The sequence below is a fragment of the Pseudomonas entomophila genome (assembly GCF_013523125.1).
GTDB lineage: Bacteria > Pseudomonadota > Gammaproteobacteria > Pseudomonadales > Pseudomonadaceae > Aquipseudomonas > Aquipseudomonas entomophila_B.
The window spans coordinates 1-45,870 of the sequence record NZ_JAAMQJ010000040.1 but is presented as its reverse complement, the minus strand read 5'-3'; the positions used below and the strand labels follow the sequence as shown (position 1 = coordinate 45,870).

Below are 45,870 nucleotides of genomic sequence, written 5' to 3'. Positions count from 1 at the left end.
GTGGAAGAATGGATGGCAGCTTTGCTCCCACTCGTGCTCGGGGCACCTCGGACAGACAGCTTGCCATCCATTCCTCTCACCTTTGATTCTAGCGATCCTCAAAGACACAAGCGGGCTTGCCCGCGATAGCGTCCTGTCCCTCGCCGCGCCTTGAACCGCCAGCCCCCGTGGCAAAAGCACCTTTCCTGCGTCATACACTTCCACTGGCGACCGCAATCTCGACGAAACGTCTGATTTTCATCGAGAAAATGCCTACCGCGTTGACGCTCTCCGTAACCTGGGGGTATACAATGCGCCGCGTTTTACCTGTGACCTCCCTCGCATATCGCGCTTTCCCGTCACGCTCGTCTTCATGCCGCCCGGCCCTGGCCTGGGCCAGTCGACGGGTCCGGGAACCCAAGGTGCCTCACCTTGCCCATTCCGCCACGCCCTGCGCGCGGTGGGTCCGATTTCGTCACAGCTAGCAACAGGCAGGTGACCTCGTTCATGAGTGGACCACACACATCCTCCGGTGAATTCAAGCGCGGCTTGAAGAATCGCCACATCCAGCTCATCGCCCTGGGCGGCGCCATCGGCACGGGCCTGTTTCTCGGTTCGGCCGGCGTGATGAAGTCCGCCGGGCCGTCGATGATCCTCGGCTATGCCCTGTGCGGTTTCATCGCCTTCATGATCATGCGCCAGCTGGGTGAAATGATCGTCGAGGAACCGGTAGCCGGCTCCTTCAGCCATTTCGCCCACCAGTACTGGGGCGGCTTCGCCGGTTTCCTGTCGGGCTGGAACTGCTGGGTGCTGTACATCCTGGTGGGCATGTCCGAGCTGTCCGCCGTCGGCAAGTACGTGCACTACTGGTGGCCGGAGATCCCGACCTGGGCCACGGCCGCAGCCTTCTTCGTGCTGATCAACGCGATCAACCTGACCAACGTCAAGGTCTTCGGCGAGACCGAATTCTGGTTCGCCATCATCAAGGTCATGGCCATCGTCGGCATGATCGCCCTGGGCAGCTACCTGCTGGTCAGCGGCAACGGCGGGCCCGACGCCTCGGTCAGCAACCTCTGGAGCCATGGCGGGTTCTTCCCCAATGGTGTCAGCGGGCTGGTGATGGCCTTGGCGATCATCATGTTCTCCTTCGGCGGGCTGGAGATGCTCGGGTTCACGGCGGCCGAAGCCGATCAACCGAAGACGGTGATCCCCAAGGCCATCAACCAGGTCATCTACCGGATCCTGATCTTCTACATCGGCGCCTTGGTGATCCTGCTGTCGCTGACGCCCTGGGACGGGCTGGTCAAGAGCATCGACGCCGCCGGCGGCAGCTATGGCAGCAGCCCATTCGTGCAGGTGTTCTCGCTGCTGGGCAGCGACGTGGCGGCGCACCTGCTCAACTTCGTCGTGCTCACCGCCGCGCTGTCGGTGTACAACAGCGGCACCTACTGCAACGCACGCATGCTCTACGGCATGGCCGAGCAGGGGGATGCCCCGGCCGGGCTGGCCAAGGTCGATCGACGCGGCGTGCCGGTACGGGCGATCCTGGTGTCGGCGGCCGTCACGGTGGTGGCGGTGCTGCTCAACTACCTGATGCCGCAGAATGCCCTGGAGCTGCTGATGTCGCTGGTGGTCGCGGCGTTGGTGATCAACTGGGCGATGATCAGCTACTCGCACCTGAAATTCCGCCAGCACCTGAACCGCACCGGCCAGACGCCGTTGTTCAAGGCGCTGTGGTACCCCTACGGCAACTACCTCTGCCTGGCCTTCGTGGTGCTCATCCTGGGGATCATGCTGCAGATTCCGGGCATCAACGTATCGGTGTATGCCATCCCGGTCTGGCTGGGGGTGATGTTCGTGCTCTACCGGCTCAAGACGCGCCGCTGACTGAAGGGGGCTTTGCCCCCTGCTTCAGATCTGCTCCAGCAGCCAGCCGCGAAACGCCCGTAGCGACGGCAACCCCTCGTTGCGCGGCGGATAGATCAGGTAATAGCTGCGCTGACTGGCGAACGCCGCCCCCGCGCTGACCAGTTCCCCGCTGGCCAGTTCGTCTTCCACCAGTACCCTCGGCACCAACCCCACCCCGATCCCGGCGCGCACCGCCTGGATCAGGTGCGACGTCAGCTCGAAACTCGGCCCCAGGCGCATGCTGCGATGGGGCAGGGCGTGGTGCGAGAACCATTCGCCCCAGGCATGGGGGTTGTTGGCCACGTTGAGCAGCAGGGACTCGCTGATATGTGTCGGCGTCCAGGCGTCACCGGTGGTCTGGGCCGAAGGCGGCAGGATCACCACCAGCTCCTCGGCCTGCAGACGGTGGCAGACCAACCCTGGCAGGTCATGGTGGGCGACGCCGATCGCCGCGTCGATCTCGCTGGTCTCGAAGTCGATCGTCTCGATACGTGAATGGATGTGGACCAGCATGCCCGGGTGCGCCGTGTAGAACGCATGCAGCCGCGGCAGTAGCCATTTCGAGCCGAAGGTGGGCAAGGTGGCCAACCGCAGGGTGCCGACGCCGGACTGGTAGGCCAGCGCCTGCAAAGTGGCGCTGCGGATGCGCCCGAGCGCCTCGTTCAGCTCGCGCTGGTACAGGCGGCCGACGTCGGTCAGCTGCACCTGGCGGCCTTCGCGACGAAACAGGGTCAGGCCCAGTTGATGCTCCAAGGCTTGTACCTGGCGGCTGACCGCGCTCTGGGTCAGCGACAGTTCCACCGCCGCACGGGTGAAGCTTTCATGCCGAGCGGCTGCCTCGAAGGCCAGCAGCAGCGACATGGACGGTGTCAGGTGACGGTAATTCATTCATGAAAGTCATCGATAGCGGCAGGATTATCCGTTTGCCCCTGCCGTGAAACTACAGGAACATGGGCCCATTCGTCACTTCGTCCGGATCGATCCATGCCGAGGTGGCACCAACGAGAGCAGGCCCTGCACATTGCCGCCTGCCATGTGACCGTGAATTCGCCGACAAGAGGCCATCCGTCGATGATCGCCCCGCTGCAGCCCCAGCCCTCCGCCGCCCGTTACACAGACTTCCTCGACGCCCTGCGCGGCAGTGGCTTCCGTGGGCAGATCAGTGCCGACTACGGCACTCGCACGGTGCTCGCCACCGACAACTCGATCTACCAGCGCCTGCCCCAGGCCGCCGTGTTCCCGATGGACGCCGACGACGTCGCGCGCATCGCCACGCTCATGGGCGAGGCGCGCTTTCGTCAGGTCGTGCTCACGCCCCGCGGTGGTGGCACAGGCACCAACGGCCAGTCGCTGACCGACGGCATCGTCGTCGACCTGTCGCGGCACATGAACACGATCCTCGAAATCAACGTCGAGCAGCGTTGGGTCAGGGTCCAGGCCGGTGTGGTCAAGGACCAGCTCAACGCCGCGCTCAAGCCCTACGGCCTGTTCTTCGCGCCTGAGCTGTCCACCTCCAACCGCGCCACGATCGGTGGCATGATCAACACCGATGCCAGCGGTCAGGGCAGTTGCACCTACGGCAAGACCCGCGACCATGTGCTGGAGCTGCACAGCGTGCTGTTGGGCGGCGAGCGGCTGCACAGCCTGCCGATCGACGACGCGGCCCTCGACCAGGCCTGCGCCGCGCCAGGACGCGTGGGCGAGGTCTACCGCACGGCCCGCGACATCCAGCAGCACCAGGCCGAGCTGATCGAGCGCACCTTTCCCAAGCTCAACCGCTGCCTGACCGGTTATGACCTGGCGCACCTGCGCGACGAGCAAGGTCGCTTCAACCTCAACAGCGTGCTGTGCGGCGCCGAAGGGTCGCTCGGCTATGTGGTCGAGGCCAAGCTCAACGTGCTGCCGATCCCGCGCTACGCGGTGCTGGTCAACGTGCGCTACGCCAGCTTCATGGAGGCGCTACGCGACGCCAACGCCCTGATGGCGCTCAAGCCGTTGTCGATCGAGACGGTCGATTCCAAGGTGCTGAGGCTGGCGATGCAGGACATCGTCTGGGACAGCGTCGCCGAGTACTTCCCGGCCGATGCCGCGCGTCCGACCCTGGGGATCAACCTGGTGGAGTTCTGTGGCGATTCGCCCGAAGAGGTCAACGCTCGGGTGCTGGCCTTCATCGAGCACCTGCAGGCCGACACCAGCGTCGAGCGGCTCGGCCATACCTTGGCCGAGGGCGCGGCGGCCGTGAGCCGGGTCTATGCCATGCGCAAGCGCTCGGTGGGGCTGCTGGGCAACGTGGAGGGCGAAGTCCGGCCCCAGCCGTTCGTGGAGGACACCGCCGTCCCGCCAGAGCGCCTGGCCGACTACATCGCCGAGTTCCGTGCCCTGCTCGATGGCCATGGCCTGGCCTACGGCATGTTCGGGCACGTCGATGCCGGTGTCCTGCACGTGCGCCCTGCGCTGGACATGAAGGATCCGGCCCAGGCGGCGCTGGTCAAGCCGATTTCCGACGCGGTGGCCGAACTGACGCAGCGTTATGGCGGCCTGTTGTGGGGTGAGCATGGCAAGGGCCTGCGTTCGGAGTACGTGCCCGGCTACTTCGGTGAGCTGTACCCGGCGCTGCAGCGCATCAAGGGCGCGTTCGATCCGCACAATCAGCTCAATCCCGGCAAGATCTGCACGCCGCCCGACAGCGCCGACGGCCTGACCCCGGTCGACGGGGTGACCCTGCGTGGCGAACTGGACCGCACGATCGACGAGCGGGTCTGGCAGCGCTTCGGCAGTGCGGTGCACTGCAACGGCAATGGCGCCTGCTACAACTACGACCCGGACGATGCCATGTGTCCGTCCTGGAAAGCCACCCGTGAGCGCCGTCACTCCCCCAAGGGGCGAGCTTCGCTGATCCGTGAATGGCTGCGTCTGCAGGGGGCTGCCGATATCGATGTGCTGGATGCTGCACGTACACCGACGTCCTGGCTCAAGGGGTTGCCGGCCCGGCTGCGCAACCGTCGCGCGCAACGCCAGGGCCAGGAAGACTTCTCCCATGAGGTCTATGACGCCATGGCCGGTTGCCTGGCGTGCAAGTCGTGCGCCGGGCAGTGCCCGATCAAGGTCAACGTGCCGGATTTCCGCTCGCGCTTCCTCGAGCTGTACCACGGCCGCTACCAGCGTCCGTTGCGTGATTACCTGATCGGCTCGCTGGAGTTCAGCTTGCCGTACCTGGCCCATGCGCCAGGGCTGTATAACGCCGTCATGGGGTCGCGTTGGGTCAACCGCCTGCTGGCGGACCAGGTCGGCATGGTCGACAGCCCGCTGATCAGTCGCTTCGACCTGCAGCGCACGTTGACACGCTGCCGGGTCGGCACCGCCAGCGTACCGGCCTTGCGCGAGCTGACGCCTGCCCAGCGTGAACGCAGCCTCGTGCTGGTACAGGATGCCTTCACCCGCTACTTCGAGACACCGCTGCTGGCCGCGTTCATCGACCTCGCGCACCGGTTGGGCTATCGCGTGTTCCTGGCGCCCTACAGCGCCAACGGCAAGCCTCTGCACGTGCAAGGGTTCCTCGGGGCCTTCGCCAAGGCAGCGATTCGCAACGCTCGCCAGCTCAAGGCGCTCGCCGACTGTGGCGTGCCGCTGGTGGGGCTGGACCCGGCGATGACCCTAGTGTATCGCCAGGAATACCTGAAAGTGCCTGGCCTGGAAGAGGGTCCCAAGGTCCTGCTGCCGCAGGAATGGCTGATCGATGCATTGCCTGCGCGCTCAGGCGAGGCAGCGGGGACGTTCCGGTTGCTGGCGCATTGCACCGAGAAGACCAACGTGCCGGCCAGCACCCGCCAGTGGGAGCAGGTGTTCCAGCGTCTCGGGCTGACCTTGGTGACCGAGGCGACCGGTTGCTGCGGCATGTCGGGCACCTACGGCCACGAAGCGCGCAACCAGCAGACCTCGCGGACGATCTTCGAGCAGTCCTGGGCGACCAAGATGGACAAGGCGGGCGAGCCGCTGGCGACCGGGTATTCGTGCCGCAGCCAGGTGAAGCGGCTGGCGGAGCGTCGCCTGCGGCATCCGTTGGAGGTGGTGTTGGAGCAGGTCGCGCGGTAGGCGGAAGACAGATCGTGGAGCCGCGGCCCTAGTCAGCACGCTGACCGTTCCGCTTGTAAGAGCGGGCTTGCCTGCGATGCGGGCGGCACCTGATCGGGCGCTATCGCTGGCAAGCCAGCTCCCACAGGTCCCGGTTCCACACAGGCATCGGCGTGATGATCGCCCTCCTGTGGGCTTGCCCGCGATGAGGGCGGGACAGGCATCACAGCTCTCAAGTCCGAATGAGCTCAAGTTGCGGAGGGCTTAATACTTCGCTTCCTGAGTCGGCAGCCGGCAACGGCTCACCAGGAAGCAACCACCGTCAGCCCTGATCGGCCTCGGCAGCGCACTCATCTTCCTGCTCGGCATTCGGTGTCGGCTCTGGCGTGGTGTCCAGGGGCGTGTCCGGCGTGAGGCGGGGGAAGGGGAAGTTGGGGTTCTCATGCATCGCATCGTTCCTCGTGAAGGGAAGGGAAGCCTGCGCCTGGCGCAGCTCGAACAAGCCTGGCCAGGGTACAGGAACGCGGATGACAGTTTGACAACGGCTCGCCCCAGCGCCCTGTAAGCGTTCGATCGGCGAGCCGTTTCGGCTTAGGGTTTGAGGCCTTCGGCCTCCTGGGCCACGGTGTCCGTGCGCGCAGCCATGACGAAGTCGTTGCGGTGCAGGCCCTTGATCGAATGGCTCCACCAGGTCACCGTGACCTTGCCCCACTCGGTCAGCAAGCCAGGGTGATGACCCTCTTGCTCGGCGATCGCTCCGACGGCATTGGTGAACGCCAGGGCGTGCCGGAAGTTGCCGAAGCGGAAGACACGCTCCAGTTGCAGGACGCCGTCCCGCGTTTCGATGTTCCACTCCGGGATCTGGCGGATCAGTGTCGCCAGCTCTTCATCGCTGACCTTCGGGGCATCGGCGCGGCAGGCCTCGCAGTGGGCTTGGTTCAGGGTGGTCATGGTCAGGCTCCATTGACTGAAAAGGGCAGGGAAAGGCCGCTCAGGCGGCCTTGGGCGGGAACTTCGGTGCATGCAGCCCCAGGGCCATGGCCTGGTGCACCATCGCCATGATGTCCTCGTGGGCCAGGTCGAACAGGCGCTTGAGCCGCGGCAGCACGAAATACACCGGCTGCAGGATGTCGATGCGGTACGGCGTGCGCATGGCCTCGATGGGGTCGAAGACCTGGTGCTCAGGTGCGTTCGACAGGCTGTAGAGGGTTTCCTTCGGTGAAGACAGTATGCCGCCGCCATAGACGCGACGCCCAGTGGGCGTGTCCAGCAGGCCGAACTCGATGGTCATCCAGTACAGGCGTGCCAGGTAGACCCGCTCCTGCTTGTTGGCCGCCAGGCCCAGCTTGCCATAGGTATGGGTGAACGCGGCGAACCAGGGGTTGGTCAGCAAGGGGCAGTGGCCGAAGATCTCGTGGAAGATGTCCGGCTCCTGAAGGTAGTCCAGTTCTTCGGGCGTGCGGATGAAGGTGGCCACGGGGAAGCGCTTGCTCGCCAGCAGCTCGAAGAAGGTCTGGAAGGGGATCAGCGCCGGCACCCGCGCGACCTGCCAGCCGGTGGTCGCGTCCAGGACCTTGTTGATCTCGCCCAGCTGTGGCACCCGGTCGTGGGGCAGTGCCAGCTGCTCGATGCCGTCGAGGTACTCCTGGCAGGCGCGACCTTCGATGACCTTCAGCTGCCGCTCGATCAAGGTCTGCCACACCTCATGGTCCTGCGCCGGGTAGTCGATGAAACCGCGCGCGTCAGGGGTGCGCGCCACGTAGTGCGTCTGTGTCATGGTGCTCTCCAAGGGATGAGCCTGTTCTTGTTGTCGATGACTGTCGGGTCAGTAGACCGCAAGAGGGGAGACTGTTTCCAGTGGATTCGGCCAGGCAGGGCAAAGCGCCGTGCACTCTGACGGAAGCATCGCCTAGGGGGAGCGATGAACGGTTCGCAGGACCATGGCTGATGAACACATCGGGTCGTGTTGCAGAAGCCCATGAAGAAACATGACCTTGCCCCGTGGGCAAGGTCATGAGATCGGAGAACGTTCTATATGAAGTATCAGCGCTAACGAACGTGCCTAACTTTCATTGGGCAGGCAACTTCCCTATCCAGGGCATTAACCGTTGGAACATCCATTGCCCATGACTTGATATTCGAGAACATGCCGATGGCCACCGGAATCTTCATAGGTCATGCGCGTCGGGACGACGGCGCAGACGTTCGGGATCGGGCTCATCGACAGCACGCGTGCGATGTCCAAGGGCTCGTTGTAATGATAATGCTCGACCGGAATCTGCCCGGTGGCCATCGGTGCTTCATCGGCCATCGCCGTGCCGCACAAGCCACCCAGCATCAACACCAGTAACGCTTTCATCGTCGTTTCACCTGTTCGAGGTCGAAGGAGGGCGCGCGATCGCCAAGGCGTCGCGTCTCAAACCCAGTCTGTCTATAAGTCATCTGTTCGCCGTCACGACTGCCCGCGTGGAGGCGAGTGCACGGTCGTAGAAAACGAGAACAACTAGAAGAGTGTCGACGGCATTGCAGGCCGTCGAGGGAAAGTCTACGGACGCCTCCGGTGAAGAAACAGCGCCACTTTTGATAAAGACTTTTGCAACTTTGCGCAGGTTCGCGCTGTGTGTGGACCGCTGTGCCCTGGTCGAGTGACAGGGCGACCCGGTGGGCGCCAGGTTACTACCAATGTCGAATGGCCGGCCACGCTGCGCTACAGTTACAAACGGTCCCATACAAAAACAACGATGACACCGAGGTAACAAGATGAGTGCGGCGCCCCTGTATCCCGTTCGTCCCGAGGTCATGGAACGTACCCTGACCGACGAGGCCACCTACAAGGCCATGTACCAGCAATCGGTGATCAACCCCGACGGCTTCTGGCGCGAGCAGGCCCAGCGGCTGGACTGGATCAAGCCGTTCACCAAGGTCAAGCAGACCTCCTTCGACGATCATCACGTCGATATCAAGTGGTTCGCCGACGGCACCCTGAACGTCTCCTACAATTGCCTGGATCGTCATCTGGAAGAACGTGGCGACCAGGTGGCGATCATCTGGGAAGGCGACGACCCGGCCGACCATCGCAACATCACCTATCGCGAACTGCACGAAGACGTCTGCAAGTTCGCCAACGCCCTGCGTGGTCAGGACGTGCACCGCGGCGACGTAGTGACCATCTACATGCCGATGATCCCCGAGGCCGTGGTCGCCATGCTGGCATGCGCCCGCATTGGCGCGATCCATTCGGTGGTGTTCGGTGGTTTCTCGCCCGAGGCCTTGGCCGGGCGCATCATCGACTGCAGATCCAAGGTGGTGATCACTGCCGACGAAGGTGTACGCGGTGGTCGTCGTACGGCGCTGAAGGCCAACGTCGACCTGGCGCTGACCAACCCGGAAACCTCGACCGTACAGAAGATCATCGTCTGCAAGCGCACCGGTGGCGACATCGCCTGGCACCAGCATCGCGACATCTGGTACGAAGACCTGATGAAGGTCGCCTCGAGCCACTGCGCACCCAAGGAGATGGGCGCCGAGGAAACGCTGTTCATCCTTTACACCTCCGGTTCCACCGGCAAGCCCAAGGGCGTGCAGCACACCACCGGCGGCTACCTGGTCTACACCGCACTGACCCATGAGCGGGTCTTCGACTACCGGCCGGGCGACGTGTACTGGTGCACGGCCGATGTGGGCTGGGTCACCGGGCACAGCTACATCGTCTACGGGCCCCTGGCCAACGGCGCGACCACGCTGCTGTTCGAAGGTGTACCGAACTACCCGGACATCACCCGCGTGTCGAAGATCATCGACAAGCACAAGGTCAACATCCTCTACACCGCGCCGACCGCCATCCGCGCCATGATGGCCGAAGGGCAGGCCGCCGTGGCCGGTGCCGACGGCTCCAGCCTGCGCCTGCTCGGTTCGGTCGGTGAGCCGATCAACCCGGAAGCCTGGAGCTGGTACTACTCCACCGTGGGCAAGGAGCGCTGCCCGGTGGTCGACACCTGGTGGCAGACCGAGACCGGCGGCATCCTGATCAGCCCGCTGCCAGGCGCCACCGCGCTCAAGCCGGGCTCGGCGACGCGCCCCTTCTTTGGCGTAGTGCCGGCGCTGGTGGACAACCTGGGCAACATCATCGAAGGCGCCGCCGAGGGCAACCTGGTGATCCTCGACTCCTGGCCCGGCCAGTCGCGCTCGTTGTACGGCGATCATGACCGCTTCGTCGATACCTACTTCAAGACCTTCCGCGGCATGTACTTCACCGGTGACGGTGCACGCCGCGACGAGGACGGCTACTACTGGATCACCGGTCGCGTGGATGACGTACTCAACGTGTCCGGGCACCGCATGGGCACCGCCGAGATCGAGAGCGCCATGGTTGCCCACGCCAAGGTCGCCGAGGCGGCGGTGGTCGGGGTTCCCCACGACCTCAAGGGTCAGGGCATCTACGTCTACGTCACCCTCAACGCCGGCGAGGAGCCGAGCGAGGCACTGCGTCTGGAGCTGAAGAACTGGGTGCGCAAGGAGATCGGGCCGATCGCTTCGCCGGACGTCATCCAGTGGGCGCCGGGCCTGCCCAAGACGCGCTCGGGCAAGATCATGCGGCGGATCCTGCGCAAGATCGCCACGGGTGAATACGACGCCCTGGGTGACATTTCCACGCTGGCCGATCCGGGTGTGGTCCAGCACCTGATCGACACGCACAAGACCATGAAAGTGGCCTGACCGCCCTGGTCCTGTGCGCTGAGAAGCCGGACACCCCGTCCGGCTCTCCAGGGCACAGGGCACCGTATCACCTCCATTGCGAAGGGTTGCAGCCCCCCGTCTCCTGGCCCGAGCAGTCACCCAGCCGTTGTCACCGACCTGCGCACCTAGGCGAGGCTTTTGGAAACGTCCAGGCGCCAGACGGGCGCACGTTCTCGCGATCTGACCTCCAATCACATCTCAGACTTGCCGTAGCACAAGGGTTTGCGAATAATAGGCCCGCTTATTGCTTTAGTACTGGGTTGGATTCCGTCGCTTCTGCACATGTGTTCGAAGTTGTCAATAGAGCTGGATGCCGTTTTTGGTGCTTTTGTAAGTAGTTGTCGCTTTGAAGAAATATCGACGACTCACCTGCCGTTAGAATGCCAGCCACGCGCTCGTGACCCAGGATTCGCTCCTGACGCCGAGTGGCTCGCATTGTCACCCTTCGCCTAGCGGGCAGTAGTACCCCTGCCTTTTATTGCCTGTACCGATGGAGCTACCCGATGAAGAAACTCGCACTGCTTGGCGCCCTGGCGCTGTCCGCGTTTTCCCTGGTATCGCTGGCCGATGAAAAACCGTTGAAGATCGGCATCGAGGCCGCTTACCCCCCGTTCGCCTTCAAGCAGCCCGACGGCAGCCTGGCGGGCTTCGACTACGACATTGGCAACGCCCTGTGCGAGCAACTCAAGGCCAAGTGCACCTGGGTCGAGCAGGAGTTCGACGGCCTGATTCCGGCGCTCAAGGTGCGCAAGATCGACGCCATCCTGTCGTCGATGTCCATCACCGAAGACCGCAAGAAGTCCGTGGACTTCACCAAGCGCTATTACCTCACCCCAGCGCGCCTGGTGATGAAGGACGGCGTGACCGTGAGCGAAGACCTGCACGAGCTGTCGGGCAAGAAGATCGGCGTGCAGCGCGGCTCCATCCACGACCGCTTCGCCAAGGAAGTGCTCGCGGCCAAGGGCGCGACCGTGGTGCCGTACGGCACTCAGAACGAAATCTACCTGGACGTGGCCGCTGGCCGGCTCGACGGTACCGTGGCCGATGCCACCCTACTGGAAGATGGTTTCCTCAAGACCGAGGCGGGCAAGGGCTACGCCTTCGTCGGTCCGGCCTTCACCGACGCCAAGTACTTCGGTGACGGTATCGGCATCGCCGTGCGCAAGGGCGACGACGCCAACCGTGAACGCCTGAACGGCGCCATCGACGCCATTCGCGCCAGCGGCAAGTACAAGGAAATCCAGGACAAGTACTTCAACTTCGACATCTACGGTCCGGACGACAAGGCCCAGGCCGCGCAATAACCACTCGCTACACCCTGCAATGGTGCAAACGGCGGCGCGCTGCGGTTTGCACCATTTTTCATTTTCAAGGTCGAGGACCTCATCATGTTGAAAGGCTACGGGGCAGTCATCCTCGACGGAGCCTGGCTGACGCTGCAGCTTGCGCTGTCCTCCATGGCCCTGGCCATCGTGCTGGGCCTCATCGGCGTCGCCCTGCGGCTGTCGCCGGTGCGTTGGCTCGCCTGGCTGGGCGATGTGTATTCCACGGTGGTGCGCGGCATCCCGGACCTGGTCCTGATCCTGCTGATCTTCTACGGTGGGCAGGACGTGATCAATCGCGTGGCACCCCTGGTGGGCTACGACGACTACATCGACATCAATCCCATGGTCGCCGGCATCGGCACCCTGGGCTTCATCTTCGGCGCCTACCTGTCGGAGACCTTCCGCGGGGCGTTCCTTGGCATTCCCAAGGGGCAGGCCGAGGCGGGCGCGGCCTATGGCATGAGCGCGCGCCAGGTATTCTTCCGCATCATGGTGCCGCAGATGGTGCGCCTGGCCATCCCAGGCTTCACCAACAACTGGCTGGTCCTGACCAAGGCCACCGCGCTGATCTCGATCGTCGGGCTGCAGGACATGATGTTCAAGGCCAAGCAGGCGGCCGACGCCACGCGCGAGCCGTTCACCTTCTTCCTGGCCGTGGCGGGGCTGTACCTGGTGATCACCAGCGTCTCGCTGCTGGCCCTCAAGCGACTGGAGAAACGTTACTCGGTGGGCATCAAGGTGGCTGAACTATGATCTTCGACTACGCCACGGTCTGGGACGCCATGCCGCTCTACCTCGGCGGGCTGCTGACCACGCTCAAGCTGCTGGGCATTTCGCTGTTCTTCGGCTTGCTGGCGGCGATTCCGCTGGGCCTGATGCGGGTATCCAGGCGTCCTCTGGTCAACGCGCCCGCCTGGCTCTACACCTACGTGATCCGCGGTACGCCGATGCTGGTGCAGCTGTTTCTGATCTACTACGGCCTGGCCCAGTTCGAAGCGGTGCGCAACAGCCTGTTCTGGCCTTGGCTGTCGAGCGCGACCTTCTGCGCCTGCCTGGCCTTCGCCATCAATACCAGCGCCTACACCGCCGAGATCATCGCCGGCAGCCTGAAGGCCACGCCCGCCGGCGAGATCGAGGCGGCCAAGGCCATGGGCATGTCGCGCGCCAAGATGTACCGTCGCATCCTGCTGCCCTCGGCGCTGCGCCGGGCATTGCCGCAGTACAGCAACGAAGTGATCATGATGCTGCAGACTACCAGCCTGGCGTCCATCGTCACGCTGATCGACATCACCGGCGCGGCCCGTACGGTCAACGCCCAGTACTACCTGCCTTTCGAGGCCTACATCACGGCGGGCGTGTTCTACCTGTGCCTGACCTTCATCCTGGTACGCCTGTTCAAGCTGGCCGAACGCCGTTGGCTCGGCTACCTGGCGCCACGCAAGCACTGACGCTCTGTGAGATCCGAACGCATGTACAAACTCCAAGTCCAAGACCTGCACAAGCGCTATGGCAGCCACGAGGTGCTCAAGGGCGTATCGCTGGCCGCCAAGGCCGGGGACGTGATCAGCATCATCGGCTCCAGCGGCTCGGGCAAGTCGACCTTCCTGCGCTGCATCAACCTGCTCGAGCAGCCCCACGCCGGGCAGATCCTGCTCAATGGCGAACAGCTCAAGTTGATACCAGGCAAGGACGGCGCCCTGCGCGCGGCCGAGCCCAGGCAGTTGCAACGTCTGCGCTCGCGCCTGGCGATGGTGTTCCAGCATTTCAACCTCTGGGCGCACATGACCGCGCTGGAAAACATCATCGAAGCGCCGGTGCACGTGCTGGGCGTCAGCCGCAAGGAAGCGCTGGAAAAGGCCGAGCATTACCTGGCCAAGGTCGGTGTCGCACACCGCAAGGACGCCTACCCCGGGCACATGTCCGGTGGCGAGCAGCAGCGGGTGGCGATCGCCCGGGCGCTGGCGATGGAGCCGGAGGTCATGCTGTTCGACGAGCCGACCTCGGCGCTCGACCCCGAGCTGGTCGGCGATGTGCTCAAGGTCATGCAGTCGCTGGCCCAGGAAGGCCGCACCATGGTCGTGGTCACCCACGAAATGGGCTTCGCGCGCGAGGTGTCCAATCAGCTGATCTTCCTGCACAAAGGCTTGGTGGAAGAGACCGGCCACCCGCGTGAGGTGCTGGCCAATCCGCGGTCCGAGCGCCTCAAGCAGTTTCTTTCTGGCAGCTTGAAGTAGATACTGCCAACGTGCACCATCCCAGGGCATGGCGCGTTGCCGTGCGTGTCTGGCGCCGCCATCGCGGCGCCATTGACTCGATCGACCTCAGGTTTCGGACCTCCCTATGACCCACCCGCGAATCGGCTTTCTGACCTGGCCCAGCACCCGGGCATCGACCCTGGCCCTGGCAGAGGACGTCTTGCTCGGAGCGCGCCGTCTGCAACCGGAGCTGGCTTACGAACTGGTGTTTCTTCAGGCCGAGCCGCCGGAGGAGGGCGCTTGGCGTCTGCCAGGTACCTCCTGGGCCGGGCGCCTGGAAGGGTTGCAGAAGCTGTTTCTGGTGGCCGACGAGCCCCCTTTGAACGTCAGTACGGCGCTGGCGGGCGCGCTGCGCCAGGTCGCCCGGGGCGGGTGCCTGGTCGGCGGTTTGTCTGCGGGCGTGTATCCCTTGGCATCTTTGGGCTTGCTCGATGGCTACCGGGCCGCGGTGCATTGGCGTTGGCAGGATGACTTCGCCGAGCGCTTCCCCAAGGTGATCGCCACCAGTCACCTGTTCGATTGGGATCGCGACCGGTTGACTGCCTGTGGCGGCCTGTCGGTAGTCGACCTGATGCTGGCGGTGCTGGCGCGCGACCATGGCGCCGAGCTGGCCGGCGCAGTGTCCGAAGAGCTGGTGGTCGAGCGCATCCGCGAAGGGGGCGAGCGTCAACGCATCCCGCTGCAGAATCGCTTGGGCTCGAGCCACCCCAAGCTGACCCAGGCGGTGGTGCTGATGGAGGCCAACATCGAAGAGCCGCTGACCACCGACGAGATCGCCCAGCACGTCTGCGTGTCCCGGCGCCAGCTCGAGCGCATCTTCAAGCAGTACCTGAACCGCGTGCCCAGCCAGTACTACCTGGAGCTGCGCCTGAACAAGGCGCGGCAGATGCTGCTGCAGACCAGCAAGTCCATCATCCAGATCGGCCTGTCCTGTGGCTTCTCCTCCGGGCCGCACTTCTCCAGCGCCTACCGCAACTTCTTCGGCGCCACACCGCGTGAAGACCGCAACCAGCGTCGCAGCGCCAGCCCTTTCGAGTTGAGCGCGGCCCCTGGCGAGCGCCACTGACGGCATCGCGTTTGAACGCCCTGCGGGGACGCCGGTCTGCCTATAATGCGCGCTTTTCTTCTGGTGAACGCTGATGACCTCCCTTGCTGATGCCCTGCACGACTGTGACATGCTGCTGATCGATGGCCTGCATGCCTTCGATTTCACCTTCGACGATCAGGGGTTGATGATCGAGTGCATGGACGGTCGCGAACGCAAGCATTGGCATTTCACGCCCGAACAGGTCCAGGCGGCGACTGGGCAGGGCACCGACTGGCGGCTGTCCGATGCGCATGGCGAGCACAGCCTGATCTGCATGAGCGCCTTGCGCGCCTGGGAAGACGATGAAGATGAACCGCACCCTCATGACCTTTCTGACGGTGAGCCTGATGAGCCTGAATCTGCAAGCGAACGCCGCGACCCTGCTGGTCGGCGGCTACACCCAGGGCACGAATGAAGGCCTCTATCGTTATGCCTTCGACAGCCGCACGGGCCTGATCGACCCCCAGGCCTTGCAAGTGATCAAGACGCACAGCCCCTCTTGGCTGGTGCTGTCCGAAGACCAGCGACTGCTGTTCGCGGTCAACGAAGTGGGCGATGGACAGGGCAGTGTCAGCAGCTTCTCCGTTGATGAGCGCGGTGTGCTCGCGCCGCTCAACGGTGTGCCCAGCCTGGGCGACGAACCGACCCACGCCAGCCTGAGCCAGGATCAGCGCTACCTGCTGGTGGCCAACTATTCGGCGGACCATGTGCCAGGCGGCAGTCTGGTGGCTGTGCCCGTCGGCCGTGACGGCACGCTGGCGCCGGTGATCCAGCAGCACCGCCACGCACCGAGCCGGGTGGACCGGGAGCGACAGCTCGGGCCTCACGTGCATTCGGCGGTATTCTCTCCGGACGGGCTCTACCTGTATGCCAGTGACCTGGGCGCCGACAAGGTCTTCATCTACCACTACGACAGCGCCAACCCCGGGCAGCCGTTGCGTCCTGCCCAGCCTGCCGCCGTCAGCCTGCCGCCTGGCAGTGGCCCGCGCCACCTGGCCTTCGATGCCACGGGCGAGCATGCCTACCTGACCCTGGAGATGAGTGGCGAAGTGGTGACGTTCGACGTGTCCGACGGGCAACTGGTCGAGCGCCAGCGTCTGCCACTGACGCCTCGACACGAACCAGAGGCCAAGGCGGCAGGTGGGCTGCATCTGTCGCCGGATGGGCGCTTTCTGTATGTGAGCAACCGCGGCACCAGCAACGAGATCGTGGTGTTCGCCGTGGCACCGGACACGGGCCAGCTGAAGGCGCTTCAGCACCGCGACAGCGAAGGGCGCGAACCGCGGGAGTTCCGTATCGACCCGAGCGGCGATTTCCTGCTGGTGGCCAACCAGAAAAGCGACCGCATCGTGGTGATGAGGCGCGATCCGCGCAGCGGGTTGCTGGGTGAGACGGTGCAGGTGTTGGAACATGGCGCGCCGTCGGACTTTGCATTCATTCGGTAACGTTGACCACGGTGTCGCTCCCCTATGAGCACGCCGCTGTAAGACCCGCTGTCACGGGCCTTGTGAGAGCGGGTTTGCCCGCGATGCAGGCGGCGACGGACCGGACGCTATCGCGGGCAAGCCCCACAAGCTGCTTGAGCAGCCATGCCTACATCGAAGGTTACAGAGGTCTGGGTGGGAGCTGGCTTGCCAGCGATAGACCGCACTAGGGTGTTGCAGGCTATCGCGGTCATCTGAGCGGCCCCCGCCGGGGCGCCGGACCGACCGCGATTGGGTCCGCAGGGCCCACAAAACCCTGAAATCATTTCCTTTGAGATCAACGAGATCTCTCGAGCGAGCGCCCATTGCTGATGGGCGCATCAGGTGATGCTGTCTCCTGACCTAACCCACCACCTCCACCTTGCTCAACCCATTCCCCTGCCGCTGCACCTGGATCTGCACCGGGATCCGCTCGTGCATCTCCTGCACATGGGAAATCACCGCCACCTTGCGGCCCTGGGCCTGCAGCCCGTCCAGCGCATCCATGGCCAGTTGCAGCGATTCGGGGTCGAGGCTGCCGAAGCCCTCGTCGATGAACAGCGACTCGATGCGCAAGGTGCTCGACGCCATGGACGCCAGTCCCAAGGCCAAGGCCAGGGAAACCAGGAAGGTCTCGCCGCCGGACAGAGAATGCACCGAACGCAGTTCGTCCCCCATCTCGGTATCCAGCACCAGCAAGCCCAGCGCGCTGCCGCCCCGCTTGAGGCGATAGCGGCGGGCCAGCTGACGCAACTGGCTGTTGGCATGGTGCAATAGCAGATCGAGGTTGTAGCCCTGGGCGAACTTGCGGAAGGTGTCGCCCGTGGCCGAACCGATGAGCGCGTTCACCCGGGCCCAGCGCTGCCACTGCTGATAGGCGGCCTCGATGTCGGCCGCCAAGGCACGGTAGGCGTCACGACGGCGATCGTCGTCGGCCTGGCGTGCGCGCAGCTCGGCGCAGTGCTGTTCGTGTTGTTCGATCTGCGCCCGCAGGGTTTCAAGCGTCTGCTCCAGTGCGTCGGCAGGCAAGGCGGCTTCATCGGACAGCGCCGCGTGCTGCTGCACCCGCGCCTCGCGTTCGGTCAGCAGGATGCGCGCCTGGTTCAGGCGCGTGTCTGCCGCCAGGAGTGCCTGGCGCCAGTGATCCCGTTGCGCGTCGTCCACCGCCAGCAAACGCTCGAGCTGATCGTCGCCCACGGACGGATGAGCCGCACGCCAGTGCTCGACTTGGGTCTGAAGTGCCTGGCGCTCTTCGGCCAAGGCAGCTTCGCGCGCGCCCCCAGCCTTGATTTCACCTGCCAGCGCCACCTGCTGTTCGCGCAGTCGCTGTGCCTGCTGGTTGGCCTCGGCCTCGGCCAGGCGCGCCTGTTCCAGCGCGCCTTCCACTTGGGTCTGCCACTGCTCGGCGCTGGCATGCGGGCCCAGCAGCTCGGTCAGCCCCGCCTGTGCCTGGTGCGCCTGCGCCTTGAGCGCCGTGAACTGTTCACGCACCTCGTGCAGACGCGCCTGACTGGCGTGCTGTTCGTTGCGCAGCGGGTCGAGCCGCGCTTGCCGGGCCTGCTGCTCCTGCTGTTCTTCGCGGTACTGCGCCTGTTGCTGTACACGCAGGCTGACCTGTTGATCGAGCGTCAGGAAGGCCTGGGCGGCATCGTCCTTGAGCGCCTGCAACAGCGCCGTCGGCATGACTGCCATGAACGCTTCCAGGGCCTGATCCAGGCGCTGCTGGTCATCCTTCAACGCCTGCCGCTGCTGCTCGAGCTGACGCTCGGCCTGTTGACGCGCCTCGAGCGCGGCCTGCACCTGCTCGTTCAGGACGACGGCTTGGCGTTGCACGTCATGCAACACGGCCTGGCGCGCTTCGTCGCGGGCGATGTCCTGCTCCAGACGGCGCTGCTGCAGGGCCAGCCAGGCGCTGCGGGCGGGCGCGTCCTGGGCTTCCAGGGTCGGCCAGAGCGGGTCGGCGGCCAACTGTTCGATCAGCGGCTGTAGCTGGTCGCGCAACTGTTCCTGCTGGTGTTGATAGGCCTTGATCTGCCCGTTGAGCACGCCGACGCTCAGGCGCAGGTCGTCTAGCCGCGTCTTGAGCCGATCGACTTGATCCTGGGCGTGTTGCTCCTCGGCCTGGTCATGCGCGCCGAGACTTTCCAGCAGCGCTTCGGGGCGATGGTAAGGGTGTTCGGTGCTGCCGCAGACCGGGCACGGCTGGTCGTCCTGCAGCTGCGTCCGCAGCTGTTCGACGCTGGCCGTGCGGGCCAGGCGTTGACGTTCCAGCAGCTGGCGCGTCAATGTCAGGGCCTGTTCGGCCGTGTCCAGCTCGGCCTTGGCGGCAAGGCCTTCGGTGATCTGTCGCTGGCGCGTCTGGCGTGCTTCGGCCTGACGCTGCTGCAGCGCGGTGAGGTCTTGTTCCAGCTCCTGCTGGCGCGCGTGAATGCGTGCCGCGGCTTCGACCGTGCGCAACTGTCGACGGTTGTCCTGCAACAAAGGGCCCAGCAAGCTCAGTTGTTCACCCAGTGCCTGGGGTTCGACATCCGCTTCGCTGAACAGCAACGCCCGGGCCTGCTGGCGTGCACTGACATTCTGGGTGGCGTGCTCGACGTTGCGTTGCAGGGCTGGAAGTTCGGCACGCCCCTGGGTCAGGCGAGCGTCGATCTGCAACAACTGCTGAAGCTGGGCGCGGTAGGCCTGCCAGGCCGTGCTCAGCCCGTCCAGCTCGGCGCTGTGTGCCAGGGCGGCCTCGATTGTCGCCAACTGGTCGAGGCTGCGTTGTTGTTGCGCCTGCAACTGATCGAGCTGTTGCTGCCCCTGGCGGACGGCCTGGTCGGCCTGTTCGACGACCGTGGCCATGCGAGCCTGCTCCTCGGCCAGGCGCTGCAGGTGATCGTGTGCTGCGTAGGCGCGGCGCAAGGCGGGCCCTGCCTCCGTCACCTGGGCCTGGGCCTGTTGCACGGCCAGATGGGCCGTCTGAACACGCTCGTGCTGCTGAGCGACACGCGCTTCCAACGCCTGCTGTTCCTGATGCTGGGCGGTCGAGGCCGCCTGCAGCGACGCCAATTCGGTCTGGACCGCCTGCTGGCGCTGGAACAGATGACGCTGGGGCGCGAGCTGCTCGAGCCACAGCACGTCCTGGCGTTGCGCATCCAGGGCATGAGCGGCCTGTTCGGCTTCGCGCCATGCCTCGGCTGCGCTCGCGCATTGGTCACGCAGGCGTTGCTGCTCGGCCAGCCAGGCGCGCTGCGCTTCCAGTTGCCGTTGCCGGGCCTGGTGAGCCCGCAGGTCCTGGCGGGCCTGGATGAGCTGCTGGTCGAGCGCCTGGCGCAGGTCGTCGGCCAATGGCAGCACATGGGCGGCTTCGGCCTCGAGCTGGGCATGCCGCTCGCCGGCCTCGCGCGCCTTGCTGAAGGCCCGCTGCCCCAGGCGCGTGTAGATCGAGGTGTTGGTGAGCTTCTCCAGCAGCTCGCTGCGTTCCTTGTCGTCAGCCTTGAGAAAGGCGCTGAACTCGCTCTGGGCCAGCATCACCGCACGGGTGAACTGTTCGAAGTTCAGTCCCAGGCGCGCCTCGATCAGCTGCTTGTACTCGGTCTTGCTCTGGTTGCTCAACAGCTGCTCGCTGTCCAGATCGTGCAGGCTCTGGCGGCTGTGCTGCAATTTGCCGCTGGCCTTGTCACGGGCCCGATTGGCCTCCCAGCGCGCACGATACCGGTGCCCGTCGGTGCCGACGAAATCGACTTCGGCGTGACCACTGCCAGTGCCGCGGCGCAGCAGGTTGCGCGGGTCCCAGGTAGCGATGTCGCCGTCGCCGTCTGGCACCTTGGCCTCGCGCGATACCGCACCCAGCCGCGGGACACTGCCGAACAGCGCCAGGCACAGCGCATCGAGCAGGGTGCTCTTGCCGGCGCCGGTCGGGCCGGTGATGGCGAACAGACCCGCGCTGGCCAGCGGTTCGGCGGTGAAGTCGATGTCCACCGGCCCGGCGATCGACGCCAGGTTCTTCAGGCGGATGGCGAGAATCTTCATGGCTGCGCCTCCTCGTGCTGCACCTCGTGCAGCAGCATGGCGAAGTCGGCCAGGGCCTGCTCGTCCACCGGGCTGCCGTAGGCCTGGGTCCAGGCCCGACCGAACAGGTCCTGGGGCGTCAGCTCGCCCAGCTCCACCAGCGGCGTGTCTGGGTCATCGGCCGGGCCGCTGCCAGCGTACTCCGCGTAGATGCGTACCAGGCGCACGGCCTTGCCTTGCAGCGCCGTCTCGAGCTGCTGGCGCAGGTCGGGGCGTGGGGCGTCGAGCCGGACCCGTACCTCGAGCCAGGGCTGCTGCCGAGGATCGTCCAGCAGGTCGACCGCCGGCAGCTCGGCCAGGGTCTCGAGCAAGGCCTCCAACGGCGCCGGGCCAACGCGCCTGAGCGAGACCGCGCGTGGCACCAGGCGCGGCTCGACGCTGGCGAGCGTGGCGCCGTCGAAGCGCACGTCGAGGATCTGGTGCGGGTAGTCGACCTCGGCGAACGACAGCGGCAGGGGTGAGCCGCTGTAGCGAATGCGTGCTTCGCGGTTGACCTGCTGGGGCTTGTGCAGGTGACCCAGGGCCACATAGCCGACGCAGGGATCGAACAGCCGTGCGGGCAGGGCCTCGGTGTTGCCGATGATCAGGCTGCGCTCGGAGTCCTCGGACACGCTGCCGCCGGCCATGTGCGCATGGCTGATGGCGATCAGCGCCTGGCTTGGCTCGCGTTTGTCCTGCGCGGCGGCGATCAGTTGCCGGTGCACCTGGGCGACGCCGTGGAGGTAGTCGTCACCCAGGTGCAGGCCGGTGACCTCGGCCGGGCGCATGAACGGCAGCGCCAGGCACCAGGCGCCGACCGTGCCGTGCGCGTCGGTCAACGGGATCAACAAACGCTCGGCGTCGAGCTGGCCATCGTCGAGCCAGTGCACCCGTCCCAAGGCATGGGTGCGCAGCCGACGCATCAGGGGCGCCGGCAGCTCGATGCGCGAGCCGGAGTCGTGGTTGCCGGCGATCATCACGATGTCCAGGGTGGGCTGTTGCGCGTGGGCCTGGACGATGAAATCGTAGAGGCGCTCTTGCGCCTTGATCGGTGGGTTGACCGTGTCGAAGACGTCGCCCGCGATCAACAGGGCGTCGGGCTGCTCCTGGCGCAGTTGCTCGAGCAGCCAGGTGAGGAAGCAGGCATGCTCGTAGTCGCGTTCCTGGCCATGCAGGCTCTGGCCCAGGTGCCAGTCGGACGTGTGAAACAGGCGCATCGAAAGGTCCATGCAGTACGGGCGCGACGCCAGGCGTCACACCAGGATTATTTGGGGTACAACGGCGGCAGGCTGCCAGCGTCGCCCATGGGCGGACGCAGGTGCTCGGCCGAGGGGATGGTGCCGATGGCGCGCCACAGCTCGTCACCTTGCCAGGTCTGGCCGATTTCGCTGTAGAGCGCGCCATTGAGCCCATCCAGCGCGTCGGACAAGGGTACGAAACGGGCGGCCATGTCGGCCAGGGTTTCCGGCTGCTGGCGTGCCCAGGCGTCGAGCGCCTGACGGGTGGCCTGCGGATCGTTGGCCTGACAGGCGCGCTTGAGGTCGTCGAGCAGGCTGCGTGGGCTCGGTCCGCTCTGCACCGGGCGCGCCACGGCCGGCCGCGAGCGCGCCCGCCACCATAGGGCGCCGACCAGCAGGTTGCTCAGGGTCAGCACTACGGTCGCCAGTTGCCAGGGCCACAGGCGCACCGGCGTACCGGCGCTGTTGACAGGGGCGTCGCCGGTCAGCGCCGGGTTATCGAGCACGGTCAGGGTCCGCGCTGGCAACTGGCTGTGCTCCAGGTGATCCTCGCGGGTGTTCCACCACACGACGTCCTGGGCGGGCAGCGCCAGCTCCCCCGCACGTACCGGCACCAGTGCCTCGCGTTCTTCGCGGTTGGCGACCATGCCGCGCTCGCCGACGTCGTTGCGCAACTGCGGCTGGTCCGGGTACCGGCGCAACCCGGCCACTTCGGTGGCCGGCAGCGCAGGCAACTGGGCGCTCGACAGGCCTTCGGCGCGCAGGCTGATGCTGCGCGTCAGCGAGTCGCCGACCTGGGTCCGCTGCAGGGTCGGGTCGGGGCTCCAATGTTCTTCCAGGGTCAGGTTGCGCGCCGGCAGCCAGGGCGTGTCGGCGGGGTAGCTGGCGGGAATCGGCCGCACCTGCAGGCGCAGCGGCAGCGAGCGCGCCTGCACCTGACGGCCGCCACGGGGGCTGCCAGTGGCTGTGCCGTCGGCGGCGGTGGCGGTGAAGGTCAGGGGGGCGATGTCCAGCAGGCCGCTGCGCTGCGGGTAGAGGGCATAGCGGGTTTCGATCACGCCGTGGCGGATCCCGTTGATGTCCTTCTCGAAGGTCCGCGAGTCGCCCAGCGGCTCGAGCTTGGCGTCCTCCACCTGAGGCGGGCTCAGGGTGCTGTCGTCGTACAGCGAGACCGAATGGTAGACCCGCACGGTCAGCACGGTCTGCGCCTGGACATAGACGTCGTCGCTGTCCAGCGTGGCGTCGAGGAACACCGGGGCGGCGCCACCGGCATGGCTGGGGTCGGCCGACAGCACCTGCAGCGCGATCGGCTGGGTGCTGGCCTGGCCCAGGTGCAGGGCGGGGATCTGCAGGCTGCCACTGCGGCGTGGCAGCAGGGTGATGATCCAGCGGGTGCTGGCGCGTGTCTCGCCGTCCAGGGTGTGCAGGCTGTTGAGCTGGCGCGTGCTGCGCACGTCGAACTCGGCGTCCAGCGCGCTCAGGTCGGGCTTGCCGAACTGGGTGACGTCCTGGCTCTCGAGGGTCAGCTCGAGCGTTTCGCCCGCGTCCACACGGGTGCGGTCGACCGACGCTTGGAAGAGAGACTGCGCCTGAACCGTCAGGCAGATGCACAGGCAGGCAAACACGACGCCAAGGCGGCTCATGGGGTGGGTTCCTGATTCAGTTGCTGCTCGTACCAGAACTTGCGCCGCAGCAGCTCTGCCGGATTGTCGGGAATCTCGCGCAACCATTGCTCGAGGGCCTGGCGCTGTTCGGCATCCAGGGCCGTGTCGGCGGGGCGTGGGGGCGGTTGCAGGGTGTCGTCTGCAGCGGAAGGCTGGTCGGGGCCCGTGTCGGCCTGGGGATCGCCCGTGGCCGTGGCTTGCCGGTTGGCCGGGTCGCCTTCGGCAGGCGTCGCCTCGGCGGCATCGCTGGGCGAACCGCTGTTGCCCGGGTTGTCACGGTCCGGGGGCGTATGCTGCTGCGCCGCCTGAGCGTCGGCCTGGACCTGGGCGTCGCGGGCCTGGAGCGCCTCTTGCACCATGGCCTGGTTGCTCAGTGCCGCCGGCAGGTCCGGTTGCAGCTCCAATGCCTGATCGTAGGCATCGAGCGCGCCCTCCAGGTCGCCCGCACGGGCCAGTGCGTTGCCGCGGTTGTAGTGAGCCTGTGCCGTCTGCCCCTTGGCGAACTCACGCGCGGCGCCAGCGAAGTCACCGGCCCGGTACAAGGCCACACCGCGCCAGGCCGGGTCACGGAAATGCCGTGCGGCTTCGCCGGGACGACCGGCCTCCAGCAGGTGCTGGCCTTGCTGGTCCGGACGCGCCCAGAGGTCATCGAAACCGAAGGCGTGGCTGGGTTGGGGCAGGGCCAGCAGCAGCGGCAGGCAGAACAACCAGCCGCGCCGACCGGCACAGGCCATCAACCCCAGCAGCGGCAGCAGCAACCAGTGACCCTGGTCGGCCCAGCTGTCGAGCTGGAGCAGCTGACCTTCGCTGTGCAGGGCACGAGGGTCGTCGAACAACCCCAGGCCGCGCAGGTCCAGGTCGTCGATGCGCGCATGCCGGTAGCGCCCGCCGGTAGCGTTGACGAACGCCTTCAGGCTCCGGCCGTCCAGGCGTGGTACGAGAATCGCGCCCTGGGCATCCTTGAGGTACTCGCCATTGGCCTGGCGCACTGGCGCACCGGCGCTGCTGCCGATGCCCAGCATCAGCAGGCTCGGGCCTTGACGCCCCAGGGCGCGCAGGATGCCGCGACGCTCGTGGTCATCGAGGGAGGAGCCGACCAGCAGCAGCCGTCCTTGCCCGAGCCCGCTCTGCGCCAGCAGCGCCAGCCCCTTGCGCACTGCCAGGTCGGCCCGCTGCCCGGCCTGCGGCATGATCGACGGGTCGACCGCCTCGAGCAGGTTGCGCGTCGTGGCCACGTCGTCGGACAGCGGCACCAGCACGTGCGCGCTGCCGGCGTAGACGATCAGCGCAGTCTGGCTGTCACGGCGATGCTCGAGTACGTCGAGGATCTTGCGCCGGGCCTGTTGCAGACGATTGGGCGCGGTGTCTTCGGCGAGCATCTGCGGCGTCAGTTCGAGCAGGATCACCAGCGGGTCGGCCGGACGCTGATGGGTGTCTTCCACACGTTGCCAGCTGGGCCCGAGCAGGGCCAGCAGGGTCAGCAGCCAGGCCAGGCCCAGCACCACCCAGGGCAGTTTGCTGGTGCTGCCATCGCCGCCGCCGAGCAGCACGGCATGGAAACGCGCCGGCACGATCATCTGCCAGCGACCGGCACGCTTGCGTCGGTGCCACAGCTTGACCAGCAGCCAGACGAGCGCCGGCAGCGCCAATAACCACAGCGGACGCAGCCATTGCGGCCAGACCTCGATCATGGGCGTTTCCTCGTGACCAGGCGTGCGTAGGCACGGGCCAACGGCGCAGGCAGGCGACCCTGGCGCAGCAGGCGTTGCAGCAGCGGCTCGGGCCACAGGCTGCTGCCGACCAGCAGTACGCTCAACAGCAACGCCAATGCCAGAGGCCAGGCATACAGAGGCTTGGCCACCCGAGTCTGGGTTGGTTGCTGGGCCACGGGTTCGAGACGATCGAGAGTCTCGCCGATCGCATCGAGTTCGACGCCATCGTGGGCCCGGAAGTAACTGCCCTGGGTCAGCGTGGCGATTTCACGCAAGGTGGCTTCGTCCAGGTCCAGGCTCGGGTTCAGCCCGATCAGGCCGGGCTGACCGGTGGTTTCAGGGTTGGCGCCGATACCGATGGTGTAGATGCGCACGCCTTCCTGGGCCGCCAGGCGCGCAGCGGTCAATGGGTGGATCTGGCCCCCGTTGTTGGCGCCGTCGGTGATCAAGATCAGCACCCGGCTGGTCGCAGGACGCTCGCGCAAGCGCTTGACCGCCAGACCGATGGCGTCGCCGATGGCCGTGTTCTTGCCCGCGATACCGATCCGTGCCTCATCCAGAAACGCTCGCACGGTCCGTCGATCGAAGGTCAAGGGCGCTTGCAGGTAAGCCTGGCTGCCGAACAGGATCAAGCCGACGCGATCGCCTTCACGGTCCTGGAGAAAATCGCCCAGCAGTGCCTTGACCAGGTCCAGGCGACTGACGTCTTCGTCCTGCCACTGCATGTCGGGGAAATCCATCGAACCGGACACATCGACGGCCACTAGCAGGTCGCGGCCGCTGGCGGCCACCGGGACCGGTTCGCCCAGCCACTGGGGCCGCGCCGTGGCCAGCAGCACCAGCAGCCAGATGATCACGAACGGCGCCTGCTGGCGCCAGGTCGGCAGGCTCAGGCGCGCACGACGGCCGGCCAGGCGTTCGAGCTCGGGCAGGAAGCCGACCTTGAGCACCGGCTCACCGCTCTCGGCAGGCGGCAGCAGCCACCGTGCCAGCCAAGGCAGCGGTGCCAGCAGCAGGATCCACGGCCAGGCCAGGTCAAACATGCTTGCGGATCCAGGTATCGACGGCGTTGCCCAACCCGGCGATGGCCTTGTCGTCGAGCTTGCATTCCGGCTTGTAGGCGCCTTCGACCAGGATCATCCAGCGGGTCAGCCCGGCGGCGGGGCAGCGGTTGTCGAGGAAGGCCAGCCATTGGCGACCGTTGAGCGTATGGCTGTTGGCATCCGGGTAGTGGTTGCGGCACAGGCGCTTGAGCAGTGCGTTGATCTGCTGCAGCCAGGCGCCGGCCGGCGCGCCGTCGTAGGGGCGCGGCAGGCGCGCCAGCTCGGCGAGCGCTTCCACACGGATCGGGTCAAGAGGCTGCTCGGCCTGCGCGAGCGGGCGTGATGTCAGGCGCCGGACCCGTCTGTGGTACACGCGCCATGCCGTCCACACCAGTACCGGCATCAGCGCCGATAGCACCCACCAGCCTGGTGCAGGTGGCCAGGCGCTGACCGGTGCAGGGTCGATCAGCGGCTGCAATTGCTCCAGTGGGCTCATGGTGCACGCCTCGGGCGCTGTTCGGAGAGGTAGTCGCGCAACTGGTCGAGCATCTCGCGCTGTGTACTCAGGGGCATCAGCACCACGCGCAGCTTCTGCGCCAGTGTGTCCCAGCGTTCGACGCGTGCTTCGGCCTGTTGTCGATAGGTCTGGCGCAGGTGCGCGTCGAGGGTGTCGAGCTCCAGCTGAGCCGAGCGCTGGGCGAAGCGCAGCAGGCCGGCGGCAGGAAGCGCATGGTCCAAGGGGTCGGAAATCGGCATCAACAGCAGGTCGCAGTGCCGCGACAGCAGGCTCAGGTGCTGTTCGGCCGCCGGGCTCAGGGCGCGCTCGTCGCAGACCACGATGGCCAGGCTGCCAGGGCGCAACACTTCGCGCGCGCGACGCAGGGCCAGGCCCAGGTTGTCCGGGTGCGGCACGGCTTCGGTGTGCAGCGACTGGTTGACCCGCGCCAGTCGGTTGAGCAGCTGCAACAGGCTCTGCTTGCTGCGGCGCGGCTTGATTTCATAATGCTCGGTGTCACCGAACACCAGGCCGCCGACCCGGTCATTGTGGTCCAGCGCGGCCCAGCCGAACAGCGCCGCCGCCTGGGCGGCCAGGACCGACTTGAAGTTGAGCCCCGAGCTGAAGAACAGCCGTTGGCTCTGCTCGACCAGGATGAAGATGGGCCGTTCGCGCTCTTCATGGAACAGCTTGGTGTGCGGCTCCTGGGTACGCGCCGTGACTCGCCAGTCGATGTTGCGCACGTCATCGCCGGCCTGGTAGACCCGCACCTGGTCGAAGTCCACGCCACGCCCACGCAGTCGCGAATGGTGCAGGCCGACCAGCGGGCTGCGCTGGCCGGCCCGGGCGAACAGCTGTATCTCGCGCACGCGATGGCGCATGTCGATCAGCTCGGCAAGGCCGATGCGGATGCCGGGTTCGGCTGGCGGTGAGGTGGGCATGGGCTCAGGCGACGGCCACGACGTCGAGGATGCGCTGTACCACGCGGTCCTGATCGACACCGGCCGCCTCGGCCTCGAAAGACAGGATGACGCGGTGGCGCAAGACGTCGAACAGCACCGCCTGAATGTCCTCGGGGCTGACGAAATCGCGCCCGGCCAGCCAGGCATGGGCTCGCGCGCACCGGTCCAAGGCAATGGAACCGCGGGGGCTGGCGCCGTAGGCGATCCAGTCGGCCAGGTCGGCATCGAATTTGGCCGGGGTGCGCGTGGCCATGACCAGCTGCACCAGGTACTCCTCCACGGCATCGGCCATGTACAGGCCGAGGATGTCCTTGCGTGCTGCGAAGATCGCCTGCTGGCTGACCCGGCGCTCCGGCTTGGTCTCGCCATTGAGCGCCTCGCCCCGCGCCTGCTGCAGGATGCGGCGCTCGACCGCCGAATCGGGAAAGCCGATCTTCACGTGCATCAGGAAGCGGTCGAGCTGCGCCTCGGGCAATGGGTAGGTGCCTTCCTGCTCGATCGGGTTCTGCGTGGCCATGACCAGAAACAGCGGCGACAGGTCGTAGGTGCTGCGCCCGACGCTGACCTGGCGTTCGGCCATGGCCTCGAGCAGCGCCGATTGCACCTTGGCCGGCGCACGGTTGATTTCGTCGGCCAGTACCAGGTTGTGAAAGATCGGCCCTTGCTGGAACACGAAGCTGCCGGTTTCCGGCCGATAGATCTCGGTGCCGGTGATGTCGGCCGGCAGCAGGTCGGGGGTGAACTGGATGCGGTGGAACTGCGCCTCGACGCCTTCGGCCAGTTCCTTGATCGCCTTGGTCTTGGCCAACCCCGGTGCCCCTTCGACCAGCATGTGGCCGTCGGCCAGCAACACGATCAGGAGGCGCTCGACGAGCTTTTCCTGACCGAGGATCTGGGTGGAAAGAAAGGTGCGCAGCGCCACGAGCGCTTCACGGTGTTCCATCGTCGAGACTTCCTGGTTGAGCGCCGGGATGGGTTGGCGAACCACCGCACAGGCAAGGGTGGCTACTTTAATGCATCCGCCCCCCTGCCGACCAATGGCGACAGACAAATAACACCTGGCCATGCAGGCGTCGCGTCCATTTTTCCAGCCTTCGCATGCTCATGCGCCGATTCACACAGGACGCGACGCTGCCTTCCATGGCGTTTTAGTCCAAGGAAGCATGAGCATGAACCGACCATCAGGTCATCCTGAAACGCTGCGCATCGGCGTATTCTTCGATGGCACGGGCAACAATCGCATCAACAGTCTCGAGGCAGTCGAAGGGCTGCCTGTCGAGAGACAAGGCAACAGTTACGCCAATGCGTTGACCAATGTCGCGCTGCTGTACGACCTGTACCGGTCCACGCCCCAGCCACTCGCTGGGGCGCAGAGGGTCGAGCGGTTGTACGTAGAGGGCGTCGGCACGACCCAGCGGCAGGCGGATTCGTTCTGGAGTCAGGCCACCGGACGCGGGCGCACCGGGGTTGTCGAACGCGTCGAACAGGCCAGCCAGGCGCTGGCCGGTCAGGTGGCGCGGCACTCTCGGGTACCGGCCGCCGGCCAGCCTCTCCGGTTGCAGGTCGACCTGTTCGGCTTCAGTCGGGGCGCGGCTGCCGCCCGGCACCTGGCCAACGACCTGCACCGTGGCCAGCAGAGCCGGTTCGCACGCACCCTGTTCGAGCAGGTCGGCGTGGCCTGTACGGTCTCGATCGGCTTCATCGGACTGTTCGACACGGTCGTGGCTGTCCTGGCGCCCTTCGACGATGACCGGGGCGGCCTGGACCTGACGCTCGCACCAGGCGTGGCGGAGCAGGTGGTGCACTTGGTCGCCGGCGATGAGCATCGCTACCACTTTCCGCTGGTGCCGACGGCGAACGACATCGTGCTGCCGGGCGCGCATTCGGACGTCGGGGGTGGATATCCGCCGTCACTGCAAGAGCGCGTGCTGATGTGCAAGCCGCGGTCGAACCGTGTGCCTGTGACCACCCCCGTGGAACAGACCGCTGCGTATCGCGAAGTGGCCGCACTGCTCGAGACGATGCCTGGCACCCGCCTGGTGACGTGGGAGCGCGCCTTGACGTCGCGGCGTGGACGGGGCGACGAGCCGGCGGAAAAACAGGTTTACGCAGCCGTGCTGCGCGAGCGCGAGGTGCAAGGGCACCTGTCCCGTGTCGCGCTACGCATCATGCATGCCAGGGCGCGGCGTGCTGGGGTGCCCATGATGGCGATCGATGAGCAGGACACGCGCCTGACGCTGCCGGAGGAGGTGCGCCCGCTTGCCGACAAGCTCCACGCGTTCGCCTTGGGGGAGCGCCAAGCAGCGGCGTTGACGCTGGAGGAGCGGCAGTTGCTGGCCTCGCGCTACATCCACACCTCGGCGAACTGGAACCCGGCCAAGGGGCTGCGTCATAGCGAGCTCGACGCCGTCTACCTCAACCGACCGGCGCCGGCGGGGCGGCGGCAGGTCTGAGCCTGGCCGGCGCTCGGCGGGCGCGCCAGGGTGTCTCAGGGAATCAGGCGTTGCGCACGCAACTGATCGAACACGTCGAAGAACGCTTGGTCGCTGGCCTGGTAGGCCGTGAAGCCCAGGCGTCGACTCTTGGACATGTCGGTCACCACCTCGATCGGGCGCCCCAGGTCGGCATCGGTGTGCCAGGGCGACACCAGTCGATTCATGTCAGGCTCCTGCAGGCCGTTCGTTTCGGCGATCTGACGCCAGGTCGGCGCATCGTCGGCCATCTGCGTTTCCAGGGGCGACAGTTGCGCGGGATAGTCGGCTGCCTCCAGGCCGAAGTACTCGGCGATCCTGCTCCACATCCATTTCCAACGGAATACATCGCCGTTGGTGACGTTGAACGCCTGGTCGAAGGCCGCTGGCGTGGTGGCGGCCCAGAGCTGTTGCTGCGCCAGCTGGCGAGCGTCGGTCATGTCGGTGAGGCTGTCCCATTGGACGCGCGAGCCTGGGAAGACGAAGGGGCGGCCCAGGTGCTTGCACACGGTGGCGTAGACGGCGAGGGTGGTCGCCATGTTCATGGCGTTGCCGACCGCGACACCGGTGACCGTGTGCGGACGGTGCACGTTCCAGGTGAAGCCGTCACGCTCGGCAGCGCTGAACAGTTCGTCTTCCTGGGCGTAGTAGAAGTTCTCGACGTCCAGGCGACCTTGGTCTTCGCGGAACGGCGTGTGGGGCAACTGGCCTTTGCCGTAGGCATCAAAGGGCCCGAGGTAGTGTTTCAGGCCCGTGACCAAGGTGACGTGACGCACGCTCTTGGTGGGGCGCAGCGCGTCGAGCAGGTTGCGCACCATGGCGGCGTTGACCTGGATGTTCAGGGCTTCGGTGGCCTGCCGCGACCAGGTCGTGATGAACACATGGGTCGGCTGCTGGCCGGCCAGGGCGGTTGCCAGGGAAGCCGGGTCCTGTAGGTCGGCGGCCAACGGGGTCACGCCAGGTTGCTGGCCCGGATGGCGCGACAGGGCGGTGACGGGCCACCCTTGCTCGACCAGCAGGTGGGTGAGGGCGCTGCCGACGATACCGCTGGCACCGACGACCAAGGCTGTCTGATTCATGCTGTTCTCCTGTGGGTATGGTCGTCTGAGGACGCAGAGGCCGCCGTGTTCCATCGCATCGACCGTTGGGCCGATCCCGGTGCGAGGCGTGGAAACTTGCGCCCTGCCAGCGGGCCGAACGCTTCTCCAGGGCGCAAGGCTGGCACGCACCCTCAACCGCAGGTTACTGCCAGCGCAGGGCGCCGGCCAAGGAAACCCGATGACGTCTCCCACGCTCGTTCACCGTGGTGGTCACGAAGGCGTGACCGGTTCCTGCCACCAGCTCTGGCTCGATGCCGAGCACAGTGTGCTGATCGACTGCGGTGCCTTCCAGGGGGCAGACCACGGCGATGACGAGGAGGATCGCCTGGCTCTGGGCTTTCCCGTCGACGGGATCAAGGCACTGATCGTGACCCATGTGCACCTCGACCATGTCGGGCGCATCCCCAACCTGTTGGCGGCTGGCTTCGACGGGCCCATCTTGTGCAGCGAACCGTCGGCCCGTTTGCTGCCGATCGTGCTGGAAGACGCGTTTCGCCTGGCGATCAGCCGTGATCCCGAGGCGCTGGAGCGCTACCTGAAGGTCATCGAACAGCGCATCATCGCCTTGCCCTACGGCACCTGGTTCACCTTGCACGACGCCCCGACAAAGGGCTGCCAGCTGCGTCTGCAACCGGCCGGCCATGTGCTGGGGTCGGCCTACGTGGAACTGCAGTTCACCGACCCGGACGCGCAGCAGCGGGTGGTCTTCAGCGGCGACCTGGGCGCCTCGCATTCGCCGCTTCTGCCGGACCTGGAAGCGCCCGAACAGGCCGACCTGCTGATCCTGGAAAGCACCTATGGCGACCGCTGCCACGAAGACCGCCGCCATCGGCGCGAGCGCTTGCAGACGGTCATCGAACGCGCCTTGGCCGACCAAGGCACGGTGCTGATCCCGTCGTTCTGCATCGGCCGCACCCAGGACCTGCTCTACGAACTGGAAGCCATCCTGCACGAACGCTGTGCGGCCGCCGAGGCACCGGGTCCGGCCCGCGACACGGCGAGCACGGCGCCGGACATCGACTGGCCGGAGATCCCGATCATCCTCGATTCCCCTCTGGCCGGACGCTTCACCCAGGTCTACAAAGAACTGCGCGACTTCTGGGATGAACCGGCCCGTCAGCGGGTGGAGCAGGAAGGCCGCAGGCCGTTTTCGTTCAGGCAGCTGGTGATCGTGGATGACCACGCCGAGCATGAACGCATCGTCCGGCACCTGGCCGATAGCGCGCGCCCGGCCATCGTCATCGCCGGCAACGGCATGTGTGCCGGGGGGGCGGATCGTGCGCTACCTGAAGACCTTGCTGGGCGATCCACGGCACAACGTGGTGTTCGTCGGGCATCAGGTCAAGGGCACGCCAGGGCATGACATCCAGACCTATGGTCCCGAGGGCGGTTACGTGTTGCTGGACGGCGAGCGCGTCGACATCCGGGCGGGCATCGACAGCGTCGGGGGCTATTCGGCCCATGCCGACCAGGCGGACCTGGTCGGGTGGGTGACGCGCATGGCACAGTGGCCGACGGAAATCCGCTTGATCCATGGGGAATTGCAGGCCAAGCAGTGCCTGGCCGAGCTGTTGCACCGGCATTACCAGCAGGCGGGCCGGCAGGTGCGAATCGAGATTCCCCACGGGTGACCCGAGTCGGTGGGGCAGGTCGCCGGCTAGCTCACTTGCAGTTGCCGGCCTTGCGGTAGCCAGCGGCCTGGGCCTGGGCCTCGGTGATGAAGCGGGTCAGGTTCTTTTCGGCCACCTTGCCATAGCTCGGGCAACCCGACGGCAGGTGATAGAGCAGGCTCTTGCGGTTGCCTTGGATGTCGCCCGAGCCAGTCGCGGCCGCAGGCGCGCCGTCGGCCTTGGCCGGACGCGCAGCCGGGGTCGAAGCGTCCACCAGGCCATCGCCGACCGGCTTGTAGCCCAGCGTCCAGTGCCGCTCACCGGTCACGAAGGGGTTGGCGTGGCCCATGATCGCGGCGATGCGCTGGTTACGCTGCTTTTCCCAGGCGCTGACCGGGTACTGCGTGTCCCAGGCCATCAACAGCTGCTGCTGCTGGCGCGACATGTTCAGCTTGTAGCGATCGAACATGTAGAACGTGGTGCGTGCCACCAGCCCTTTGACCGCATCGCGGGGTTCGGCGGCGCGCTGCTGGAAGTCCACCTTGGTGGGGCATTGCCCATACTGCGATGCGGCGCCGGCGACCATGCCGTAGTTGAAGTTGCTGCGATCACCGTTCACCTCGCCCACGGCGGGGTACAGGTTGAACAGGTTGGCTTCCATGGCACGGAACACCGGGTCGGCGTCGACGCAGTGCGCACGGCCGCCGTTCTGCCAGCACTGGCGTTGATGGCCGAAGGTCCAGGCCGGGACGATGTGTTCCCACTCGGTGCGTTCGGCACGGTTCTGCTGTTTGCGGGTCTGATAGCCACACGACTGCGCGTCGATCCGGCCCCCCGACTTGCCGACCCAGGTCCACTTGCAGCCACAGTACAGCTCGCCGGTGGCGCTGTTGCCCTGGTCGAAGTAGATCTTCTGCTTGGCCACGACCTTGGCTTCGGCAAAGGTGGCAGGAGGCGCGGCATGCGCGCTGGTGACGAGGGACAGGAGCAGCGTCAGGGCGTACAGCAATCGGGTCATGGTCACGGGCAAGGGCAGGGAATGGAGCGCGGATTATACGCACAAACCGTTTCCCCCAAGGCTGTCAGAGCAGGTGAGGCACAGGGGGAGCATTTTCCCTGAAGGGATATCCAACGTCGGCGGCTTTTCAGGGTCTGACCTGTTTCGCCATTTCATTGACCAGGAGGGTTCATGAGTCGCTTCGAACACGCAGAGCCTGCCGTGCCCAGGCAGGCAGACGATACCGTGGGCGCGCGTGCGGTCCAGGGCGGCAAGCGCGCGACACGCCTGTCGTTCTTCATCGCCGGGTTCGCCTTGTCCTGCTGGGCGCCGTTGGTGCCCTTCGTCCAGGCCCGCATCGGGGCCGATGCGGCGACGCTGGGGCACATCCTGCTGTGCCTGGGGCTGGGGGCGGTGATCGGCATGCCTGCCTCGGGAGCGTGCTGTGCGCGGGTCGGCGCCAAGCCGGTGATCGTGACCGGTGCACTGTGCCTGCTGCTGATCCTGCCGCTGCTTTCGGTGTTGTCCACGCCCCTGGCCTTGGGGGTGTGCCTGCTGGTGTTCGGCGCTGCCGTGGGCGCCATCGATGTCGCTGCCAACATTCATGGGATGGCGGTGCAGGATGCGGCCGGTGTACCACTGATGTCGGGTTTCCATGGGCTCTACAGTGTCGGCGGGCTGGTCGGCGCGAGCAGCATGGCGGGCCTGATCGCCAGTGGCGTGGGGCTGGGTGCCTCGACGTTGAGTGCCGCTGCCGTCGTGCTGGTGTGCCTGGCGGTGGCCGTGCCGGGGTTCCTGCGCACGGCTGCCAGCCCAGGCGGCGTGTTGCTGGCTGTGCCCAGGGGCATCGTGCTGACGTTGGGCGTGCTGATCTTGATCTGCTTTCTCAGCGAGGGCGCCATGCTGGACTGGGGGGCGGTGCTGCTGACCCAGGAAAAGCAGGTCGACGTCTCGCTGTCAGGGGTCGGTTACGCCGTGTTCGCCCTGGCCATGACGGCGATCCGCCTGGTGGGCGACCGACTGGTGGCGCGTTTCGGCGAACTCAGGATACTGGTGGTCGGCTTCGTCTTCACCGCCTTGGGCGTGGCGGTCACCGCTTTGTGCGAGAGCTTGGTCGGCGTGTTGCTGGGGCTGTTCATCGCAGGCCTGGCGGTCGGCAACGTGGTGCCGGCGCTGTTCACCCTGGTCGGCCGCCAGCAGGTGATGCCGGTGCAGTCGGCCGTGGCTGCCGTCAGCATCTGCGGTTACCTCGGCGTGCTGCTCGGCCCTGCACTGATCGGTTACGTGGCGCACTGGACCGGGCTGGTCGAGGCGTTCTGCGGAGTGTCGGTGCTGTTGCTGCTGGCTATGTGCGCGGTACCGCGTCTGCGCACGCTACGGGCCGGCTGACAGCCAGTCCGGTGGCCTGGAGACCCGGCCACCGGGTCGTGCTCGTTACGGTGTGTACGCGTGGCCCAGGGCTTGACTCAAGGTACGATACAGCGCCGCTTCATCTGCGGCGCGACTGGTCAACAACAGCTGCGCCGCCTGCTGGTAGATCGCGCCTTCGCTGGCGAAGCGTCCGGACACCAGATCCACGTTCTGCACGGCGCCATCCTGGCGCCAGGCCAGGCCTGGAACCTCTGCGAAGGCCTGTTCCAGGGCCGCGATGTAGGCATCGGGCACCTCCGGCCCTGCATAGCGACCGGTGCCTGGCCCTGCTTCGCTGAGGTGGTCGAAGTACACCGAGGCGCCTTCCCAGCGGTGGGCGAATTGCGTGAAGCGCTGGGGGTACAGTCGGCGCAGCCAGGCCTGCCAGAACCGTTGGGTGGCGGCCCATTCGGCCACGCGTTCGCCAGTGGCCAGGTCTTGCACGGCACGCGTCAGGCGCTCCAGGGTCGGCTCGCTCAACCGGGCCAGGTAACCGAAGCTCATCTCGCGGGGCTGCGGGGGCAGGCGCAAGCGCGTTTGCAGGTGTATGCGTGCATAGAGGGCCATTTCCAACTCGTCGAGCAGGTAGTCCGGTTCGCTCAGTGCGGCGTCGTCCAGGTCGTCGTCAGGGTGCAGGGCCGGCGCCGCTGCTCGGCCTGTCTCGTCGGTCGCGTCTGCCAGCGCGTGGCGCCGTGCCACGCGGGCCTGGTAGAGCGCACCGATCCGCTCCTCGAGCAGGCGTTGACGGTACAGGGCGCCCGCACTGTCGATCGCGATTCGTTCATGGTTCGCATCGGCCTGCGCCCGATTGACCACTTCCCAGGTCGTGACCTCGGTCTCGATGTCCTGGAACAACAGGCTGCCCTGGTCGACGCACGCCTGCCCCGCATCGACCAGCCGTTCGTTGATGTCCTGGTGCAATTGCGCGAGCCCCCAGGCCGGTGCGTCGACAGTGGCTTCGCGGGAAAGGGTCTGCACGATGTGCGACATCCTGATACGCATGGCGATGGGGTTGTGCTGGTAGTCGTGGGTGTAGGTCAGCCGTTCGAACAGGGCGTACAACGGCTGCCACTGCGCATCGGCCAGGGTGCCGATGACATGCTGGCGCAGCGGCTCGGGCCAGTCGCTGTACCAGTCGCCGTGCGCAGGCACGGCGGGGGGCGCCTCCAGTCCCGCTTCCCTCAGGAATATCAGCGCCTGTTCGCTCCAGGGATTGGGGCCCGTGGCGACATAGAGGTCGGGGTCATTGGCATGCATGGCTTCGGCCAGTGCCGTATGCGCCAATGGAGGCACTTCGGTCAGGCCGTTGCGGCCGATGTCCAGCACGCGCAGCACCAAAGGGCGTTGATCGAGCAAGCCGAGCAAGCCGGGTGGCCATTCGACGATACCTGTCTGTTCAAGGTCGAGTTGACGAAGGCGTGTCCAGCCGGTCAGGTCGGGTGGCAGGTCGAGGGGGTTTTCGTACAGCGAAAGGCGTGTCAGGCGGTTGAGGCCTGCCAGGGCTTGACGGGTCGGGGGGTCGAGCGTGATCTGGTTCTGTCCCAGGTGCAACTCTTCCAGCGCAGGCCATTGTTGCAGCGCCTGGAAGTGGGCCGGGCCCAGCACCAGTTCGTTGAGGTCGGCGTTCAGCAGGCGCAAGGCCGGCAGCCGAGCCAGCCGCTGCAGGGTGGTCGGCGACAGGTCCGACAGCGCGTCGGTCAGGCCAAGGCTCTGGAGCGACTGCAGATTCAGAAGAATGCCCAGGTCACGCTCGTTATCGAGCACAAGGTTGTTTTCCGACAGGTTCAGGCTCTCCAGCTCACGCAGCTCGCCCAGGCGCTGTGGAAGCGCCCTGAGCGCGTTGCCGCTCAGATCGAGCAACCGAAGCCGTGGAAAGGCCTGGAGGAAGTCGTTCAGGTGGGCAGTGGTCGTGTCGATCAGGCCGGTCAGCTCCAGATACCTCACCCAAGGTAGCGGATCGGGGAGCGTCGGCAGTCCGCCGGCAGCGTACGCATTGAGCTGCATCCGTACCTGCTGCTGCGACCCCAGGCCATAGCCGACCGACTCGCGACGCCAGGCACCTCGAATACTCTGTGCAACGCTGTCGCGCGCGGCCTGTCGCTGCGCCAGCGCCTCGGGTTCTACCCCTGTCTCTTCGGAGGTCCAGGTCTGTAGCGCCTCGTCCAGTCGCTGGTATTCGCCTTGCAAGCGCACCATCAAACGCGTGAAGGCGCCTGCCTGCGGGCCGGCTTCATGCTGCAGGATCGCCCGAAGCGTGGCACGGTCGGTCTCGGGGTTGGCGGGAAACAGTTGCTCGAACAGTTCGTCGCCCGTCAGCCAGCCGTGTGTCCCGCGACCGCTGAGGACGTAGCCTGTGCCTGGATGGCCGGGTAGCCTCGACGGCGAACGGAACCAAGGTCGGACCGTGGCCATGCCCAAGTCTTGCGCGCTGCGTTCCCGGTGACTCGCGGCCTGGTCGAACAGGCGCTCGCGCAACCCGTCGGCCTCGTGGATCTGCACGCCCAGGGCATCACGCGCACTGTCTGGCAGTGCGTGCAACACTGCCTGGAACAGATCGGTCGGGCCGAGCAGGGGTTGGCCGTGCTCATCGTAGGGTTGATACCGTGCGTCGCGACGGATCAGCGTCTTGGTGGGGCCTGAGGACGCCGCCGTGGTTTCCAGGACCTGGCCGTCCTCCACCAGCCGCAGTTGGACATCCGAGCGCCAGCCTGGCAAGCGGGGTAGCGTGGCGAAGACCAAGGTATCGCGATCGGCCATGGCGGTTTCCAGGTAGAACCCGGTCAAGGCGCGGCTCAGGCGCCCTTCGCGCAGGTGCAGTCGTGCGGCCTCGGCCAAGGCCAGGGGGACGCGCTGAGTGTCGTGCAGACGGGCCAGGTCGGCGGGCCGGGCCTGGGCGAGAAGGGCCTGGCGCGCCCGCGGCGTCAGGCCAGAGAAGGCGCGTGCCAAAGGCGCTTCGTCAGCGCGAGGCAGCGGCTCGGGCAGTGTCGCCCCAAACGCCTCGAGCGTGTCGAGCAACAAGGCGGGCAAGGGCTGATGATCCGTGATTGCTTGGCGAACCTGGGCGGCATCGTAGCCGCTGCAGCGCAGGGCGCGCAGTCGAGCGGACGGTTCGAGCTCGAGGGGCAAGGGCGCGGCCCTGCGCAGCAGCTGTGGGTCTTTCCAGCCCAGGGGGCGCTCATGGGCCAGTAGCCAATACCCGTCTCTGTGCTGGCGCAGCACAGGTCGATGGCCCGGGTCTTGCGGATGCCCCAGGCGCCAGCTGCCCTCTGGCGCAGGCGCTGCCCGGTAGGCCTGGCCGTCGATCCCGATCCACTGCTGGCCTTCCCAGTGCACGGGGCTAGGCGACAAGGGCGGGGCCTCGCTTGGCCAGCCCCCAGGGTAGGTGAACGGCTCGAGGTTGCCAGGCCAGAGTTTCGTCGACGAGGCCCTGCCGACCGGTACCCAGTCATGTAGCAGCCCGATCGGTTCGCTGACAGTGGATGCAGCGCCCAGTGTGGCGATCAGGGCCAGGTTTTCGAGCACGTCGAACAGATGCGACAGCGCCGCTTCGGCATCCTGATCGCTGGCCGCTTCGACGCCTTCGAGGAATTCGTCGACCAACTGGGCACCACCGGTTACCAGCATCACCTCGCCCAATCCAGGCACCACCAGCGCGGCCAGGTTGAGGATCGACAGTCCGAGGCCTAGCCAACGCTCGATCAATGCCCATTGCGCATCTGCATCGCGCTGTGCGACCGGCACTGCGACGCTCGCCGCATCCAGGATCAAGCCTTCCACCTGAGTACGCGCCCTGGCGTCGAAGCAGTCTCCCCGCCAAGGGGTCGCCTGCATCGACAGGCGGGCGTTCTTGTCCAGCGTGGCCTGATAGAGCGCGCCAGGTGCGGGAAACAGACGCTTCATCCAGCTGATGCGCTGGCCCTGCTCCAGCACGGGGGGATGGCTCAGCAAGCGGTCGTAGGGGTAAAGCGGATAGAGCGCTGTACGCAGGTTGTCGGCAAACCGTACACGCTCGGCCTGGGTCACGTAGCGGCAGAAGAACTCGCGCTCCTTGGCGCGCCACATCAATCGGGTCAGGGCAGTCGCCGCTGCCTGGTGCGAGGCGTACTGGCGCAGAGGCGCGCTGGGGTGGCCTGGCAGATAGAGCAGACAAGGCTCGACCGTATCCTGGGGTGCCAGCGACACCAGCAACGGACCCCGCAAGTCAGTGTCGGCCAGGGTCAGACGGCTGCAGACCAGGCTGCGTCGGTTGCCATTGGCCTGCTCCACGGTCGACGAGCCGGACAGCAGGGCCTCGGCCATGGCCACGCCGGTCGCATCGAGGCGCTGCTGCAAGGTGGCCACGGTCACGTCGGCGGCGAACGCCGCGTGGTCCTGGGCGCGCAACAGCCCCCGGAAAGCGTCGTGATCGACGATGTCCGTCAGGTGGTATCGATAGCGCTGGCCCAGGTCCAGGTTGCGCAGGCCACTGATGAAGCGCCGGGTATCCAGTGGCAGGGGATCGCTGGCCTGTTCGTTGGCATACAGGGTGAGACGGGCATCGGCCTCGACAGCTTGCAGGGCCGTTTCGAACCACGAGCGGGCAACCTTGCGGTCGTGGTGCCACACCTTGCCTTCGTCCAGCGGGGGCAAGGACACGTCTGGGAACCACCGTACGAGGGCGTCCTGCAGCAGGGGGCGACAGAACCTGTCGATGCTTTGAAGTGGCGACAAGGCGGCCGAAACGGCCCTTGTCGCACGATGGCTCGCCAGCGTGCGTTCACGCAGTTGGCGGCGTTGTGCGGGCGTGGCGGCCTGCAACCAGGTAGGGAGGCGCTGTTCGATGAACGCAAGGTGCGACGTACTGATCATGACGCGATGCTCCTGAGAGAGAAGCAGCGAGGCTAATCAGCGTCGAGGGACCAGACGAAGGATGTATCTACCACACCTACGAGAGCCGGATGGAGCCGGCCCTCGTGACCCGTGCGTCAGGCGTGCAGCGTTTCGGCCGCGTACAGCGTGTTCTCGAGCAGGCAGGCGCGCGTCATCGGGCCGACGCCCCCAGGGACGGGCGTGATCCAGCCCGCGCGAGGCAAGGCCGTTTCGTAGACCACGTCACCGACCAGACGACCGTCCGCCTGGCGATTGATGCCCACGTCGATGACGATGGCGCCTTCCTTGATCCACTCACCTTTGACCAGCCCTGGCTTACCGGCGGCCACGACCACCAGGTCGGCACGACTGACATGGCCAGCCAGGTCCTGGGTGAAGCGGTGCGCGACGGTGACGGTGCACCCGGCCAGCAGCAGCTCCATGGCCATGGGCCGGCCGACGATGTTCGAGGCGCCGACCACCACGGCTTCCAGGCCGTACAGATTCTGGCCGGTGCTTTCCAGCAGGGCCATGATGCCTTTCGGCGTGCAGGGGCGCAGCAGCGGGATACGCTGCGCCAGACGGCCGGCATTATAAGGGTGGAAGCCGTCCACATCCTTGTCCGGGCGAATCCGCTCGAGCAACAGCGACGCATCCAGATGCTCAGGCAGCGGCAGCTGCAGCAGGATGCCGTCGACCGCCGGGTCATCGTTCAGGCGATCGATCAGCTCGGTCAGCGTCTGCTGGGTGGTGGTGCTCGGCAGGTCGTAGGCTTGGGAAAGGAAGCCCACTTCTTCGCAGTCCTTGCGCTTGTGCGAAACATAGACTTGCGAGGCGGGGTCGGTACCGACCAGGATCACTGCCAGGCCCGGTACGCGCAGGCCCTGTTGAAGACGCTCTTCGACACGGTGGGCGATCTGCTTGCGCAAGCTGGCGGCGATCGCCTTGCCATCGATTAGGTGTGCAGTCATAGACGGGTGATTAACCATCGAGAAAGGAACATGAAAGAGCGCGCATTCTCGCATGCCCAGGCCCGAGGGCAAAGGCAGATGGTCGAGCAAATCCTCTAAGCCCTTCAAACGGCTAAATTTTTTTTTAAAAAAGTGTTGACGCCTTGGGAGGTCGTCTATAACATTCGTCGCACTTGTCGGGCAGGGCCTAGCACTGGTTAGCGAGGTCGGGCAGAATGAGCGGATTTTTAGCTCGTTCGGTACGGACTAGACGTTGATTTGCAATCGTATCAGAAAGCAGATTGAATAAGCGCCCGTAGCTCAGCTGGATAGAGCATCCGCCTTCTAAGCGGATGGTCGCAGGTTCGAGTCCTGCCGGGTGCGCCATTAGGCAGCTTGGGCAAGGTTCATAGCAGTACCGCAATATGGTGGGCGTAGCTCAGTTGGTAGAGCGCTGGATTGTGATTCCAGTTGTCGTGGGTTCGATTCCCATCGTCCACCCCATATTCGAGAAAGGCGCCCGATTGTACGATCTGGCGCCTTTGCTTTAAGTGCTTTATGCGGACGTGGTGGAATTGGTAGACACACTGGATTTAGGTTCCAGCGGCGCAAGCTGTAAGAGTTCGAGTCTCTTCGTCCGCACCACCTTATAAATCAAGGGGTTACGAGCTTAAGCAGTGCTCCCCCTTGAACCACTGGATTATCAGCGTGAACAGAACGTGAACTCGAGCGTTCACGGCCCTGGTCCAGCACCCTTACCGCATCTCTTACTCTGGCCGGCGCCAAGTGCGCATACCGCTCCGTCATCATGACGGTTGAGTGGCCGAGTAGATCCCTGACTTCTGCCAGTGCAACGCCGGCACTGATCAAATGCGCAGCACACGTGTGCCGCAGATCGTGAATCTTGAAGTCTTCAATCCCCACCTTCTTGCAAGCCCTGGCAAACCCCGTTCGCATGCACAGCACACGTTCGCCGTTGCCCCTGGCGAAGACCCAAGGCGTAGACGGGCAGTGCTCAGCCCGGAACGCCATCATCTGCTTGAGGGCGTCGATCGCTCCCTCGTTCAGTGGGATGCTCCGGCGCTTCCCTGCTTTGGTGTGCACGCCTTCCAGGTAGATCAGGCCATTGGCGAAGTCCACGCGCCGCCACTCGAGGCCCAGCATCTCCTCCTTCCGGCAACCCGTGTTCACCGCCAGGCGAATGAACGACTCCAGCAGCAGGCCAAACTTCTGCGCTCGAGCGGCTCGGCACAGGCTTTCCACCTCGGCCCGCGTCAGCCAGCGCACCCTGCCTTCGGGTTCCTTCAACTTCCGGCCTTTCACCGGATTCGGCAGACCCCATTCATATTCGACGTTGCACCAATTGATCGCCGCCGACAGCGCCGCGAGTTCCCGGTTGATCGTCGCGGCCGATACGCCGTCCGCCATCCGTCTGTCCATGTATGCGCGGATGTCTCCCGCTAGGTCATTCATCGTGGCGTCTGTAAAATGTTCCCGCAGCGCCTTTACCCTATTGGTCGTTGTCTCGTAGCTGCGCTGATGCTGGCTGGCGTTGCGCAGATACGGGAGCATTACTTCGTTGAAGGACCGGGGCGGATTCACGCCCCATTCCTTTTCCTTCCAGGCATCCGCCCGGGCCTGTTGCTCTAGTGCTTTCGCCGCCGCGAAGTCGGCAGTGCCAGAAGAGCGTCTAACTCGTTTTCCATCTGCTTGGGTGACAAAGATCCACCAATAGGGCGAATCGTCTCTTTTGTAGGGCATTCGGGTTCCTCCGACATGCCGCCCGCGGCGCGAATACTAGCAGTGGCGGCTTCATCGATCATCTGTTGCAGTTTCTCGGCATGCACCCTGACTCCGCGCTTCATCCAGCGCACGGTCGGGATGCGACCCTCGGTGGCCATCCGGTAGGCGGTGGCCCGGCTGACACAGAGCAGGCCGGCAGCTTGCTCGACGGATATCAGGGACATGAGTGCTCCAGGCCCGCGCTGGACGGCAGGCAAGATTAGTAGGGGTAGGGGTTACAGCGCGTGGGCGCCGCCTTCGAGCAGGCCGTCGCGGTCTTCACGTATGCGATCTGCCAGGTGCCAGGGCGTCCAATAGCCATCGTCCATGGGCACTGCGATAGGCTGTTGTGAGCCGTTCCATCGAAGACCGTAGCGAGGTAGGCCATCGCCTGCTGGTGGTCGCGGTGGCCATTCGGGCTTCAAGCCGCTCAAGCGTTCATTTTCGGCGCGTAGCTGCTCAACCTCGGCAGGGTCGGTAGCGCTGGCGAAGACCGGCCGAATCTCGCGTATGATCCCGTGCTGGTTGAAACGGCCTACTTCATGGCCGTGCAAGGCCCGCTCGTTATCGCAGCACTCACGCCACGGCTTCCACTGTGATCCAGGCCGATCGGTCTTGCTGCGGATCTGGTAGGCCACTGGCTTGCCCTGGCCCTGCAGAGCTGTTCGAGCACGGTTCCACAGAGCAAGCGTGGGAGCAGTTGCGCTGCAGTTCTCGCATTCCGGTCCGCGCACGCCATCGCCACGCAACCAGCCCAATGGGTCAACTTGGCCTCCGCAGAACGGGCATGCAGCGTTCTCTGTATTGCTGGATTGATTTTCTGTGGGCATTATGTTCGCCTTTTAATAAAATCTGATAAAGAGCGCTTTGAATGAATTATCTATTTTGGTTTTCGAGGATTTTTTTGAAGATCTATGTCGCTGCTGTTCTTATCTTGATTTTCTTGATTGGCAGTAAGATGATTTCGCTTGCAGATCTTACTTCTTCAGAAGCGGCCAGTTGGGTTCAAGCTATCGGGTCAATAGTTTCTATATGGGGGGCTTTTGTAATCTCGCGCAAACAGTTCAAGCATGCTGAGGTAAGAGAAAATAAAATAAAGAAGGAAAAGGAGCAGGCATACATCTCTGTCAGGGAGGCTGCAGCGGCTGCTGCAAGAGATCTCACTAAAGTAGTAAAGGAAAAACCTAGCGCAGAAGAATTTAGAGACGCATGGGGAGCACATTACGAACACTTCATTTCCTCCCATATCACTGCGCTCGGAATGGTGCCTATGCATGAGCTAGGCGAAGCGGGCCAAATTACTGCTCATATCCACGTGGCATCGGTGTTGAAAAATATGCACACTAGTACGCAGGAGTATTTGAGCGATGGTAAATGGTTTGAAGATAATCCCAGTGCTCTTTATGAGAATATAGAAATGCTATATAAATGGCAGGGTCTCCAGGTCGAGTTGGCAACTAGTAGTTTTAAGAAAGATTAAGATGGCGTAATTTTAAAACCTCTGATAAATGCTCCTGGCTCATGACGCACACCAGATCGACAGCGGCAGCCAGAACAGCGCCATGCAGCCGAGAACGCACTAGGTGATCATGGCTTGCGCTCCGTGGCGACCGGGCAAACGTCGCCGAGAAGACGGGCGTTCAAGTAGCCCTCGGCGTCGCGGACGCGCACGAAGACGCGGTGCACATTTTGGTCCAGCCCGTGGTTTCCCCAGACGTAGTAGCCGACCACGGTACGCTCTACCCACGCATCCTCGCGGCCCAGGCGAATCAGCACCTTGCTGCCGATCGGCGGGAGCAGGTCGCCGTCTACGGGCGGCAGCGGTTCGACTGGCTTGCGCTCCAGGGCGGCGCTGGCCTTGCAGCGGCTGCACTTACCGCACGCAGCGCCCAGCTCCCAGGCGCCTTTGCACACACGCTCGTCGATCTCAACCGGCACGCTCGGCTCTGCGCTGATTTTGCGGAGATGCGCTTCGTACCATGCGACCAGATCGGCACCCTGTTGAATCCCCGTGCAATTGCAGGCCGTGCAATCGACTCCTGGCGAGCGAGGCTCATGGCGGTATCCGTCACCACCGCAGAACTTGCACTTCGGCGCGCTCGGCCCTACAGGCAGGCGTTCAATTCCAAGGGACGCCTCCGCTTGCAATGCTTGCTTCTTCCCGGCGCTCGGCTCTGCGCTGGCGGATAGCATGCGCTCTATATCGGACTTGACTCCTTCGCCAGTCCGATCGAGGTCGTCTACGTTTTTCAGGACGTCCAGAGCGTTCTCCAAGTGCCCGTCCCGTTCGGCCAACTGGGCGTGCAGTGCAATGCTCTCCAGCTGCTCTTCTCGCAGCCACTCATGCAGTCGCTCGCGGGATTCTTTGTAGGCGCTCACCTCTTCGTGCAGCCGCTTAACCTCGGCAGGGTCGGTGACCGTGGCGCATGGGTTACGATCATCGCGGGAGTTGCGCGCCACCCGCACGAAAAGGTGTGCGTTCCATGAGGTGCTGATCTTCTTCCAACTCTCCAGCGCCGCCCAGCGAGCGCCAGCGCCAGCAAACATCAGGCTTTCCACCTCGGTGTCGTCGAATACGATCAGATGTGGGCACTCGTCCGGTAGTAAGCGCTCCATGAACCCCACATTCAAAACGTTCAGCTGATCACCGATGCTGTGCTCCCGATTTCCTTCTGGAGCCCGCACACCATGATGCGTCCCGACGCCAAAGTCGAAAAGGTTTACCTCTAT

General features: G+C 65.3%; 32 protein-coding genes, 3 tRNA genes and 2 pseudogenes. 17 read left to right on the top strand and 20 right to left on the bottom strand.

The features are described from left to right. The first annotated feature begins 486 nt into the window (after nt 1-486). A complete protein-coding gene (locus G7007_RS18065; RefSeq protein ID WP_181103903.1) occupies nt 487-1,866 on the top strand; it encodes an amino acid permease in 1,380 nt (459 codons plus the stop codon). Nucleotides 1,867-1,890: 24 nt separating this feature from the next. Here the strand turns inward: G7007_RS18065 and G7007_RS18060 are convergent, their stop codons facing one another. Further along, on the bottom strand, nt 1,891-2,775 hold the full coding sequence (locus G7007_RS18060) for a LysR substrate-binding domain-containing protein (protein ID WP_181103900.1): 885 nt from the start codon (nt 2,773-2,775) through the stop codon (nt 1,891-1,893). Between the two features lie 183 nt (nt 2,776-2,958). Here G7007_RS18060 and ydiJ point away from each other — a divergent pair, with 183 nt between their 5' ends. Beyond that, nucleotides 2,959-5,979: a D-2-hydroxyglutarate dehydrogenase YdiJ gene (gene ydiJ, locus G7007_RS18055; RefSeq protein WP_181103897.1), complete on the top strand. Its 3,021-nt coding sequence runs from the start codon at nt 2,959-2,961 to the stop codon at nt 5,977-5,979. A gap of 301 nt (nt 5,980-6,280) precedes the next feature. Here ydiJ and G7007_RS22255 read toward each other — a convergent pair whose 3' ends face one another. From G7007_RS22255 to G7007_RS18040, 4 genes are all read right to left on the bottom strand, one after another. Further along, nucleotides 6,281-6,406, bottom strand: coding sequence for a hypothetical protein (locus G7007_RS22255; protein ID WP_258198613.1), 126 nt, complete (start codon nt 6,404-6,406; stop codon nt 6,281-6,283). A gap of 143 nt (nt 6,407-6,549) precedes the next feature. Next, entirely contained in the window at nt 6,550-6,909 is a 360-nt protein-coding gene (locus G7007_RS18050) for a 4a-hydroxytetrahydrobiopterin dehydratase (protein ID WP_181103894.1), read from the bottom strand. A gap of 40 nt (nt 6,910-6,949) precedes the next feature. Further along, a complete protein-coding gene (gene phhA / locus G7007_RS18045) occupies nt 6,950-7,735 on the bottom strand; it encodes a phenylalanine 4-monooxygenase (RefSeq protein ID WP_181103891.1) in 786 nt (261 codons plus the stop codon). Between the two features lie 324 nt (nt 7,736-8,059). Then, entirely contained in the window at nt 8,060-8,317 is a 258-nt protein-coding gene (locus G7007_RS18040) for a DUF2790 domain-containing protein (protein ID WP_181103888.1), read from the bottom strand. 401 nt (nt 8,318-8,718) lie between these two features. Here G7007_RS18040 and acs point away from each other — a divergent pair, with 401 nt between their 5' ends. The 8 genes and pseudogenes from acs (at nt 8,719) to G7007_RS18000 (ending at nt 16,807) form a co-directional block, all read left to right on the top strand. Then, complete coding sequence (gene acs / locus G7007_RS18035; RefSeq protein WP_181103883.1) at nt 8,719-10,674, top strand: acetate--CoA ligase; 1,956 nt, start codon at nt 8,719-8,721, stop codon at nt 10,672-10,674. A gap of 524 nt (nt 10,675-11,198) precedes the next feature. Further along, nucleotides 11,199-11,999, top strand: coding sequence for an ABC transporter substrate-binding protein (locus G7007_RS18030; protein ID WP_181103880.1), 801 nt, complete (start codon nt 11,199-11,201; stop codon nt 11,997-11,999). A gap of 84 nt (nt 12,000-12,083) precedes the next feature. After that, complete coding sequence (locus tag G7007_RS18025) at nt 12,084-12,773, top strand: ABC transporter permease (protein ID WP_181103878.1); 690 nt, start codon at nt 12,084-12,086, stop codon at nt 12,771-12,773. After that, the gene (locus G7007_RS18020) at nt 12,770-13,468 is read left to right on the top strand and encodes an ABC transporter permease (protein WP_181103873.1); all 699 of its coding nucleotides are present in this window, start codon (nt 12,770-12,772) and stop codon (nt 13,466-13,468) included. The genes G7007_RS18025 and G7007_RS18020 overlap by 4 nt, the downstream gene beginning before the upstream one ends. A 21-nt stretch (nt 13,469-13,489) precedes the next feature. Further along, the gene (locus G7007_RS18015) at nt 13,490-14,254 is read left to right on the top strand and encodes an ABC transporter ATP-binding protein (protein ID WP_181103871.1); all 765 of its coding nucleotides are present in this window, start codon (nt 13,490-13,492) and stop codon (nt 14,252-14,254) included. A 106-nt stretch (nt 14,255-14,360) separates the two neighbouring features. Continuing rightward, nucleotides 14,361-15,341, top strand: coding sequence for a transcriptional regulator ArgR (gene argR / locus G7007_RS18010; protein WP_181103868.1), 981 nt, complete (start codon nt 14,361-14,363; stop codon nt 15,339-15,341). A 73-nt stretch (nt 15,342-15,414) separates the two neighbouring features. Further along, a pseudogene (locus G7007_RS18005) lies at nt 15,415-15,699 on the top strand (DUF5629 family protein); the annotation flags it as partial. Then, nucleotides 15,671-16,807 (top strand): lactonase family protein, encoded by a 1,137-nt coding sequence (locus tag G7007_RS18000; RefSeq protein ID WP_181103863.1) that lies wholly within the window; start codon nt 15,671-15,673, stop codon nt 16,805-16,807. The pseudogene G7007_RS18005 and the gene G7007_RS18000, both read left to right, overlap by 29 nt. A 381-nt stretch (nt 16,808-17,188) precedes the next feature. Here the strand turns inward: G7007_RS18000 and G7007_RS17995 are convergent, their stop codons facing one another. Genes G7007_RS17995 through G7007_RS17960 form a run of 8 tightly spaced genes read right to left on the bottom strand, consistent with a single transcriptional unit; the run spans nt 17,189 to nt 28,915 of the window. Continuing rightward, nucleotides 17,189-20,839: an AAA family ATPase gene (locus tag G7007_RS17995; RefSeq protein WP_181103860.1), complete on the bottom strand. Its 3,651-nt coding sequence runs from the start codon at nt 20,837-20,839 to the stop codon at nt 17,189-17,191. Further along, entirely contained in the window at nt 20,836-22,074 is a 1,239-nt protein-coding gene (locus G7007_RS17990) for an exonuclease SbcCD subunit D C-terminal domain-containing protein (RefSeq protein WP_181103857.1), read from the bottom strand. The genes G7007_RS17995 and G7007_RS17990 overlap by 4 nt, the downstream gene beginning before the upstream one ends. A gap of 47 nt (nt 22,075-22,121) precedes the next feature. Next, nucleotides 22,122-23,738: a BatD family protein gene (locus G7007_RS17985; protein ID WP_181103854.1), complete on the bottom strand. Its 1,617-nt coding sequence runs from the start codon at nt 23,736-23,738 to the stop codon at nt 22,122-22,124. Continuing rightward, nucleotides 23,735-25,450 (bottom strand): tetratricopeptide repeat protein, encoded by a 1,716-nt coding sequence (locus G7007_RS17980; RefSeq protein ID WP_181103851.1) that lies wholly within the window; start codon nt 25,448-25,450, stop codon nt 23,735-23,737. The genes G7007_RS17985 and G7007_RS17980 overlap by 4 nt, the downstream gene beginning before the upstream one ends. Then, nucleotides 25,447-26,514: a vWA domain-containing protein gene (locus G7007_RS17975; RefSeq protein WP_181103848.1), complete on the bottom strand. Its 1,068-nt coding sequence runs from the start codon at nt 26,512-26,514 to the stop codon at nt 25,447-25,449. The genes G7007_RS17980 and G7007_RS17975 overlap by 4 nt, the downstream gene beginning before the upstream one ends. After that, nucleotides 26,507-27,010, bottom strand: coding sequence for a DUF4381 domain-containing protein (locus G7007_RS17970; RefSeq protein ID WP_181103845.1), 504 nt, complete (start codon nt 27,008-27,010; stop codon nt 26,507-26,509). The genes G7007_RS17975 and G7007_RS17970 overlap by 8 nt, the downstream gene beginning before the upstream one ends. Continuing rightward, complete coding sequence (locus tag G7007_RS17965; protein ID WP_181103842.1) at nt 27,007-27,951, bottom strand: DUF58 domain-containing protein; 945 nt, start codon at nt 27,949-27,951, stop codon at nt 27,007-27,009. The genes G7007_RS17970 and G7007_RS17965 overlap by 4 nt, the downstream gene beginning before the upstream one ends. A 4-nt stretch (nt 27,952-27,955) precedes the next feature. Continuing rightward, entirely contained in the window at nt 27,956-28,915 is a 960-nt protein-coding gene (locus G7007_RS17960; RefSeq protein ID WP_181103839.1) for an AAA family ATPase, read from the bottom strand. A 226-nt stretch (nt 28,916-29,141) separates the two neighbouring features. Here G7007_RS17960 and G7007_RS17955 point away from each other — a divergent pair, with 226 nt between their 5' ends. Continuing rightward, nucleotides 29,142-30,425 (top strand): phospholipase effector Tle1 domain-containing protein, encoded by a 1,284-nt coding sequence (locus G7007_RS17955; protein ID WP_181103836.1) that lies wholly within the window; start codon nt 29,142-29,144, stop codon nt 30,423-30,425. Between the two features lie 35 nt (nt 30,426-30,460). On the opposite strand, the gene G7007_RS17950 is transcribed toward G7007_RS17955, so the two are convergent. After that, nucleotides 30,461-31,522, bottom strand: a complete 1,062-nt coding sequence (locus tag G7007_RS17950) for an SDR family oxidoreductase (RefSeq protein WP_181103834.1) — start codon at nt 31,520-31,522, stop codon at nt 30,461-30,463. Nucleotides 31,523-31,721: 199 nt separating this feature from the next. Between G7007_RS17950 and G7007_RS17945 the strand changes: the two are divergent. Beyond that, nucleotides 31,722-33,174, top strand: a pseudogene (locus G7007_RS17945) (MBL fold metallo-hydrolase RNA specificity domain-containing protein). A gap of 31 nt (nt 33,175-33,205) precedes the next feature. Here the strand turns inward: G7007_RS17945 and G7007_RS17940 are convergent. Continuing rightward, complete coding sequence (locus tag G7007_RS17940; RefSeq protein WP_181103832.1) at nt 33,206-34,171, bottom strand: endonuclease; 966 nt, start codon at nt 34,169-34,171, stop codon at nt 33,206-33,208. A gap of 171 nt (nt 34,172-34,342) precedes the next feature. Here G7007_RS17940 and G7007_RS17935 point away from each other — a divergent pair, with 171 nt between their 5' ends. Further along, nucleotides 34,343-35,539: an MFS transporter gene (locus G7007_RS17935; protein ID WP_181103829.1), complete on the top strand. Its 1,197-nt coding sequence runs from the start codon at nt 34,343-34,345 to the stop codon at nt 35,537-35,539. Nucleotides 35,540-35,584: 45 nt separating this feature from the next. On the opposite strand, the gene G7007_RS17930 is transcribed toward G7007_RS17935, so the two are convergent. Continuing rightward, complete coding sequence (locus G7007_RS17930) at nt 35,585-40,408, bottom strand: NEL-type E3 ubiquitin ligase domain-containing protein (protein WP_181103826.1); 4,824 nt, start codon at nt 40,406-40,408, stop codon at nt 35,585-35,587. A 116-nt stretch (nt 40,409-40,524) separates the two neighbouring features. Then, entirely contained in the window at nt 40,525-41,379 is an 855-nt protein-coding gene (folD, locus tag G7007_RS17925) for a bifunctional methylenetetrahydrofolate dehydrogenase/methenyltetrahydrofolate cyclohydrolase FolD (RefSeq protein WP_181103823.1), read from the bottom strand. A gap of 289 nt (nt 41,380-41,668) precedes the next feature. Here folD and G7007_RS17920 point away from each other — a divergent pair. The 3 genes from G7007_RS17920 (at nt 41,669) to G7007_RS17910 (ending at nt 42,003) form a co-directional block, all read left to right on the top strand. Next, nucleotides 41,669-41,745 (top strand) — tRNA-Arg (locus tag G7007_RS17920). Nucleotides 41,746-41,786: 41 nt separating this feature from the next. Next, nucleotides 41,787-41,862 (top strand) — tRNA-His (locus G7007_RS17915). A gap of 56 nt (nt 41,863-41,918) precedes the next feature. Further along, a tRNA-Leu gene (locus tag G7007_RS17910) sits at nt 41,919-42,003 on the top strand. A gap of 9 nt (nt 42,004-42,012) precedes the next feature. Here G7007_RS17910 and G7007_RS17905 read toward each other — a convergent pair. Together G7007_RS17905 and G7007_RS17900 are read right to left on the bottom strand one after the other, a co-directional pair. Further along, the gene (locus G7007_RS17905; protein WP_308852311.1) at nt 42,013-42,960 is read right to left on the bottom strand and encodes a tyrosine-type recombinase/integrase; all 948 of its coding nucleotides are present in this window, start codon (nt 42,958-42,960) and stop codon (nt 42,013-42,015) included. A 44-nt stretch (nt 42,961-43,004) separates the two neighbouring features. Further along, nucleotides 43,005-43,325 carry a helix-turn-helix transcriptional regulator gene (locus tag G7007_RS17900; protein WP_181103818.1) on the bottom strand — a complete coding sequence of 107 codons (321 nt, stop codon included), beginning with the start codon at nt 43,323-43,325 and terminating at the stop codon, nt 43,005-43,007. Nucleotides 43,326-44,011: 686 nt separating this feature from the next. Here G7007_RS17900 and G7007_RS17895 point away from each other — a divergent pair. Then, entirely contained in the window at nt 44,012-44,620 is a 609-nt protein-coding gene (locus tag G7007_RS17895; RefSeq protein ID WP_181103815.1) for a hypothetical protein, read from the top strand. Nucleotides 44,621-44,727: 107 nt separating this feature from the next. Here G7007_RS17895 and G7007_RS17890 read toward each other — a convergent pair. After that, nucleotides 44,728-45,870: hypothetical protein (locus G7007_RS17890; RefSeq protein ID WP_181103812.1), on the bottom strand; the 1,143-nt coding region annotated here is incomplete at its 5' end.

Bases quoted from the DNA above. Each gene is read 5' to 3' on its own strand.
- G7007_RS17995 (WP_181103860.1), bottom strand. From the start codon at position 20,839: ATGAAGATTCTCGCCATCCGCCTGAAGAACCTGGCGTCGATCGCCGGG.
- G7007_RS17900 (WP_181103818.1), bottom strand. From the start codon at position 43,325: ATGTCCCTGATATCCGTCGAGCAAGCTGCCGGCCTGCTCTGTGTCAGC.
- G7007_RS17935 (WP_181103829.1), top strand. From the start codon at position 34,343: ATGAGTCGCTTCGAACACGCAGAGCCTGCCGTGCCCAGGCAGGCAGAC.
- G7007_RS17940 (WP_181103832.1), bottom strand. From the start codon at position 34,171: ATGACCCGATTGCTGTACGCCCTGACGCTGCTCCTGTCCCTCGTCACC.
- G7007_RS17980 (WP_181103851.1), bottom strand. From the start codon at position 25,450: ATGATCGAGGTCTGGCCGCAATGGCTGCGTCCGCTGTGGTTATTGGCG.
- G7007_RS18030 (WP_181103880.1), top strand. From the start codon at position 11,199: ATGAAGAAACTCGCACTGCTTGGCGCCCTGGCGCTGTCCGCGTTTTCC.
- G7007_RS17960 (WP_181103839.1), bottom strand. From the start codon at position 28,915: ATGGAACACCGTGAAGCGCTCGTGGCGCTGCGCACCTTTCTTTCCACC.
- acs (WP_181103883.1), top strand. From the start codon at position 8,719: ATGAGTGCGGCGCCCCTGTATCCCGTTCGTCCCGAGGTCATGGAACGT.
- G7007_RS18040 (WP_181103888.1), bottom strand. From the start codon at position 8,317: ATGAAAGCGTTACTGGTGTTGATGCTGGGTGGCTTGTGCGGCACGGCG.
- phhA (WP_181103891.1), bottom strand. From the start codon at position 7,735: ATGACACAGACGCACTACGTGGCGCGCACCCCTGACGCGCGCGGTTTC.
- G7007_RS17985 (WP_181103854.1), bottom strand. From the start codon at position 23,738: ATGAGCCGCCTTGGCGTCGTGTTTGCCTGCCTGTGCATCTGCCTGACG.
- G7007_RS18025 (WP_181103878.1), top strand. From the start codon at position 12,084: ATGTTGAAAGGCTACGGGGCAGTCATCCTCGACGGAGCCTGGCTGACG.
- G7007_RS17975 (WP_181103848.1), bottom strand. From the start codon at position 26,514: ATGTTTGACCTGGCCTGGCCGTGGATCCTGCTGCTGGCACCGCTGCCT.
- G7007_RS17895 (WP_181103815.1), top strand. From the start codon at position 44,012: ATGAATTATCTATTTTGGTTTTCGAGGATTTTTTTGAAGATCTATGTC.
- G7007_RS17965 (WP_181103842.1), bottom strand. From the start codon at position 27,951: ATGCCCACCTCACCGCCAGCCGAACCCGGCATCCGCATCGGCCTTGCC.
- G7007_RS18065 (WP_181103903.1), top strand. From the start codon at position 487: ATGAGTGGACCACACACATCCTCCGGTGAATTCAAGCGCGGCTTGAAG.
- G7007_RS18020 (WP_181103873.1), top strand. From the start codon at position 12,770: ATGATCTTCGACTACGCCACGGTCTGGGACGCCATGCCGCTCTACCTC.
- G7007_RS18000 (WP_181103863.1), top strand. From the start codon at position 15,671: ATGAACCGCACCCTCATGACCTTTCTGACGGTGAGCCTGATGAGCCTG.
- ydiJ (WP_181103897.1), top strand. From the start codon at position 2,959: ATGATCGCCCCGCTGCAGCCCCAGCCCTCCGCCGCCCGTTACACAGAC.
- G7007_RS17970 (WP_181103845.1), bottom strand. From the start codon at position 27,010: ATGAGCCCACTGGAGCAATTGCAGCCGCTGATCGACCCTGCACCGGTC.
- G7007_RS22255 (WP_258198613.1), bottom strand. From the start codon at position 6,406: ATGCATGAGAACCCCAACTTCCCCTTCCCCCGCCTCACGCCGGACACG.
- folD (WP_181103823.1), bottom strand. From the start codon at position 41,379: ATGACTGCACACCTAATCGATGGCAAGGCGATCGCCGCCAGCTTGCGC.
- G7007_RS18060 (WP_181103900.1), bottom strand. From the start codon at position 2,775: ATGAATTACCGTCACCTGACACCGTCCATGTCGCTGCTGCTGGCCTTC.
- argR (WP_181103868.1), top strand. From the start codon at position 14,361: ATGACCCACCCGCGAATCGGCTTTCTGACCTGGCCCAGCACCCGGGCA.
- G7007_RS18050 (WP_181103894.1), bottom strand. From the start codon at position 6,909: ATGACCACCCTGAACCAAGCCCACTGCGAGGCCTGCCGCGCCGATGCC.
- G7007_RS17950 (WP_181103834.1), bottom strand. From the start codon at position 31,522: ATGAATCAGACAGCCTTGGTCGTCGGTGCCAGCGGTATCGTCGGCAGC.
- G7007_RS17990 (WP_181103857.1), bottom strand. From the start codon at position 22,074: ATGCGCCTGTTTCACACGTCCGACTGGCACCTGGGCCAGAGCCTGCAT.
- G7007_RS17930 (WP_181103826.1), bottom strand. From the start codon at position 40,408: ATGATCAGTACGTCGCACCTTGCGTTCATCGAACAGCGCCTCCCTACC.
- G7007_RS17955 (WP_181103836.1), top strand. From the start codon at position 29,142: ATGAACCGACCATCAGGTCATCCTGAAACGCTGCGCATCGGCGTATTC.
- G7007_RS18015 (WP_181103871.1), top strand. From the start codon at position 13,490: ATGTACAAACTCCAAGTCCAAGACCTGCACAAGCGCTATGGCAGCCAC.